Source organism: Colwellia sp. RSH04 (assembly GCF_003545765.1).
In the GTDB taxonomy this organism is placed as follows: Bacteria; Pseudomonadota; Gammaproteobacteria; order Enterobacterales; family Alteromonadaceae; genus Colwellia.
This window is the reverse complement of record NZ_QXIO01000002.1, coordinates 1-57,671: the sequence shown is the minus strand read 5'-3', so window position 1 is coordinate 57,671 and position 57,671 is coordinate 1. Positions and strand designations below refer to the sequence as shown.

At 36.6% G+C, this 57,671-nt stretch carries 49 protein-coding genes, 1 pseudogene and 1 riboswitch (1 of these 51 running past the window's edge); of the genes and pseudogenes, 30 read left to right on the top strand and 20 right to left on the bottom strand.

Going from position 1 to position 57,671, the window contains the following annotated elements; translation table 11 throughout:
- Positions 1 to 182, bottom strand: the 5' portion of a protein-coding gene (locus tag D1094_RS03755) for a DUF2999 family protein (protein ID WP_118958768.1). 73 nt of this gene lie to the left of the window's left edge; the window shows 182 of its 255 coding nt (coding positions 1-182); its start codon is at positions 180 to 182; its stop codon lies beyond the left edge, outside the window.
- 92 nt (positions 183 to 274) lie between these two features.
- On the bottom strand, positions 275 to 1,321 hold the full coding sequence (locus D1094_RS03750) for a CNNM domain-containing protein (protein ID WP_118958767.1): 1,047 nt from the start codon (positions 1,319 to 1,321) through the stop codon (positions 275 to 277).
- A gap of 232 nt (positions 1,322 to 1,553) precedes the next feature.
- Here D1094_RS03750 and sbcB point away from each other — a divergent pair, with 232 nt between their 5' ends.
- Positions 1,554 to 2,996 carry an exodeoxyribonuclease I gene (sbcB, locus tag D1094_RS03745; protein ID WP_118958766.1) on the top strand — a complete coding sequence of 481 codons (1,443 nt, stop codon included), beginning with the start codon at positions 1,554 to 1,556 and terminating at the stop codon, positions 2,994 to 2,996.
- Positions 2,997 to 3,056: 60 nt separating this feature from the next.
- Here the strand turns inward: sbcB and D1094_RS03740 are convergent, their stop codons facing one another.
- Together D1094_RS03740 and D1094_RS03735 are read right to left on the bottom strand one after the other, a co-directional pair.
- Entirely contained in the window at positions 3,057 to 6,743 is a 3,687-nt protein-coding gene (locus tag D1094_RS03740) for a collagenase (RefSeq protein WP_182440092.1), read from the bottom strand.
- 236 nt (positions 6,744 to 6,979) lie between these two features.
- A complete protein-coding gene (locus tag D1094_RS03735; protein WP_259337830.1) occupies positions 6,980 to 7,864 on the bottom strand; it encodes an NAD(P)-dependent oxidoreductase in 885 nt (294 codons plus the stop codon).
- 174 nt (positions 7,865 to 8,038) lie between these two features.
- On the opposite strand from D1094_RS03735, the gene D1094_RS03730 reads away from it, so the two are divergent.
- Positions 8,039 to 8,518, top strand: a complete 480-nt coding sequence (locus tag D1094_RS03730; RefSeq protein ID WP_118958764.1) for a glutathione peroxidase — start codon at positions 8,039 to 8,041, stop codon at positions 8,516 to 8,518.
- A gap of 79 nt (positions 8,519 to 8,597) precedes the next feature.
- Here the strand turns inward: D1094_RS03730 and lysC are convergent, their stop codons facing one another.
- Complete coding sequence (gene lysC, locus D1094_RS03725; protein ID WP_404851440.1) at positions 8,598 to 9,971, bottom strand: lysine-sensitive aspartokinase 3; 1,374 nt, start codon at positions 9,969 to 9,971, stop codon at positions 8,598 to 8,600.
- Positions 9,972 to 10,084: 113 nt separating this feature from the next.
- A riboswitch (Lysine riboswitch) is annotated at positions 10,085 to 10,290 on the bottom strand.
- Between the two features lie 135 nt (positions 10,291 to 10,425).
- Positions 10,426 to 10,881: a DUF4124 domain-containing protein gene (locus tag D1094_RS03720; protein ID WP_118958762.1), complete on the bottom strand. Its 456-nt coding sequence runs from the start codon at positions 10,879 to 10,881 to the stop codon at positions 10,426 to 10,428.
- 243 nt (positions 10,882 to 11,124) lie between these two features.
- Here D1094_RS03720 and D1094_RS03715 point away from each other — a divergent pair, with 243 nt between their 5' ends.
- Positions 11,125 to 11,847 carry an ElyC/SanA/YdcF family protein gene (locus tag D1094_RS03715; RefSeq protein WP_259337810.1) on the top strand — a complete coding sequence of 241 codons (723 nt, stop codon included), beginning with the start codon at positions 11,125 to 11,127 and terminating at the stop codon, positions 11,845 to 11,847.
- Positions 11,848 to 11,875: 28 nt separating this feature from the next.
- Here D1094_RS03715 and D1094_RS03710 read toward each other — a convergent pair whose 3' ends face one another.
- Complete coding sequence (locus tag D1094_RS03710; RefSeq protein ID WP_118958760.1) at positions 11,876 to 12,634, bottom strand: Nif3-like dinuclear metal center hexameric protein; 759 nt, start codon at positions 12,632 to 12,634, stop codon at positions 11,876 to 11,878.
- A 287-nt stretch (positions 12,635 to 12,921) separates the two neighbouring features.
- Here D1094_RS03710 and D1094_RS03705 point away from each other — a divergent pair, with 287 nt between their 5' ends.
- Positions 12,922 to 15,507 carry a TonB-dependent siderophore receptor gene (locus D1094_RS03705; protein WP_259337809.1) on the top strand — a complete coding sequence of 862 codons (2,586 nt, stop codon included), beginning with the start codon at positions 12,922 to 12,924 and terminating at the stop codon, positions 15,505 to 15,507.
- Positions 15,508 to 15,553: 46 nt separating this feature from the next.
- Here the strand turns inward: D1094_RS03705 and D1094_RS03700 are convergent, their stop codons facing one another.
- Positions 15,554 to 16,318: a class I SAM-dependent methyltransferase gene (locus D1094_RS03700; protein ID WP_118958759.1), complete on the bottom strand. Its 765-nt coding sequence runs from the start codon at positions 16,316 to 16,318 to the stop codon at positions 15,554 to 15,556.
- 89 nt (positions 16,319 to 16,407) lie between these two features.
- Between D1094_RS03700 and gloB the strand changes: the two genes are divergently transcribed.
- Together gloB and D1094_RS03690 are read left to right on the top strand one after the other, a co-directional pair.
- Positions 16,408 to 17,205: a hydroxyacylglutathione hydrolase gene (gloB, locus tag D1094_RS03695; protein WP_118958758.1), complete on the top strand. Its 798-nt coding sequence runs from the start codon at positions 16,408 to 16,410 to the stop codon at positions 17,203 to 17,205.
- A 137-nt stretch (positions 17,206 to 17,342) separates the two neighbouring features.
- Positions 17,343 to 18,980, top strand: coding sequence for a LysM peptidoglycan-binding domain-containing protein (locus D1094_RS03690; RefSeq protein ID WP_118958757.1), 1,638 nt, complete (start codon positions 17,343 to 17,345; stop codon positions 18,978 to 18,980).
- A gap of 52 nt (positions 18,981 to 19,032) precedes the next feature.
- On the opposite strand, the gene D1094_RS03685 is transcribed toward D1094_RS03690, so the two are convergent.
- Positions 19,033 to 19,593 (bottom strand): hypothetical protein, encoded by a 561-nt coding sequence (locus tag D1094_RS03685; protein ID WP_118958756.1) that lies wholly within the window; start codon positions 19,591 to 19,593, stop codon positions 19,033 to 19,035.
- A 105-nt stretch (positions 19,594 to 19,698) separates the two neighbouring features.
- Between D1094_RS03685 and D1094_RS03680 the strand changes: the two genes are divergently transcribed.
- The 12 genes from D1094_RS03680 to ttcA all read left to right on the top strand — a co-directional run bounded on the left by D1094_RS03680 (position 19,699) and on the right by ttcA (position 31,517).
- Positions 19,699 to 20,499, top strand: a complete 801-nt coding sequence (locus D1094_RS03680; RefSeq protein ID WP_118958755.1) for a Crp/Fnr family transcriptional regulator — start codon at positions 19,699 to 19,701, stop codon at positions 20,497 to 20,499.
- A gap of 443 nt (positions 20,500 to 20,942) precedes the next feature.
- On the top strand, positions 20,943 to 22,367 hold the full coding sequence (gene ccoN / locus D1094_RS03675; RefSeq protein ID WP_118958754.1) for a cytochrome-c oxidase, cbb3-type subunit I: 1,425 nt from the start codon (positions 20,943 to 20,945) through the stop codon (positions 22,365 to 22,367).
- A gap of 9 nt (positions 22,368 to 22,376) precedes the next feature.
- On the top strand, positions 22,377 to 23,021 hold the full coding sequence (ccoO, locus tag D1094_RS03670; RefSeq protein WP_118958753.1) for a cytochrome-c oxidase, cbb3-type subunit II: 645 nt from the start codon (positions 22,377 to 22,379) through the stop codon (positions 23,019 to 23,021).
- Between the two features lie 6 nt (positions 23,022 to 23,027).
- The gene (locus D1094_RS03665) at positions 23,028 to 23,225 is read left to right on the top strand and encodes a CcoQ/FixQ family Cbb3-type cytochrome c oxidase assembly chaperone (protein WP_118958752.1); all 198 of its coding nucleotides are present in this window, start codon (positions 23,028 to 23,030) and stop codon (positions 23,223 to 23,225) included.
- Complete coding sequence (ccoP, locus tag D1094_RS03660) at positions 23,218 to 24,189, top strand: cytochrome-c oxidase, cbb3-type subunit III (protein ID WP_118958751.1); 972 nt, start codon at positions 23,218 to 23,220, stop codon at positions 24,187 to 24,189. Before D1094_RS03665 ends, ccoP begins: the two co-directional genes overlap by 8 nt.
- A gap of 152 nt (positions 24,190 to 24,341) precedes the next feature.
- Positions 24,342 to 24,836, top strand: a complete 495-nt coding sequence (locus tag D1094_RS03655; protein WP_118958750.1) for a FixH family protein — start codon at positions 24,342 to 24,344, stop codon at positions 24,834 to 24,836.
- 24 nt (positions 24,837 to 24,860) lie between these two features.
- A complete protein-coding gene (locus tag D1094_RS03650; RefSeq protein ID WP_118958749.1) occupies positions 24,861 to 27,293 on the top strand; it encodes a heavy metal translocating P-type ATPase in 2,433 nt (810 codons plus the stop codon).
- A gap of 4 nt (positions 27,294 to 27,297) precedes the next feature.
- On the top strand, positions 27,298 to 27,516 hold the full coding sequence (gene ccoS / locus D1094_RS03645) for a cbb3-type cytochrome oxidase assembly protein CcoS (protein WP_118958748.1): 219 nt from the start codon (positions 27,298 to 27,300) through the stop codon (positions 27,514 to 27,516).
- 34 nt (positions 27,517 to 27,550) lie between these two features.
- Positions 27,551 to 28,294, top strand: a complete 744-nt coding sequence (locus tag D1094_RS03640; RefSeq protein WP_118958747.1) for a sulfite exporter TauE/SafE family protein — start codon at positions 27,551 to 27,553, stop codon at positions 28,292 to 28,294.
- 53 nt (positions 28,295 to 28,347) lie between these two features.
- Positions 28,348 to 29,067, top strand: coding sequence for a fumarate/nitrate reduction transcriptional regulator Fnr (gene fnr / locus D1094_RS03635; RefSeq protein WP_118958746.1), 720 nt, complete (start codon positions 28,348 to 28,350; stop codon positions 29,065 to 29,067).
- Between the two features lie 435 nt (positions 29,068 to 29,502).
- On the top strand, positions 29,503 to 30,447 hold the full coding sequence (gene uspE, locus D1094_RS03630) for a universal stress protein UspE (protein WP_118958745.1): 945 nt from the start codon (positions 29,503 to 29,505) through the stop codon (positions 30,445 to 30,447).
- Positions 30,448 to 30,575: 128 nt separating this feature from the next.
- A complete protein-coding gene (ttcA, locus tag D1094_RS03625) occupies positions 30,576 to 31,517 on the top strand; it encodes a tRNA 2-thiocytidine(32) synthetase TtcA (protein ID WP_118958744.1) in 942 nt (313 codons plus the stop codon).
- Between the two features lie 21 nt (positions 31,518 to 31,538).
- Here ttcA and D1094_RS03620 read toward each other — a convergent pair whose 3' ends face one another.
- The 7 genes and pseudogenes from D1094_RS03620 to D1094_RS03595 form a co-directional block, all read right to left on the bottom strand.
- The gene (locus D1094_RS03620; RefSeq protein WP_118958743.1) at positions 31,539 to 32,420 is read right to left on the bottom strand and encodes a glucosaminidase domain-containing protein; all 882 of its coding nucleotides are present in this window, start codon (positions 32,418 to 32,420) and stop codon (positions 31,539 to 31,541) included.
- Positions 32,421 to 32,447: 27 nt separating this feature from the next.
- Positions 32,448 to 33,299 (bottom strand): hypothetical protein, encoded by an 852-nt coding sequence (locus D1094_RS03615; protein ID WP_118958742.1) that lies wholly within the window; start codon positions 33,297 to 33,299, stop codon positions 32,448 to 32,450.
- Between the two features lie 65 nt (positions 33,300 to 33,364).
- A complete protein-coding gene (locus D1094_RS03610; protein WP_118958741.1) occupies positions 33,365 to 34,012 on the bottom strand; it encodes a LysE family translocator in 648 nt (215 codons plus the stop codon).
- A 60-nt stretch (positions 34,013 to 34,072) separates the two neighbouring features.
- Complete coding sequence (locus tag D1094_RS03605; RefSeq protein WP_220452523.1) at positions 34,073 to 34,291, bottom strand: hypothetical protein; 219 nt, start codon at positions 34,289 to 34,291, stop codon at positions 34,073 to 34,075.
- A gap of 107 nt (positions 34,292 to 34,398) precedes the next feature.
- Positions 34,399 to 34,619: pseudogene (locus D1094_RS18830) on the bottom strand (hypothetical protein).
- 81 nt (positions 34,620 to 34,700) lie between these two features.
- Entirely contained in the window at positions 34,701 to 35,261 is a 561-nt protein-coding gene (locus D1094_RS03600) for a DUF1415 domain-containing protein (RefSeq protein WP_118958740.1), read from the bottom strand.
- Between the two features lie 26 nt (positions 35,262 to 35,287).
- Positions 35,288 to 37,093 (bottom strand): ABC transporter ATP-binding protein/permease, encoded by a 1,806-nt coding sequence (locus D1094_RS03595; RefSeq protein WP_118958739.1) that lies wholly within the window; start codon positions 37,091 to 37,093, stop codon positions 35,288 to 35,290.
- A gap of 105 nt (positions 37,094 to 37,198) precedes the next feature.
- Here D1094_RS03595 and D1094_RS03590 point away from each other — a divergent pair, with 105 nt between their 5' ends.
- Positions 37,199 to 38,404: a sodium:proton antiporter gene (locus D1094_RS03590; RefSeq protein ID WP_118958738.1), complete on the top strand. Its 1,206-nt coding sequence runs from the start codon at positions 37,199 to 37,201 to the stop codon at positions 38,402 to 38,404.
- A 4-nt stretch (positions 38,405 to 38,408) separates the two neighbouring features.
- Here D1094_RS03590 and D1094_RS03585 read toward each other — a convergent pair whose 3' ends face one another.
- Entirely contained in the window at positions 38,409 to 40,127 is a 1,719-nt protein-coding gene (locus D1094_RS03585; RefSeq protein WP_118958737.1) for an alkaline phosphatase family protein, read from the bottom strand.
- Between the two features lie 178 nt (positions 40,128 to 40,305).
- Between D1094_RS03585 and D1094_RS03580 the strand changes: the two genes are divergently transcribed.
- The 11 genes from D1094_RS03580 to D1094_RS03530 all read left to right on the top strand — a co-directional run bounded on the left by D1094_RS03580 (position 40,306) and on the right by D1094_RS03530 (position 53,369).
- Complete coding sequence (locus D1094_RS03580; protein WP_220452522.1) at positions 40,306 to 41,874, top strand: arylsulfatase; 1,569 nt, start codon at positions 40,306 to 40,308, stop codon at positions 41,872 to 41,874.
- 186 nt (positions 41,875 to 42,060) lie between these two features.
- Positions 42,061 to 43,569: an arylsulfatase gene (locus tag D1094_RS03575; protein WP_118958736.1), complete on the top strand. Its 1,509-nt coding sequence runs from the start codon at positions 42,061 to 42,063 to the stop codon at positions 43,567 to 43,569.
- Between the two features lie 126 nt (positions 43,570 to 43,695).
- Positions 43,696 to 44,571: a formylglycine-generating enzyme family protein gene (locus D1094_RS03570; protein ID WP_259337808.1), complete on the top strand. Its 876-nt coding sequence runs from the start codon at positions 43,696 to 43,698 to the stop codon at positions 44,569 to 44,571.
- Positions 44,571 to 46,814, top strand: a complete 2,244-nt coding sequence (locus tag D1094_RS03565; RefSeq protein ID WP_118958734.1) for a tetratricopeptide repeat protein — start codon at positions 44,571 to 44,573, stop codon at positions 46,812 to 46,814. Before D1094_RS03570 ends, D1094_RS03565 begins: the two co-directional genes overlap by 1 nt.
- 71 nt (positions 46,815 to 46,885) lie before the next feature.
- Complete coding sequence (locus D1094_RS03560; protein ID WP_118958733.1) at positions 46,886 to 47,851, top strand: MoxR family ATPase; 966 nt, start codon at positions 46,886 to 46,888, stop codon at positions 47,849 to 47,851.
- A gap of 10 nt (positions 47,852 to 47,861) precedes the next feature.
- Positions 47,862 to 48,830 (top strand): DUF58 domain-containing protein, encoded by a 969-nt coding sequence (locus tag D1094_RS03555; RefSeq protein WP_118958732.1) that lies wholly within the window; start codon positions 47,862 to 47,864, stop codon positions 48,828 to 48,830.
- Positions 48,831 to 49,349 carry a DUF4381 domain-containing protein gene (locus tag D1094_RS03550; protein ID WP_118958731.1) on the top strand — a complete coding sequence of 173 codons (519 nt, stop codon included), beginning with the start codon at positions 48,831 to 48,833 and terminating at the stop codon, positions 49,347 to 49,349.
- Positions 49,342 to 50,358 carry a VWA domain-containing protein gene (locus tag D1094_RS03545; RefSeq protein WP_118958730.1) on the top strand — a complete coding sequence of 339 codons (1,017 nt, stop codon included), beginning with the start codon at positions 49,342 to 49,344 and terminating at the stop codon, positions 50,356 to 50,358. Before D1094_RS03550 ends, D1094_RS03545 begins: the two co-directional genes overlap by 8 nt.
- A gap of 2 nt (positions 50,359 to 50,360) precedes the next feature.
- Positions 50,361 to 51,326 (top strand): VWA domain-containing protein, encoded by a 966-nt coding sequence (locus D1094_RS03540; protein ID WP_118958729.1) that lies wholly within the window; start codon positions 50,361 to 50,363, stop codon positions 51,324 to 51,326.
- Positions 51,320 to 52,063, top strand: a complete 744-nt coding sequence (locus D1094_RS03535; protein WP_118958728.1) for a hypothetical protein — start codon at positions 51,320 to 51,322, stop codon at positions 52,061 to 52,063. The genes D1094_RS03540 and D1094_RS03535 overlap by 7 nt, the downstream gene beginning before the upstream one ends.
- Entirely contained in the window at positions 52,056 to 53,369 is a 1,314-nt protein-coding gene (locus D1094_RS03530; RefSeq protein ID WP_118958727.1) for a BatD family protein, read from the top strand. The genes D1094_RS03535 and D1094_RS03530 overlap by 8 nt, the downstream gene beginning before the upstream one ends.
- 218 nt (positions 53,370 to 53,587) lie before the next feature.
- On the opposite strand, the gene D1094_RS03525 is transcribed toward D1094_RS03530, so the two are convergent.
- The 3 genes from D1094_RS03525 to pheS are packed head-to-tail and all read right to left on the bottom strand — an operon-like array spanning position 53,588 to position 57,312.
- Positions 53,588 to 53,878 (bottom strand): integration host factor subunit alpha, encoded by a 291-nt coding sequence (locus D1094_RS03525; protein WP_118958726.1) that lies wholly within the window; start codon positions 53,876 to 53,878, stop codon positions 53,588 to 53,590.
- A 3-nt stretch (positions 53,879 to 53,881) separates the two neighbouring features.
- Positions 53,882 to 56,305, bottom strand: a complete 2,424-nt coding sequence (gene pheT / locus D1094_RS03520; protein ID WP_118958725.1) for a phenylalanine--tRNA ligase subunit beta — start codon at positions 56,303 to 56,305, stop codon at positions 53,882 to 53,884.
- An 11-nt stretch (positions 56,306 to 56,316) separates the two neighbouring features.
- Positions 56,317 to 57,312 carry a phenylalanine--tRNA ligase subunit alpha gene (gene pheS / locus D1094_RS03515; RefSeq protein ID WP_118958724.1) on the bottom strand — a complete coding sequence of 332 codons (996 nt, stop codon included), beginning with the start codon at positions 57,310 to 57,312 and terminating at the stop codon, positions 56,317 to 56,319.
- Between the last annotated feature and the right edge of the window lie 359 nt (positions 57,313 to 57,671).

Sequence of the window (57,671 nt, the reverse complement as noted above, 5' to 3'; positions counted from 1 at the left end):
TTAATCAACTGAGGCTGTGTCATAACTAACCCCATTAAAGCTTGTAATTTCTCTGCAGGAATGCCAAGTTCACCAATCAACGACATGGCCATCATTGGGTTGTCCGTTAGCGCCTGAAAAAGTTCAGTTACTTTTTCATCTGACACATTTTGCTCTTTTAACACTTGTAAGATAGGGTTCATAATCAATACTCTCTTTAATTTACAAAATACTAAGTTACCTAGGGAACTTACATTATTAAAATGGTTATTCTGACATAGTCAATCTTTTGCTATTAATCAGAACTATTAGATTTTTCTTTTTTTAATTTTTTTCTATATTTAGATTTAGCGAGTTTTTGTAAGTCTGCCACTTCATCCGTTTCGTCAACTATTTCTCGGCCTAAAAATGTTTCAATCGCATCTTCTAATGTAACTACACCAGCAGTTTGACCAAAATGATCTTCTACAACAAAGATATGTTCATGGCGTTTTATAAATAAATCTAATAGAACTAATACAGGAAGGCTTTCAGAAACACGGCCAATTTTAGTTGAAATAGTACAAATGGTATCTTTTCCTTTCCCTTGCCTATCAGCTTCGTATAAATGATTTTTAATAATTACGCCTGTAATGTTATCAATTGAATCTTCATAGATAGGTATACGCGTAAAATTAGCCGTTTTAATATTGGTAATCGCATCATTAATACTAACATTGTGTTCTAAAGCATGAACAACGCTTCTAGGCGTTAAAATCTCTTGTGTTTTTGTATCACGCATTTGAAGAATATTTTCTAACAACAGGCTTTCTTGGTTATCTAAGTTACCTGATTTTTTACTGATTGCTGTTAGTGCTTTTAACTCTTCTCGACTATTTATTGGTTGCCCTTTTTTACTAAATAATTGAGTGAGTAAAGAGGAAAGCCATACTAGCGGATACACTAATTTTATTAATATAGAAATTATGTAAGCCGATGGAATGGCTAATGTTCGCCAAAAAGTAGCGCCTAGTGTTTTCGGAATAATTTCAGAGAAGTACAAAATTGCTAAGGTAAGCAAAAATGCAATAAGTGTTTCTTTTTGCTCTCCAAATAGTTTAATCGCCTGTGCTCCGACACCAGCAGCCCCCATAGTATGAGCGAAAGTATTTAATATAAGGATACTTGAAATTGATTGATCTAAGTTACCTTTGATCTTAGAGAGCATTTGTGAACCTCTCGCTTTAGCCGCGACTTTTTGCGCAACATAGGTAGGCGTTACTGACAGCAACACTGCTTCTAAAATTGAGCAAAGAAATGAAACGCCAATAGCAACGAGAAGATAAATGATAAGCAAAGACATAGTGTTATTTATTAGTAACCTGAAAAGATAATCTCAAAAGATATTAACATGATATCAACTGAAGTTAGCTATTGAATAGTTAATTTTTATTACAAATTCATCATAGTAATAAATAACAAAATTTAAATAGATGGTAATAAATATTGTGATGTCTGATAATTCCTCAGATAATCATTATTAACACAACAATATTTAAAATTATTTCGTAAAGTAGGAAGATAGTTTGAACAAAATGAACAGTACCATCCTCTGGCACGATTATGAAACTTGGGGAGTATCACCTAAGTTTGATAAGCCTTCCCAGTTTGCAGGTATTCGCACCGATCTTGAATTAAATATTATTGGCGAGCCAGAGATGTTCTACTGTCAGCCACCTAAAGATTATCTGCCACATCCTGAGGCTTGTATGGTTACAGGCATAACACCTCAACACGCTCAAATGAACGGTTTAAATGAATCGGATTTTGCAGCAAAAATTCACGAACTTTTTAGTCAGCCTAATACCTGTGTTGCTGGTTACAACAATATCCGTTTTGATGATGAAGTAACAAGGTATTTGTTTTATCGCAATTTTTATGATCCTTACGCCAGAGAGTGGCAAAATGGAAACAGTCGTTGGGATATTATTGATATGGTTCGTGCTTGTTATGCGCTGAGACCCGAAGGCATTAATTGGCCAACGGTAATGAATGAAGAAACAGGTGAAGAGCGTGTTAGCTTTAGGCTTGAATTATTAACTAAAGCCAATGGTATTGCTCATGAAGCAGCACATGATGCTATGAGTGATGTTTACGCTACCATTGCTATGGCTAAGTTGATTAAAGATAAACAACCTAAACTCTATGAATTTATTTTTAATTTGCGAAATAAAAAACAAGTTGCTGATTTATTAAACGTAGCTGAAATGACACCCATTGTTCATACCTCATCTAAAATTTCATCTGAACATGGTTGTACGAGCTGGTTTTCACCAATAAGTTATCATCCCGTTAATAAGAATGCGGTAATTTGTGTCGATTTAGCAAGGGATATTAGCCCTTTATTTGATTTAACAAGCGAAGAACTCAAAGCCAGACTTTATACCCGTTATGATGATTTAGCACCAGATGAACTCCCAATACCTATTAAGCTAATACATATTAATAAATGTCCTATTGTTGCGCCGGCTAAAACATTATTACCAGAGAATGCAGAAAGGCTGACAATACCTCGTGAATACTGTCTTAAAAACTTTGCTTTACTGAAAAAACACTCTGAACTAAGGGAAAAGCTAAGCGATATATTTACAACTAGTGCTTTTGATAATGAAGCAAAGGTTGATGCTGAACAAGCACTTTACGGGGGGAAATTCTTTAGTCATGGAGATAAAGCCCAAATGGATATTTTGCATTCACTACAGCCTGAACAACTGGCTTCACACCCCTTTACTTTTGAAGACGAAAGATTAACTACACTTTTATTCAGGTTCAGGGCACGGAACTACCCACACACACTTTCTGTTGAGGAAGGACAAAAGTGGCAACAATATTGCCAAAATAAAATTATGTATGGTGGAAAAGGAATACTGAGTGCTGATGAGTTTATGATGAAAATTGAAAACCTTGCTCATGAGCATGAAGAAGATAATGAAAAACTATTAATTTTAAAAGCATTATACGAATATATTCAACAGTAAAAAATTTAAAAAGCCAGTATTAATACTGGCTTTCTCTTCATAACAAGTTAACTTTAAGTATTAACCTTTAACCTTCATCTTTGCTTTTCTTCGACAAATACTCAGTATAAGAACTAATAGCATCATTATATTAAAGCTACCAGCTGAACTATTGTTCACACTTGAATCTGTTCTCAATGCATTATATGGATACGCATCAGCGTTATCACCTACACCATCACCGTCTGAGTCTTTAGTCTCAGTAGCATCATTTGGGAAGGCGTCACTATTATCACCGACACCATCTCCATCACTATCCATAGTTTCTGTTGCATCAAGTGGGAAAGCATCTGCGTTATCACCGACGCCATCTCTATCCATGTCACTATGCTCAGATGGGTCCTCGGGAAATACATCTCGGTTGTCACCAACGCCATCTCCATCAGTATCATGAGTTTCTTTAGGATCTAGAGGAAAGGCATCGGCATTATCACCTACACCATCACCGTCTGAATCTTTAGTTTCTGTTGCATCATTTGGAAAAGCATCGGCATTATCACCTACACCATCACCGTCTGAGTCTTTAGTTTCTGTTGGATCATGTGGAAAAACATCAGCATTATCCCCTACGCCATCACCATCTGAATCTTTACTCTCACTGGGGTCATCAGGGAAAACATCATTAATGTCTAAAACACCATCTTCATCCCTATCAAAAGTAGACGCTGTAACAGTGAATTCATTTGATAAAGTAACAGATGATAATAAGCCAACGCCTAAACATTCGTTATTTTCAGTGGTTAATACTAATCGTCTTAAGTTATACCAATAATCAGCTTCAAAACTTTCACCTTGTTTTAATGTCGCATATAAAAAGTCGGTTATAATTTCTCCTGTTAAATTATCGACTCTATATAAGTTCATCGTTGTTTCTGAGTTGTTCACAATTGAAAATTGAGACGATTCATCACTGATAAGGTGTTTCTCTAATAACTCACAACTACCAATGGCATTATCTTCGGGTAACACTTCTGGCTCTGCCGCATCAACAATATGACTCTCTTCAATAACAAAATCTGATTCTGTATAATTGGTAACACCAACGGCAAGGCAATTTAACCTTGCATCAGCTACCATTACACGTCTATTTCCATACCAAAAATCAGCACGGTAACTTTCCCCATAGGCCAACGTAGCATATTTATTACTATAGATAGGCTCCCCGGTCAGATCATTTACTCTAAAAATATGAACAGGATAATTAGTCGTATTGGTGATAGCAAAATCATGAGATGTCGTTTTAGGAATATGTGGCTTCATTAAGTCACAGCTCCCCAGATTATTTTGCTCTGGTAATACTTCTTCAATTACATTTTTTGTTATCTCTTGTGTAATCGTATAATTATTTACCGCATCAGTTAATACCGCAACAGCAAGACAGTTTCTATTACTGTCAACTAGCATCATACGATCATTTTGACTCCAAAATGTTGAGGTAAAACTTTCTCCTTGTAATAACGTTTGATAATTCTTTGAGCTATTAACAACCCCTGTCGTATTGTTTATCCAAAACAGAGAAATCGGTAATTTAGTGGTATTAGTTATGGTAACCAAATCAACCGCTGGTGAATTATACGCACGTACATACTGTTGTTCTAGCGTGCATTGTCCTAGTTGATTACTTTCAGGTATGTTAGCTGCAATGGGCGCTGTCGTATTTGAAACAGATAGAACATAGTCTTCAAAACCAGCTGAGCTTTTATCACTAATCGCTTTTAAAGTTTCAATATATAGTTCTTTATCGCCTGATTGCATTACGCTAATGAGCGTTTGAATATCTTCAGGGTAACTCTCCATCAAATATCTAATGGCAAAATAACTCCATTGATATAAGCTGTCGTAACCATACGACATGAACAATATGTTATATAACGGAGGAATGGTAAGCCCAGCTGAATCTCTTAAAGTTCTTGGGTGATCATCACCAAAGGCTAAGTATTCCGAAAGGCCTTCTGCCCAAGCAACATTATAATTATAGTAATTATAATCACCTGCTTTAATATACCTTCCATCGAGATAATGGGTATATTCATGAATCAAGTTGTAAATATCATTTTCAGCTTCACATGAATTACCAACCCAAGATTCTGGACATTGCATTGCAATAAATCTGGCTTGGTTTCCTTCATTGCTTGACGTACCTTCTAAATAGATTCCGCCATTATTAGTACTAATACCAAAAAAATCACCCGCATATAAATTGTATTCTTCAGGGCTTGCGAACACTACGACTTCAAGGGTGTCATTATTATCATTATCTACGGGAATATTATTCGTTTTCATCAAATTATGAAATTTAATATCATGATCATTTAATTGTTGGCAAGACTTTGTTAACACATCATTGGTTATAGAGTCTTGTGCTCTAATAGTCACTTGACTATTACATGCGAAAGATACAGTTAAAATATCCTCTTCTTTCACTAATTCTTTACAAAAACCAAACAGCGGATCTTCACTGGTACATTCTCTATTTGCACGCGTAATAAAATGATCTGATATCATCTCTTCTAAATATGCTTGAGTAACTTCTAAAGATAATGATTGATGAATTTCTTTAATAATACCGTCAATTCTTTGTTGAGCATCATCATTGGCTATCATGTAAACATTGGCTAAAAGATAATATGAATAATATGTGAACCAAGTTAAATCATAATCACTCGACCAGCGTCTATCTAAAGACGTTTCACCAAGTAAAACAAAAGATCTAATAACAGATAAAGTATCAAGCATATTATCATTAACAGCTAGATTTATTGATGACACTCCATAACCTAAAGTGTTTCTAAAGTCAGACATTAATTTAATCAAGGTATCAGTAGCGCTAGGCAAACCATAAGGATTGCTTTGTAATGAGTAGTATTGAATAAGCGCAAGTATATGAGGAAGGTGTTCTGCATATAAACGACCATGTGTTCTAGATTCAAAGGGGTATAAAGCATCTAAATAAAGTTGGTGTAATGTGGAAGAATCATCACTTGCATTAATAAAGTCTGACATTTTAGCGACAGCAACTAGTGCAGTGCTGATGATTTCAGCCTCTTCATCTGGCATATAATAATATTTATAACTATATGGGTACACATAAGGGAGTAATGCTAATAAGTCACTGTCATTAATATCATCAAGCGAAGCCATATAATGAATAGCATGGGCAACATCAATTATTGATCCAGGATTGGCTTCTGCAATAGCGCTATAATCACTTTCCTGTGCGGCTATAATTTCATTCACAATCGCTGAAAATTCGGTTTTAGACGACAAACTTGCTGGAGGAATATCTACAATGACATTGGTATCATATACAATAAAATCGCCCAGAGGTTCAGGGATATCACCACCAGTCACTGAAACATATAAGGTCATTTCACTGACATTTCCTCCTAATGAGAAGTAACGAATCCCTGCTGGAGAAATAAACGAAAGTGTTTCGTCATTACTATTAGGGTTATCAACACTGGCTTCAAGTTTATCGTTATCCCATGATTCATTAGAATACAACTTTATTGTTGCATCTAGCGTACCTTCAAAAGTTCCGCCAGAAGTTGTAATAGTGACATTACTATTATGATAAGGAATATTTACTTTTAAATAATGACCATAATCAGTGAGACAGAAATTCTGATTTGCAATGACAGTGGTTTGCCTTTCAAGTGTTTTTTCACCGCATAACTCTGCGCTAAATCCTTTAGTAGGATAAAGCATGAAAAACAAAAAAAGATATATATAGGTAGGTTTAAACAACATAACGGACCTCACAATTGAAATCCGTCTCAATACAATAAAAAAATTTACAAACAGCTATATTGTACAACAAATATACAATATATCAAGATTGCAATTTAATACAAAATATAACTGAAAAACATGCAGTACTAAAAAAAAGTATAGACACACGTCTTAGTTTTGCAAAAAAAGTATCATATTATTTTATATATCAACTATTTGTAACGAGAAATCAAACTTGAGGTATCCCACCTATTACCGCCATTTTCTTGTATTTCTTGGTAAAAACTATCTACCATTTTTGTCATCGGTAATTCAACATTGTTTTTTTCAGCTTCATCAAAAGCTATGGATAAATCCTTTCTCATCCAATCAACAGCAAAGCCAAAGTCAAATTCATTCGCAAACATAGTCTTATATCTATTTTCCATTTGCCAAGAGCCCGCAGCTCCTTTTGATATAGTTTCAACTAAAGCGTCAGGATCCAAACCTACCTTTTTAGCAAAACTAAATCCTTCAGCTAGCCCCTGAACAACTCCAGCTATACAAATTTGGTTTACCATTTTAGCAAGTTGCCCAGCCCCAATACCTCCCATCAATTGACTAAATTTGGCATATGAGGCCATGATAGGTTTTACTTTTTCAAATACCGCTTTATCGCCACCAACCATAACAGTTAAAACGCCATTTTCTGCTCCTGCTTGTCCACCAGAAACGGGAGCATCTAAAAAGAATTTACCTTGCGCTTCTGCCAGTGCGCCTAATTCTTCAGCCAAGTGTGCTGACGCTGTTGTGTGATCGACTAAAATACACCCCTCTGATAGCCCTGCTAAAATTCCTTGAGAGCCCAATGTTACTTCTCTTACATCATCGTCATTACCTACGCAGCAAAAAACAATATCACAGCCCAAAGCCGCCTCTGCTGGCGTATTCGCTTTTCGACCATCAAATTCTTGTTGCCAAGCGCGTGCTTTTTCAGAATTTCGATTAAATACGCACACATCAAAACCAGACTTGGCAAGATGTCCTGCCATTGGGTAACCCATAACACCTAAACCAACAAATGCAACTTTCATTTGATCAACCTTTTTAAGACAAATAAATTTGTTTAAGTGTACTGAAGTTTTAGTATATGCTCTAGAGTTAACGACACTTTTGCGCAAAGCGGTGTTTAACTTTTTTAATATTTCAACAAAGATAAACAATTCCTAGGTTTCGCCCTGTGCTTTTTTTTTGGAAATTGAATATATGTAAAGAACATATAAGGATAAAACGTGAATAATATTTATCAATTTAAGGCAAATAATTATCGAAATGAAGAAGTAAACTTTAACCAATATAAAGGGCACGTTTTATTGATTGTTAATACCGCAAGTGAATGTGGTTTCACCCCACAATATAAAGGATTACAAAATCTATATGATCAATATAAAGCCAAAGGCTTCGAAGTGTTAGCTTTCCCTTGTAATCAATTTAAACAGCAGGAAAAAGGTGATAATCAAGAAATAAAGCAATTTTGCGATTTGCATTTTAATATCTCGTTTCCTTTATTTGCGAAAATAGAGGTTAACGGAGTTAATACGCACCCGCTTTATAACTTTTTGAAAGAAGAAGCTCCTGGTATTCTTGGCTCTAAAAGTATCAAATGGAATTTCACAAAATTTTTGGTCAATAAAGAAGGAAAAGTCGTCAAAAGGTTTGCTCCAACAACAAAGCCCGAGAACATAGCAAGCTCTATTGAAGCGATATTATAATAATCATTAAACCGAGCTCAAAGTAAAAAGCCAATAAAAAATTTATTGGCTTTTTACTGTTATAAGTAGCAAAATTTATTTAAGCAAATAACGTATCATGAAGCTTTTCTACCACATCGCTTGCATCATGTTCATTCACTAAGAAACATAAGTTATTACTACTAGCACCATGACAAATTAATCGAATATTTGTGTCATTAATCGTTTCAAAAATGGTTTGACCAATACCTTTAGCACTGTTTAATCCATTGCCAATAACGGCAACTAATGATAAACCGTGCTCAACAGTGACTTCACAAAGTTGTTCCAACTCTTCCACGACACTAGTCGTAATTAACGCCTGTGTACTACCACTTGGGTTATCAAAAGTTAACGCGACACTAATTTCACTGGTCGTAACTAAATCAACACTCAACTCATATTTAGCCAGAATAGAAAAAACCTGAGCTAAGAAACCGCTAGCATGAAGCATCGCTGGACTTTTAACTGTCACTAGCGTTTGCTCTCTTCGTAGCGCTATTGAACGATAAGTCGGTGTAGATTCGACTTTTTTCTTTATTTGTGTGCCCCCTTTTTCAGGCTCCTTACTTGAGCCAACAAAAACAGGGATATTACAACGCATTGCGGGTATAAGTGTTGCAGGATGTAATATTTTTGCACCAAAAGTTGCCATTTCCGCAGCTTCACCAAAACTAATCTCTTTAATGGCTTTAGCTTGATTGGTAATTCGTGGGTCGGTAGTAAAAATTCCCACTACGTCAGTCCAAATAGCAAGACGATGACTACCTAAAGCTTCGGCTAATAATGCCGCGCTATAATCAGAGCCACCACGCCCTAAAGTGGTTGTATTTCCTAAACCATCTTGACCAATAAACCCTTGGGTGACTATCACGTTTTCACGCAACTTAGGTAATAACAATGCTTCACAAGATTGCTTCAATTGTTGCTCATCTACAACCGCTTTGCCGTATAAACTGTTAGTTTTCATCACTTGCTGAACATTAAAGTATTCACCTGCAACATCGATGGTTCTTAAAACTTGAGCAAAAATACGAGAGCTAAGCTGTTCGCCATATGACAGAATGGCATCTGCGTTTTTAGCGCTATATTGCGTTGACTGAGACAAGGCAACTTGTGCTAATTCATCTAACAATGTATTTATTGCCTGATTTAAGGTTTGCTCAATATTTTCATTAAAGTTTTGCGTGATATTAAACTGAATTGCGGCAATACTTTGAATAATACTCTGCTGCTCTTCTAACGAGACATTTTCTTGCCCTAAACGCACAAGATGGTTAGTTACACCAGCACTCGCAGAAACAACAACAACACGCGTATTTGGATCATTCTTAATGATATTGGCACAACGTAACATAGCAGCATAATCGGCAACACTGGTTCCGCCAAATTTCGCGACAGTTAACGATGATAAAGATAGGTTATTCGAATTCAAAAATTTTCTCCCAATTAACATATACTTTGCTTTGATATAATTAGCGAAAGTATTGGAAGAGCATGACTGAGCAGTTTGGTAAGCTAGCCTGAAAAACAGACTTTAAAACTTTTTCAGCCAGAAGCTCTCCACCTTTTGTTATATAAACAATTACGTTAGGTGACAGCCCTAAGGATTCAACCTTAGTGACCGAACACGATATGCCACACATATCAATGCCCTCGGCGATAGTCTCCCTCAATAACGCTTATTAGAATGTGGTTCCAAATACCCTAAGGTATAACGTTATTTACCTAGCTACCGCACCTCTTCTGGTGCAGATTAAACTTGAGTAATTACTTAAATTTAATCGCGGCGGTATTAAACCTTATATTTTCGATAAAAGCAACAGCCTTTTAGACGTCTATTAAATATAAAAACAATAAAGGTAACTTTCAAGCTATCGATAAGGTGCCTACTTACACATTTTTTTGATATTTTTTTCTAAGGCTTGTATTTTCTCTGTACGGTCTTCTTCAGAAATATAGGTTTGCTTTCCGTCAGCATCTACATTGACAATGCGCCCTATATTTTTCAGTGTATTTAAATCGCTCTTAAATCCATTACACAACTCTTTCTTCTTCGCATTTTGTACTGCAAGTTTATCTTGTGCTTCTTTATTCACTTCTTTATTTTTATTGTAATCTTCCTGCCACTTTTCAGCGCCCGTAGAGTCGAAGTTATTGCTATTGGCTTGTACTTTTATTTCGCTACTTTCAATTTGAGGGTTAGGCTTATCGCTATAGTGGACTACACCATCTTTATCGACCCATTTATAAACTCGAGCGTCTTTATATTCTTTCGCCGATAGTGGGGATATTAATAAAGAAACTGTGAAAATTGCGGTAAAAGAAATCAAAGATAATTTCATAATAATTCCATTTTTTTAAAATTACGTTCAGAATAGGTAAAGTAAACTAGTTAAGTTTACAACCTAAATTCTCCGTAAGAGTATAGTGTCGCTCATATTTACTTATTTCGTATACAATTTCAAGTAAAAAACCACTGCTAGATTAGGTATTTATTGATATAGTAAATTATACATTTTTTCACGAAACTTTAATTATTTATGCTAGATGTATTTCTTATAAAGAAAGTGTTAACAGTATTATTGATGCCAATTAACATTGTGATTATTTTATTAATTACCGGGTTGATTTTTAAGCGAAGAAAAGCAAGGTTCAGCTCATTTAACATCAAGTCAGCAGCAATTATACTATTCGTCTGTGCATTTGCCCCAATATCAGATAGATTAATGTATTCGTTAGAGTCATCATACCCTGTTTATATTCAATCAACTAAGCAGGTAGACTATATTGTTGTATTAGGTTGTAATCATACATCCACAACGTTATTACCCGCTACAAGCGAGTTAGCAACGTGTTCATTGCAAAGAACTGTTGAAGCTTTTCGGTTATACAAGTTACACCCCGAAGCAAGAGTGATAACTTCAGGCTATGCATTTAGCGACGAAGTCAGTAATGCCAGTAAAGTTAAAGAAGCATTAGTTTTAATGGGTATACCTGAACAAAAAATAATACAAGAAAACTTCGCTAAAGATACTGAAGAAGAGGCGCAACTGATATCACCTAGAATACAAGGGACTACATCAATACTAGTAACCAACGCTAACCATATGCCGCGTGCTATAAGTTACTTTTTAAGCCAACATGTTCAGCCCATTGCAGCGCCAACTGGGTATTGGGTGAAAGATATCAACAGCAGTAAACATTGGGGATATTATGTACCCAGTAGTAAGAAGCTAGAACAAACATCAATAGCTTGGTATGAATACTTAGGTTTAACGGTGCAATGGATAAAAGCACTCATTGTTTAAGTGCTTTAAATTAATACATCAAACAGATTTAAACAGGGTTATCTATATCTATAAATTTAACTTCAATATTAAATTTCTCATGCAGTAATTCACCTAGAGCTTTCACCCCATAACGTTCTGTCGCATGATGCCCTGCTGCAAAAAAATGAATATCCATCTCGTGGGCAATATGCGTTGTCTGTTCAGATACTTCCCCCGTAATAAAAGCATCTATACCCTGCTCTGCTGCGAGTTCTATATACCCTTGTCCGCCTCCAGTACACCATGCAACTGTTTTAATGTCTTTGTCACTTGCTGGTGAAATATGTAAACATTCTCGGTCGAGCTTTGTAGTTAATAAACTTTTTAAGAATTGTCCTGTTAAACTCTCATCGAAATGTCCTTGCATGGCCACACTTACAGGGTTACCAACCTCTAAAGGAGCGACCTTTGTTATACCTAATAATTTAGCTAATTGAGCATTATTTCCGACTTCCGGGTGTATATCTAAAGGGAGGTGATAAGCAAATAAATTAATATCATTTAACAGCAATGATTTAATTCGATCGTGTTTCATTCCACGGATAACGTACGATTCATTTTTCCAAAAATAACCATGGTGCACTAAAATCGCATCAGCTTTTTCTTTAATCGCTTTATCAATTAATGCTTTTGAGGCAGTAACTCCCGTTACAATTTTATGAATGTCTGACTTGCCCTCTATTTGCAATCCATTAGGGGTAAAGTCTTTTATTAACTCAGGCTTTAAGTACTCTGATAAAAACTGTTCAAGGGCTAATGATTTCATATCTGTTCTGTTATTTTATAAAAGCTTAATAATACGACAACCTTTATAACTTTTATAGAAAAATACTTATCTAAATATCCGTTTTGAACAAATGCAATATTTAATACATTATACAACGCACATTTCGTTACCTTTTGCAAATATTTATTTGTTTCATGTTATGGAAGTTTTTGCTATAACTTTTACGCTTTTAATTTATATCGCAGCATCAAGTAGTTATAACAATAACTATTGGTTGAATAAATTAGGAATAAAAAACAAAAACATAATAATATAGGAAATATTCAATGATGAATGTTAGAAGGAATAAATCTCTACTCGCACTAAGTATAACAACCGCTATTTTCGCATCTAATAGCTTTGTTGCTTACGCCGCTGAAGACGTAGAGAGAATCGAAATCACGGGTTCTCACATTAAACGCACTAATATGGAAGGTCCCTCACCTGTTACGAGTCTGTCGCAGGAAGATATTCAAAAAACAGGGGTAACTGATTTAATCAGTTTATTCACCAAATTACCTATTTCTGGTCAAGGCACTTTTTCTACTCAGGCAAACAGTAGTGATGATACAGCGAACGGTGGTTCATCTGTTTCATTACGTGGACTTGGCGCAGATTCAACATTAATCTTAATAAATGGTCGTAGAGTCTCTGTATCTCCTTTCGCTAAAGGCATAGATACCGCATTTGTTGATATTAATAACATTCCCTTATCGGCGATTAAACGGGTTGATATTTTAAAAGATGGTGCATCAGCAACCTATGGTTCTGACGCGGTCGCCGGTGTTATTAACGTTGTACTAAGAGACGACGTTGATGGTGCAGAGATTTCTGCAAAGATAGGCGATACTGCTGATGGTGGTGGTGAAGAACAAAGTATAAACCTTGTATTTGGTAATAGTACCGATAACACCAACCATACCTTTGTATTAGAGTATTTTAACAGAGAAGAAGTAATGTATTCCGATAGAAGCTTCTCTGCTACAGCAAACCAAGCTGCAAGAACGGGTGATCCAGATGCCACCGACTTTAGAAGTTCTGCCGGTATTCCTGGTACAATTGCTTTAGCCTCAGACCCTTCTAACAGACGTATCGATCTATACGGTAACGATATATGTGCACCAGAAGATCAAGATTTGGCCAACAATTTATGTCGTTATGATTATGCTCCTTATATGACAATGATTCCTGCAGCTGAACGCTTCAGTTGGAATTACATGGGTAAATATGAAATTAATGACACCATCAGAGCTTTTGCTGAGTTAAATGGTCAAAACTCTAAATCTACGGTTAGAGGTGCTGGTAGCCCAAGCTTTAATGAATTGTTTATGAGTGGTGATAATGTAAATCATCCTTTTGCTAACATGCCTGACGATGAGTTTTACATGCAAGATTTAACCATGCGTCGTAGAACCGTTGATATAGGTAATCGTGAGAAGCGCGTTGATTCTGATTATTATCGTGCAATATTAGGTTTACAAGGTGAATTTAAAGAGTGGAGCTGGGAAGCAGCATATAGCTATATTAAGAGCTCTTCTGTTGAGCGTGGTGTTAATGGTTTTCCAAATTCTCGTCGTACTCAAGAAGCAATTGATAGTGGCTTATGGGACCCATTTGAACCTTCAAGCAACTCTCAAGAAGCGTTAGATTATATTGAAACAACAACCACCCGTGTTGGTAAATCAACCATGAAATCTTTCGATTTTAAAGTATCGGGTGCGTTAATGGACATGACACATGGTGAACTGATGTTAGCCCTTGGTACAGAGTATCGTGAAGAATCAATTAGCGACAACCCTGATGATCAATTCCTTCGTGGTGAAGTTTTTGGTACTGAAGCAACACAAGCCAATGGTTCACGTGAAAACCTTGCTATCTTTGGTGAGTTAGCGATTCCTGTTATCGAGAATTTAGAAGTACAAATTGCAGTTCGACATGAAGAATATAGTGACTTTGGTACAACAACCGATCCTAAAATATCCTTCTTATGGGCTCCAACTGAAGACTTAAGTTTACGTGGTTCTTATGGTACTGCATTTAGAGCGCCCTCTTTACATCAATTAGGTTTAGGTCGTACAGATGAATCACCTAACCTAGTAGATACAATGCGATGTGCTGCCATTGGAAACCAAGATAGAGCGTGTGAACCTCAAGAGTACACCGCGGTATTTGAGGGTAACCCAAACTTAGGCCCTGAAGAGTCAGAAAGTTATAATTTAGGTGTTATTTATAATATTACTGAAGATTTAAACTTCTCTGTTGATTATTACAACTACGACATTACTGACATTATTGACTCAGATACCCAATTTGTTATGGATAACTTTGGTCTTGATCAAAGTATTGTTCAACGTCGCCCTACTTCAATTGCAGGCGATCCGGGTGAAGTCATCCAAGTAAATGATAGTTTCCAAAATATAGGTGACTTGCAGACTTCTGGTATTGATTTAGACATTCGCTATGCTTTAGATACCGAATCTGGCATGTTTAAATTTGGCTATGTCATGAACTATGTACTGAGTTTTGAAGACTACAAAGGCACAGAAGAAGGTGGATTTGAACAACCTCAAATGCGCTGGACAACTTCGGTAGATTGGACTTTAAATGACTTTAGTGCAACTGCGGCATTAAACTATGTTGATTCATTTGAACAAGAAGCATCATTAAAACTTAATAAAAAAGTTGATTCTATGATGACTCTTGATGCGTCTATTAATTATTTTGGTATTGAAAATACGGTATTAACGATTGGTGCAACTAATTTAACCAATGAAAAACCGCCGTTTGCTTATCATGACTTTATGGGCTTTGCGGTAAATGTTCATAGTGGTCAAGGTCGTTTCGCTTACTTACAAGCAAAATATAAATTCTAAAATGAATTCATATTAATAAAATAATAAAAGCCGTTAACAACGGCTTTTATTTTATTTGCCTTTTCATTACCTTCCGCTCTGGAACTCGCATACTAGGTGCCTTTACTGGGTTGAATTCAGTTCGAATGTTCCATTTAGGTTTAATAGGCGTTAAAGGTAACACCCTTTTTTTAGCCACTATCACGTAAACCGAACCAAGAGAGGTTAAAAACCTTTGGGCGAAACTTTGCCAAGACTTAGCCACAACATTCTCGTTTAACTGTCCAACTAACACGCTATGAATACAACGCTGATCTGCCAATATTTCAAACCCCATTAAATGTAACCAATCTTTTACCCGCATAGGATGAAAGAAATGTTCATTCCAAGGTATCGATTTTCTTCGATAAGGAACAAGTTTATTTAAACCCGCCAAACTCAAAGGATTAAAGCCAGTAATAACAAGGTAACCATTAGGAATTAATACTCGATTTGCTTCTCGAATAACATGATGGGGATCTAAAGAGAACTCTAACGCATGACTTAACAAGCATACATCGACACTGTGTTCTTGCAGGGGTAAATCGTCTATGTCGGCAACAATATTTCCCCCTCCTGTTTTCGTTGTACAACTAAAGTGATTACTAATTTTACATTCATCAGTATTAACTTGTTTACTTAATGCGCCAATTTTTGCCAGATGATAACCAAAAAACTTTTGCCACCAAGGCTGCAATTGCTCTTCAATTGCCGCTAAGATAATATCTCCATTAGGTAATTCTTCCCAAGCGTTTGGATAATGGGGCTGACGAAAAGCTAAGGCTGGTTTCATTTAATGAAATTCCGTAAAAAGGTAAGAAAAGATATATACTTAATCACTATAGTACTTAAGTATATATCTAGAAGAGAATAATTTTCCATATGAAAAGTTTGCAATATGACATTCTGCCTATCAGGGCATTCAATGATAACTATATTTGGCTTATCAAACCTAGTGCAAGTCAATATATCACTCTAGTAGATCCAGGCGACGCTAATGTTTGTCTACAATACATTGAAGAAAACAAGTTAATTCTTCATACCATATTAATTACCCATCATCATAATGATCATATTGGTGGTGTGGATAAATTAAAAGATTACTGCAAAAGCAAAAACTGGCCTTTAACAGTATATGGGCCGCTATCAGACAACATCCATTGCGTCACCGTCGATGCGATAGCGGGTGGTATAATTAACATAAAAGATACTTCACTTAGTTTTAACGTATTGGCATTACCAGGCCATACTCATGGTCATATCGCTTATGTTTCTGACAATGAAGTGTTTTGTGGTGACACCTTGTTTTCTGGGGGGTGTGGTCGTATTTTTGAAGGTACACCTACTCAAATGTTTAACTCTTTAAGTAAACTTGCGAGTTTACCCACCTCAACTAAAGTCTATTGCGCTCATGAATATACTATAGCTAATTTAGCTTTTGCCAAAGAGGTAAACAACTCAAATAGGCACTTAATTAATTACATAGATGAAGTAAAATCATTACGTGAGCAAGGTAAACCAACAATACCAACATCTATTGAAAAAGAGTTGCTCATTAATCCATTTTTACGATGTAATGATGAAGAAATTATTCAATCGACACAAAGGTATTCAAATCAGAAATTATCGTCTGATGAAGCGGTATTTACTCAGTTGCGCGTATGGAAAGACAAGTTTTAACCCTAGTACATTTATGCTATGGTGCGTTATTAATTTTCAAATTGTTAAGTTTTGTTAGGTAATTTTTCTTAAAAGTACATTAAAAGTAAACTTCCCTTATTTTAGGTAACAAAACACCCACGAATTATTGGTTTTTCATGAAACATTATTTATTACCTGCATTATTTTTGATTGGCGGTTGTCAAAGTACATTACAACCAGAAGACGTAAATCAAGCAAACAACCAAAACACTGAAGCTGCCAGTGTAGAAGAAATTAATCACGCATTACTCGCAGATGAAAGTATTGATGTCTATCACCCTGTGGCAGATGTTGACTTTTCACTTAATAAAGAAGCGATAACCCGCCACGATGATCTATGGAAAAGGATTAGGGATCAACTTCAATTTGATATACCTGAAAATAAGCGTTTAAAAGCTCAAAGAGACTGGTATGTAAAACACCCTAATTATTTAAAAAGAGTCGCCAAAAGAGCTGAGCCATTTCTTTTTTATATTGTTGAAGAGTTAGAAAAAAATAATATGCCCATTGAGTTGGCCTTATTACCTGTTGTTGAAAGTGCTTTTGATCCCTTTGCTTACTCTCATGGCCGCGCCTCTGGTATGTGGCAGTTTGTGCCTGGTACAGGTAAACGCTTTGGTATGAAACAAAATTGGTGGTACGACGGTAGAAGAGATGTCGTTGCATCAACTCAAGGCGCTATCGCTTATTTAAAGTATTTACATAAGTATTTTAAAGGTGATTGGCTATTGGCTTTAGCTGCCTATAATTCAGGTGAAGGTAGAGTAAGTCGTGCAGTAAAGAAAAACCGTAAAAATAACAAACCAACTGATTTTTGGTCATTAAAGCTACCAAAAGAAACGAAAGCTTATGTTCCTAAGCTACTCGCGTTAGCTGATATCATAAAGCGTCCACAAGATTTTCAATTAGCCTTGTATCAAATAGATAATAAGCCAGTAATTAGCCAAGTAGATATAAAATCTCAGTTGGATTTAGCCAAAGCAGCTCAATTGGCAGAGTTATCATTAACAGAATTACAGCGATTAAACCCAGGCTTTAACCGTTGGGCAACTGATCCTGACGGCCCTCATCACTTATTATTACCAAACCAAAAAGTTGATAAATTTGAACAAGAACTTGCCAAATTAAGTCAATCAGATCGTCTTGCTTGGCAACGTTATAAAATTAAAAGTGGTGATAACTTAGGTGCTATTGCTAATAAATTCCACACCAGTATTGCGCTTATTAAAGAAGTTAATAAGGTTCAAGGGACACAAATTAGAGCAGGAAAGTATTTATTAATACCTGTGGCAGCAAAATCTCTTGATAATTACATCTTATCTTATGATCAACGTATTGCTAAAAAACAAAGCAGACCGCAAAAAGGTAATAAGGTTATCCATACTGTCGTATCTGGCGATAACCTATGGGATATAGGCCGTAAATACAAAGTAAACAGTAAAAGCATTGCAAAATGGAATGGTTTTGCGCCAAGAGACACCTTGAAACTAGGTCAAAAGTTAGTCATTTGGCAGAAGCCTAAAACAACATTAAGCAATGTAAAATATAATAAAGCCAGTAATGTGGAAACTGAGCAAGCCATCATGAGGAACATCACTTATAGAGTGAGACGTGGTGATTCATTTGCCAGAATAGCAGACAAATTTAATGTTAAAATTGCAGATATTGAACGCTGGAATAATTTAAACCGTAAAAAATACCTACAACCTGGCCAACGGTTAAAACTTTCTGTAGACGTAACTAATAATATTTAAGCTTTAACTGACGTTATTATGTAACAAATTATAGTCCCCTGAACTCACTTAGTTACAATCTTTCGCCAGTAAAATCAATGAACAGTTTTTGATTTTGCTGGCTATTTTTTTCATCGGTATACTCTAGCGTTACCCATAAACGCCAAACCATGGTTTCTTCTGTACAGTTTGCCAATAAACTTTCCGCTTGATAACGAGCCTTTTCATGCTCCGTTGAGTTATTTATGTGACTTTTTTCTGATTTTTCGGTGATTAGATCAATTTGATTAAAGAATAAAGGGACTTGTCCCATAAACATATCTCGTCCTTCAAGATAAGCATTTACCTTAATTGCTTTACTTTCAAGCTTACTAGAAAGTGTTAATAATATACTAAATGGTATTTCTGCTTTAATGTTATTAATTACCTCCCCTGCTTTATTCGTCTTGTGAACAGGTTGTTGCTGTTGAGAAAATTCAATAGTTACATTGACTATTTCACCTTCAACTACACAATCTGATTGACTGGTTATACAGTCAAAATTATAAGGAGGTATAATCTTTTTAGACTCAATAGTTGGCTTACAGCTACATAGTACAAACAAGGACAGTGTGACAAAAATACGTTTTAACATAAAAATCCACAATTTAATTAAGATAACTTTGATCTGATTAAAATAACGCCTGTTATTATCGCTTTAAACTAGCATGTGTTCATTCGACAAATAAGAATAAGTGATATGACAACAGGAAAAAAATTAGCCAATAATGTAGTTTATCAGCAAGCACTGGGTCAACACCATACTATTGCCTGTGAAAATTGCTCAATGAATGCGATTTGCCAACCTGTAGAAGCAGATGGCCAAACGTTAGATTTATCAAAAAACTATTTAAATAAAAAAATTCCTGTTAATGCTCAAGCACCCGACACCTCTCAACGTCATACTCAAGTAAAAAACAGAATTCTATTTGAAGAAAACACCCCACTGACATCTATATACGCAGTATGTTCTGGCGTATTTAAATTATGCGTTACCAGTAAAGATGGCTACGAGAAAGTTGTCGGCCTTAGATACCCAGGTGAACTTATCGGAGAAGATGCTTTATTTCTAGAAAATTATAATTATAGTGCTATTGCAATAGGTCAAAGCTCTGTATGTGAAGTATCAATAGAGCAATTTTCTTCATGCGGAAAACTCGTACCAGAATTACAACAAAATTTAATAGCATTATTAAGCAAGCAGAGCTATGTAAGGCAAAGTAACTTTCAATCATTTATTGGTAAAAAATCGGCTGATAGCCTGCTTGCAGCTTTTTTAATTAATATAACAAAACGTAATGAAGCTTATACCGGTAGTAGCAGTAAGCTTAACCTGTTAGTCAGCAGAAATGATGTCGCCAATTTCTTGGGTTTAAGAAGAGAAACACTCAGTCGAGTTTTTGCAAAGTTTCAAAAAGAAGGCTTAATAAAAATCGAAGGGAAAATCATTCATTTACTACAAAAAGAGCTTTTGTGTGATTTAGCTAACTTTCATAGTTAATTGTCATAATAAACATTCATAACCAAAGCAAATACCTAAGCGCTATTTTTATCAGGTTAAAACTTTTCTAATATCGATGATACTGTTACTCGCTTGCTGATATTGAGTTATTAGTCTAATCTTTGTAAAAATTATCTGTTTTATTTCAATAATTTTTACGTCAACTTTGCTGAATGCATTAACCACATTAGCTTTAGGGCGATTATACTAAGATTGATCTATATCAAGTTTAAACAGAATCAGCTATTGATTTAGATCATGCTCAAGAGGTAAAATTGCTTTGAAATGACACATTTAGCAACATTTATGTGACATAAATCACCGCCTTTTGGCGGCATCAATAGAAATAGCTTAAATTTTGTCCTGATGTAGATTAGTTTTTACTGTTTACAGCGCTAAAATTTATTATTTCAAACTAATAATAACACTGCGGAATCCATAACATGACTCAAAGTAATACGTCAGCAGTAGACTACAACTTCGATGTTGTACGTCAATTTACTGTGATGACTGTAATCTGGGGGATCGTTGGTACATTTGTAGGTGTACTTATCGCGGCTCAATTAATTTGGCCTGCGCTTAACTTTGATACACCTTGGTTAACCTACTCCCGTCTTCGTCCACTTCATACAAATGCTGTAATTTTTGCTTTTGGTACAAGTGCTTTATTTGCCACATCTTACTATGTTGTACAACGCACCTGTCAAACAGTTTTGTTTGGCGGTAAGTTAGCAGCCTTCACCTTTTGGGGTTGGCAAGCAATTATAGTGGCTGCTGCTATTTCATTACCTTTAGGTTATACCTCGTCAAAAGAGTATGCTGAGCTAGAGTGGCCTATCGATATTGCTATTGCTGTGGTATGGGTTTCGTATGCTATCGTTTTCTTTGGTACGCTAATTAAACGTAAAACCTCACATATTTATGTAGCTAACTGGTTCTTTGGTGGTTTTATTATCACCGTAGCTGTATTACACATTGGTAACTCAATGGTAATCCCAGTATCAGCCATGAAATCATACTCACTTTACCCGGGTGCAATTGATGCAATGATGCAATGGTGGTATGGTCATAATGCCGTTGGATTCTTATTAACAGCTGGTTTCTTAGGTATGATGTACTACTTTGTACCAAAACAAGCAGAGCGCCCTGTTTATTCATACCGTTTATCTATTGTTCACTTCTGGGCACTTGTTTCATTATACATTTGGGCTGGCCCTCACCATTTACACTACACTGCACTCCCTGATTGGGCTCAGTCTGTAGGCATGGTAATGTCCGTTGTATTATTCTTACCATCTTGGGGTGGTATGATTAATGGTATTATGACACTTTCTGGCGCATGGCATAAATTACGTCATGATCCAATTCTTCGTTTCCTAATTGTTTCATTATCTTTCTATGGTATGTCTACTTTTGAAGGTCCAATGATGGCAATTAAGTCAGTTAATGCATTATCTCATTACACTGACTGGACAGTTGGTCATGTTCATTCTGGTGCGTTAGGTTGGGTTGCTATGGTCTCAATTGGTGCAATGTACCATTTAATTCCAGTGCTATTTAACCAAGGTCGCATGTACAGTATTCGCCTTATCAACATTCATTTCTGGATGCACACTGCTGGTATCGTTCTTTATATTGTAGCTATGTGGATTTCAGGTGTAATGCAAGGTTTAATGTGGCGTGCTGTAAACAGCGACGGTACATTAACGTATAGTTTTGTTGAAAGTTTAACGGCATCTTACCCGTTCTACTTTATCCGTTTCTTAGGTGGTGTTCTTGTTGTAGCTGGCTTTATATTAATGGCTTACAACATGTTTAAAACAATTGGTGCAAAAGACGGTAGTCTTAAGCCAGTAGAAGTAGCTTAAGGAGACAGCATGAAAAATTCACATGAAAAAGTTGAAAAACACGTTGGTTGGTTCTTCTTAGCAACAGTATTTGCTATCAGTATTGGTGGTTTAGTAGAGATTACTCCGCTTTTCTTCCAAAAAGAAACCACCGTACCCGTAGATAACTTAAAGCCTTACACTGCTTTACAAATGGAAGGTCGTGACATATATATCCGTGAAGGTTGTAGCAACTGTCATAGCCAAATGATTCGTCCATTTAGAGCTGAGACTGAGCGTTATGGTCACTATAGTGTTGCTGGTGAGCATGTATGGGAGCATCCATTTTTATGGGGTTCAAAACGTACAGGTCCTGATCTTGCTCGTGTAGGTGGTCGTTACAGTGATGATTGGCATATTGCCCATTTAACTGATCCGCGTTCAGTAGTGCCTGAGTCGAACATGCCTGCGTATAATTGGTTAAATACCAATACGCTTGATGGTGAGTTAACTAAGTCGAAATTAGAAGCTTTTAATTGGTTAACACGCAATCGTTCTCATAAAGATGAACAAGGCAACGCGATTCCGCTTTATACACAAGCAGAAATCGATGGTGCTAAAGATGCAGTTAAAGGCAAGACTGAAATGGAAGCTCTGGTTGCTTACCTTCAGTCACTTGGCCACGCGTTGAAGTAGCTCCTGATGGATTACGGAACACTCAGAGGGCTTTTTGCCCTACTAATATTGGCGTTATTTATCATTATTGTAATATGGTCATATTCAAAGAAACGTAAATCTTCATTTGATGAAGTAGCAAATTCAATCTTTGAAGAAGATCAACAAGATAAAGAACGCCATCTTGATAAAGATAGCAAACAGGAGACTAATAATAATGTCTAGCTTCTGGAATATTTGGGTTTGGGTTCTTACACTAGGAACGTTAGTAGGTTGTTATATTCTACTTCGCTGGTGTTTAAAGAACTTTGCAGGGGTCAAAGAAGGTGAGTCTATGGGACACACTTTCGATGGCATCGAAGAATTGAATAATCCTCTACCTAAATGGTGGAGTACTTTCTTCTTATTAACTATCGTTTGGGCTTTTGTTTATATCGCTATGTATGGTTTAGGAAACTGGACTGGTCTTCTAGGCTGGAAGAGTTCTAACCAAGGCATTATGAACATTGCAGAATCTAAAGCTAAAACAGCTGAGTATTTAGCTAAAGATTCAGGCGTTTTAGTTCAATATGACCGTGAAGTAGCCGCAGCAAATGCTAAATTTGGACCTATCTTTGAAGCTTACGCAGCGCGTAGCATTGAAGACTTAGCGACAGATAGCGAAGCATTAAAAGTAGGCCAACGTTTGTTTATTCAAAACTGTGCACAATGTCACGGTAGTGATGCTCATGGTACAACAGGCTTCCCTAACCTTGCTGATAAAGATTGGTTATATGGTGGTACACCTGAAGCTATTAAAGAAAGTATCATGAACGGTCGTAAAGCATCAGGCATGATGGCTTGGGAAGGTGCTTTAGGCGGAGAGCAAGGCGTCAAAGAAGTTGCAGCCTATGTAATAAGCTTAAGTGGACGTTCGGTTGACCCTGAACTAGCGAAAGCTGGTCAAGCTAAATTCGCTATGTGTGCTGCTTGTCATGGTCCAGATGGTCAAGGTAGTTTAGCTTTAGGCTTACCGTTAGGTGCACCTAACCTAACTGATAACATTTGGTTATACGGTGGTTCTAAACGTGCAATTGAAGAATCAATTCGTAACGGACGCGCTGGTGTAATGCCTCCTTGGAGTGACATCCTAGGTGAAGAAAAAGTACATGTTATTTCAGCTTATGTATATAGCCTTTCTCAAGACTAATATATAAAATACAAAAGCATTTCAAAAAGCCCTTGTTACACTTTGTAACCAAGGGCTTTTTTAATACTTAATTACAAGCCTGCCACTAGCTCAAAGGATAGAAAAACCGTATAATAACGTCACTTTAATCTAGCAAAATTATTACTTCATACATGAAATCATCTTGGTATAAAGAGCCTTGGGCTTGGTTAGTTTTTATTCTTCCATTTACTGCTGTTGTCGCAGGTATTGCAACTTATATCATTGCTAACCATGAGCCAGACGCTTTAGTGGTAGGTGATTACTATAAAAAAGGTAAGTCTATTAATTTAGAAGTATCTAAAGTTAAACAAGCACAGAAATTAGGAATGCGTTTTGCGTTGCAATTAAAAGATAATGAGTTAATTATAAAACCAACGGGAATTGAGAAAACCTTCCCACTTATCAATGTATACTTTTACCACCCAACCCAAGAAGCAAAAGATTTTTATTTAGCATTAACGCCTGATGGCAATGGTTATTTTAGACATTATTTTGACCAAAGCGTCACGGGAAAATGGAAAATAACCCTGACTCCTTTTGAAAATCACTGGAAAATTCATAATACAATCAGTTTACCTCAACATGATTTTATTGATTTAATTCCTGATCCAACTAAAGCACAATAATCACTTACGAAGTAAACAATAAAGATGAATACACGTTGTTTTCACTGTGCAGAGTTTATTCCTAAAGGAATATCACTATTTGTATCTATCAATAACATTGAACAACCCATGTGTTGCCTTGGCTGCCAAGCCGTTGCACAAACTATTGTTGATAACAATCTCACGCAGTATTACCAAGTTAGAACTGAACCTGCCCACAAAGGGCAAGCTTTAATTCCAGAGCAACTTGAAAAAAACAAGTTGCTTGATGAAGAAGTGCTTCAAAATGAATTCATATATCACGCACAAGACTATAAAGAAGCAATACTAACCATTGATGGTATCAGTTGTGCTGCCTGTGCTTGGTTAATCGAAATGCAAATAGCAAAAGTTTCTGGTGTCGTTAGTATTAATGTCAATGCTACGACGCAAAGAGCCACAGTTCAATGGCAAGATGACACCGTTAATCTCAGTGATATTTTAACGGCTATTGAACATATTGGATATCAAGCCCTCCCCTTTAAAGCCAATGAAGCAGAAGTCAGAAATAAAAAGCACAGCAAAACGTTTATAAAGCGACTAGGCATAAGTGGCATCTTAATGATGCAAGTAATGATGATCGCCGTTGGGCTTTACTTTGGTGCTTTTGCCGATATGGCAGAACACAATAAGGTGTACTTACGCTGGATAAGCTTTATTCTAACTATTCCAATCATTACTTACGGTGCTTTCCCTTTTTATATTGGGGCAATTAATGCGTTAAAAGTAAAACGATTATCTATGGATGTTCCTGTATCAATTGCTATTATATTGGCTTTTTCGGCAAGTGCATGGGCGACAGTTTCACAGCAAGGAGAAGTCTACTTTGAATCGGTTTCAATGTTCACTTTCTTGTTACTTATTGGTAAATTTTTAGAATTCAGAGCTCGCTCTCGAGCAGCGCAAGTCTCGGCAAACTTACTGAAACTAATGCCAATGACTGCATTAAAAATAATTATTGATAATGAAGAAGAAGTCACTTCTAGCCAAAACCAAGAAAAACTGATTGCAGCAAAACAGTTAATAAAAGATGACTTTGTGCTAATTAAACCAGGTGAAGTTATACCTGCAGATGGCATAATTATTAAAGGTAAAAGTCAATTAAATGAAGCGATGCTTTCTGGTGAACAATTACCAGTGAATAAAAGTGTTGATGATAAAGTCTTTGCAGGCACAATCAATGGTGATAGCAACCTAATCGTTAAAGTTAGCCAAGCCAGTAACCAATCGTTTCTATCACAACTAATACGTTTAAGTGAACATTCTCAAGCACACAAGCCCAAACTTGCCAAATTTTCAGATAAAGTTGCTCAATACTTTGTTGCCATCATATTATGTACTGCCATAGGCACCGCTATTTATTGGCAACAACACCTACCTGAAGAAGCTTTTTGGATCACACTTTCAGTGTTAGTTGCAACCTGCCCTTGCGCTCTTTCTCTAGCGACCCCCACAGCATTAACGTGTGCTACGACAAGGTTAAACAAAAATGGCATAATGATTAAGTCTGCTCATGTAATGGAAACAATGCCACAAGTAGACAGTTTTGCTTTTGATAAAACAGGTACTATTACTGATGGCGAGTTTTCTATTGCAGATGTTCAACATGAAAATAACATAAAAAAAGATGATGTACTCGCCATTGCAGCAGCGCTTGAAGCGCAATCAGAACACCCTCTTGCTAAGCCATTTCATCAGTATCGCAACTATCAATTACAAGTAAGTAATATTGAGGTTCATTCAGGTCAAGGCGTAAGTGGCACAGTAAATAATGTACACTATAAAATTGGTAAACCTAACTGGTTGTTATCAGATACAGCGTTACTTAACTATCAAGACCGTACTTGTGTCCTAGTCAAAAATAATAGCTTAACGAATGAAACTGAAGTACTCGCTAGTTTTTCTCTTATCGATAAAATAAGAGATGAGGCAGTAGCATTAATTAATACTCTCAATACTCATGCTAATACCTTATTGCTTTCAGGAGATAGTCAATTAGCGTGCGATAAATTAATGCAAAACGTGCCAATTAAAATGGCGCGTGGTGGGTTAACTGCAGAACATAAAATGCAAATAATTAAAACAGAACAAGCGTCTAAACATCGTGTAGCAATGACTGGTGACGGAGTAAATGACTCACCTGTTTTTGGTGCAGCCCATGTGTCGATTGCCATGGGGTGTGGCGCAGACATTGCCAAAAGTGGCGCCGACGTCATATTATTAAATAATCGATTATCTAGTATCTCAACCTTAATTAACGTTGCTAAAAAAACAAAAAAGATAATTTTTCAAAACTATTTATGGGCTTTTGGTTACAATGCCATTGTTTTACCTTTAGCAGTAGCTGGTTTTATTACCCCGTATATGGCGGTAATAGGTATGTCTGCTAGCTCAATTTTGGTGATCACTAATTCACTGCGCTTATTAAAGAACAATTAACTATATGAGTATTATTTATCTATTAATTCCTATTGCTATATTGCTTACCGCTTTAGGTATTTATTTGTTTTTTTGGGCAGTAAAATCAGAGCAGTTTGATGATTTGGAAAAGCAAGGTATGAGTATTTTGTTTGATGATGATAAACCATCGCCAGAAGAGGCACTTAAAATAGATGAAAAAGTAGAAAGTGTCTCCAGTAAAACAAATCAAAAAGATCAGTAACAATTAAAAAATTAATGCTAGGAACAATAACCTTATGACAATGGATTTATTTTCCGCATTTTTAGTTGGCCTTCTTGGCTCGGGTCATTGTTTAAGTATGTGTGGTGGCATTACCACCATGCTGACATCAGCCACTGAAACAAAATCTAATGAAAGTGCGTTAGGCGATATTCCAATTGCACAATCTCCAACACATTCACCCAAACAACCGTCATGCCATCGTTTTTCTTCTACTCGGTTAATACTACTGTATAACTTAGGGCGTATTATGTCCTACTCTATTATCGGTGCCATTGTAGGCTTTACTGGCTCAGTCGCAGCTAAAAACATCGGTCTTCCTATTGCAGGTTTAAGAATAGTTGCGGCCTGTTTTATGATTTTACTGGGTTTATATATTGGTCAATGGTTAATGTGGTTAACTCACGTTGAAAAGCTTGGTACTATTATTTGGAAACGGCTTTCACCATTAAGTAAAAAAGTACTTCCAGTTAACTCACCTTTAAAAGCATTTAGTTTAGGCTCATTATGGGGTTGGCTACCTTGCGGATTAGTGTATTCATGTTTAACGTGGTCTATGGCCAGTGGAAGTCTTACGCACGGTGCAAGTATTATGTTTTTCTTTGGCTTAGGTACCCTGCCTGCTTTGTTAACTTTATCGTTAAGCTTAGAAAAAGTTAAGTTGTTACTTTCCATGCCAACTTTTAGACAAACTTCTTCAATATTACTTATAACCTATGGGATATATAGTTTTTTTGTTGCATATCAAGTTATGTTCTAATAACATTAACCCATTAAAGATTTTTAATAAACAAATGTGAGTAAATAGTAGTCATGCCTAATAAAAGTTGTGCAACCCAGCAACATATCAAATGTCAAAATTGTAGTATTAGTGAGCTATGTTTACCTTTTTCGCTGAATGAGCAAGAACTTCATAGCTTAGATGAAATCATCGATAGAAAGCGACCTATTCACAAGGGCGATAAGATTTTTCATGACGGTCAAGAATTAAACGCTTTGTTTGCAATACGTTCTGGTACATTTAAAACATTTACTGTTAATGAGCAAGGTGAAGAACAAATCACTGGCTTTCATTTAGCAGGTGATTTATTAGGCTTTGATGCTATCGCTGAAAGTGCACACCCAAGTTTTGCTCAAGCTCTAGAAACATCTATGGTATGCGAAATCCCATATAATAACTTAGATACGCTTTCAAACAGTATGCCAAAGCTAAAAAAACAAGTTTTGCGTCTAATGAGTAATGAAATTAAAACAGACCAAGAAATGCTTACTCTGCTTAATAGAAAAAATGCTGAGCAGCGCGTTGCAACCTTCTTAGTGAGCTTGAGTGATCGCTATCACTCGCGTGGTTTATCAGCGACTGAATACCGTTTAACCATGACTCGTAGCGATATTGGTAACTATATTGGCTTAACTGTTGAAACAATTAGTCGTCTTTTAAACAGATTCCATAAAAACGGATTAATAAAAGTAGATGGAAAATTAATCACTATTCTAGACTTAGATGATTTGATTGATGTAGCTGCGCTATAAGCTTTACTTTTCGAATACATAAAGCCCGGTAGAAACTCAGTTTTTACCGGGCTTTTTCTTTGAGTAAAGTCTAGGGCGTATTGACCTTTGTTGATATTTCATTAATGCGCTTTTTTATCATTAGCAAAGCAGTATCACCCCCGCTTGGTTATTCCAAACAAGTTAACACTAATGCCGTTAGTGTTTAAAATAGCCATCCCCCGAAGGGCTGAGATTCCCTCCTCCCTTTACGTTTATTCAAAAGCTACTGATTTAGCGAGTAAAGTACGCAAGTTTTGCCTTAATTAAGGTGTTTTGTTTCTCAGCAAAATTATTAAAAAAAAGTCAACACGCCTTAAAGTTAGTTGATACAAAACAAGCATTTATTCTAGTAATTTGTTATAAAGTATCTATAGTAGAAATATACTATAGATACTTACTAATAAGAGGTTTGTCATGGACATGTATAAAAAAATACTGGTTGTTGTAGATCCAACGTGCAATGAACAAAAGGCACTAAAACGCGCAATTGAACTCGCAACTAGACTGACAGAATCTAGCAGTGAAACGGTCAGTATCACGGCCTTTTTTAGTATCTTTGATTTTTCTTATGAAATGACGACCATACTCTCAAGCAATGAACGTGATGCAATGCGTCAGATGGTGATTAAAGATAAACAACAGTGGCTTGATGACAAAGTAAAAGAACTCGACTCTTCACTGAATATAACAAGTGAAGTTGTTTGGCATAATCGTCCTTTTGAAGCCATCATAAATCAAGTGATTGAACATAAATTCGATATCGTAATCAAAGGTACTCACCAGCACGACAAGTTAAAGTCCGTTGTGTTTACACCAACTGATTGGCACTTATTAAGAAAATGCCCTAGCCCTGTATTACTTGTTAAAGAGCATGAGTGGCCTAAAGATGGTAATATTCTTGCTGCTATTAATGTCGGCAGTGACGAAGAAGAGCATTTATCGCTGAATAATAAAATTACAGAGCAAGCGAGTAAATTAGCAGGTTTAATTGATGCTAATGTACATTTGGTTAATTCATATCCTGGTACGCCAGTGAATATTTCTATAGAAATACCTGAATTTGATTCAACTGAATATAATAATGCTATGTTAAAGCATCACCAAGATTCAATGACACAGCACGCAAACAAATATAATGTTAATCCAAATAATACTTATGTTGAAGAAGGGTTACCTGAAACTGTTATTGAACAAGTGGCAAAAAAAATAGATGCTGAGTTATTAATTTTAGGTACTATTGGCAGAACAGGTATTTCTGCCGCTTTAATAGGTAATACAGCAGAGCATGTAATTGACCATCTAAATTGCGATGTTCTTGCTTTAAAACCAGACGGTTATGTCTCACCACTTGCAGAGTAAATATCGTTAGAGCGTTTACGGTAAAGCCAAGCATTTAGTGCTTGGCTTTTCTTTATAATCAACTTCTTTTAACTTCCTTTAAATAATGAGTATAATGCGCGCATTAATACTTAAGTGCACTTAATTCTATGAACAACTCTTCATTAACCGATACACAAAAAACGCAATTAACTAAGCTTGAAAAGCGCCTTCGACGTAATGTGGGACAAGCTATTGCTGAATACAATATGATTGAAGATGGCGATAAAATTATGGTGTGTTTATCAGGCGGTAAAGACAGTTATGCCTTACTCAGTATTTTAATGTTACTTAAAGAATCGGCTCCGATTAATTTCGAGCTGGTTGCGGTTAATTTAGATCAAAAGCAACCAGGCTTTCCAGAGCATATTTTGCCTAATTACCTAAAAGAACTGGGAATTGAGTACCAGATAATCGAAGAAGATACTTATGCAATCGTAAAAGATAAAATACCTGAAGGTAAAACAACCTGTAGTTTATGTTCAAGACTTCGTCGTGCCGTGTTATATAAAGCGGCTAAAGCATTAGGTGCAACTAAGATAGCCTTAGGACACCACAGAGATGATATGATTGAAACTCTGATGTTAAATATGTTTTATGGCGGTAAAATGAAATCAATGCCGGCAAAGCTTGTTTCAGATAATGGCGAGCATGTTGTTATAAGGCCATTAGCATTTTGTAAAGAAAGTGAACTTATTCAGTACGGTGAATTAAAAAAATTCCCTATTATTCCTTGTAATTTATGTGGCTCTCAACCTAATTTACAACGTCAAAATATTAAACGCATGTTAAATGAGTGGAATGAGCAATCGCCAGGTAGGATTGAATCGATGTTCACAGCAATGAAAAATATCGTTCCATCACACTTATGTGATAGCCAGTTATTTAACTTTAAAGAGATAAATAGTGATTCTGGCATCGTTAATGGCGGAGACACAGCATTTGATCAAGAAAGCTTTAGCGCTGATAATGAGTTTACTCAGAAAAGCAAACAACAAGCTTCTAGCGTAAGAATCTCAGCAGATTTAGTCGATATTATTGAAGTAAAATAAATTTCGAAATAAAATAACGAACTAATCTGCCGCATTAAACGAGGTATCTTCAGCGCTAAAATAGCGCTGATTATGTCTTAACATATCAGTTATATCTAACACGTAATGTGCGCCACGCTCTGAATAAGGTAGTAACCCGGTCGCTAATATTTCAGCATCAAGTGGTTGGTTATGTTCACGTAATTGAGAGCGTATACTTCTAAATACTCTATACGCATTATGAGTATTTATATTCTTAAAATACCCCTTCACAGCCGCATCAACGCTCTTAAAAGCAGCAACTTCGTGTTTTGCGCCAGCATTTCTTCCGCTTGGCACCATGCCACATTTAGGTTTATAACACCAAATGCCAAAGAAGTTTAAGCCTATACGAGCAAACCTAGAAGTGCCCCAAGCAGACTCATTGGCTGCTTGTACTAGTACCAATGACTCGGGGATCATATCGACTTTAACTAACAGCTCATCTAGCTGTTGTAGCGTAGAGTTATGCTTACTTACGCGATATTTTTTAGCTAAATTAGCTAGCTCTTCTTGCTCTTCATTGGTTAATCCAAGTTCTAATGATGTTTGTTCTAACCAGTACTCTAATTTTGCTCTAGTTTTCAATAATTGATTATTGTGCTCTCTTATAGCTGGACGCATAAAATCAAAAAAGCGTTTCTTTTTGGTGGGTATATCATAAATAGCCGAAAAGTTTGGTAGCGTCACAGAGTGCAGCGGTTTTTCTACTTTTTTTATTACCTTCAATGGTGTGTGAGTTTTTTTAGGTTGCTGTTCCGCTCTTGATTCAGTTTCATCAAGAGTAGCCAAAGGTTTAGGCTTTAAAAAAGTAAAAGGCGCTACAATAGATACAACAAGACCTATCAACAATACTGCCGATGTAATGCGGTTAACTATACTCATAAAATTTCCTTGTAAACAAAAAATACATTACGCTGAGAATGTATCGTCTGGTCCATTTTTGTTTATTACAGTGCGTTCATTATCATTCTCGTCACTATCACCTTGATTACTTTCATTATCGTTGGGGTTATTCGTTGCTATTTTAACACCGAATATTTCACGGTATAAAATACCTTTCACGTTATAGTAAAGTGGTGCTAAATAGGTCATACCAAAAATAAATAAAATGATAGATAGAGGAGCTATAGCGCTATCAGCCAATAAAACAACTGGAAATAATAACGCTAACAAACAGATTATTAACAACATGTAAATTGACGTTAGTTGCCACCATTTAAATCGTAATGCTTTTACAGAAAGAACTATAGCTTTCATGGGAGTCATTTGTTTCTCTACCACTAAAGGTATGGTCAACGACAAAACAACAGCAAGGAAAACACCTGGAAAAATTAATAACTGAAAACCAATGCTAATCAATGAAGAAGTTAGTAACGCGCATACAGCGACCCAACTACCACGTTTTAAGAAAGAAAAAACTAATCCCACATGCGTTTTCATTCCAACAGCATGAAAGACCCCCATCATTTCAACGCCAGCTAAAAAAGGCCATATAACAACCGTCACCAATATGTTTAATATCATTCCTGCTTGCGGATCTTCAAAAATAACTTCCATACCACCTAGGTAATTACTAGCGATATAAGAGACAATCATGCCTAAGAAAAGAGCAAACCCAAGACCTAACATAATTGATACTCTAGCTTTTAGCGTGTATTGCCACGCTTCGCTAAAAATTGCTTTGGTATCTAATTGATAATTACCCTGCTCGGCTTGCTCAACACTACCGCCAACTTGAATTACTGAAATTTTTTCTGACAAACTCTTACCTATTATTTAGCTAACTACATTGCTTGGCGATATTATACCGTAAATAAAAAGAAAACCTAGGCGCTCAAGTTATTCCATACAAGTTGTATTGCAATAATTAGCAAAACAACCCCCATAATACGGTCTACCCAATAACCTTTTACAAAGAGTAAATTTCTTACTTTTGGTAACGTAAGTAAATAAGACAAACTGATAAACCATAGCCCTGTTGCTATGACTAAATAAAAACCGTATATAAGTTTAATATTCATATCAGTACTCGGAGAGATAACAACAGAAAATAAACTAACAAAAAATAATGTTGCTTTTACATTAAGACCATTAATTAAAAAGCCAGTGATAAATGCTTTTTTATTAGACGGGAAATTTTCATTATACGTGGCTGAATTTGGAGAATTAATATCGCTATCTTCTGGTGGTTTAGCGTTAAGGCCATGCCATGCGATATAGCAAAAATAGCCTGCTGCTAAGTATGTGAGTACCGTAAGTAACCGTTGATCACTAGCAATTAATAACCCAATACCAACTAATGAATAGGTAACATGTAAAATAATCCCTGCTGCAATGCCTAAACTACTATAAATAGCAACAGTGCGATTGTAGCGTATACTTTGTTTGAAAATTAGCGCGAAGTCAGGTCCAGGGCTAGCAACAGCAAGAAAGTGTACAACAGCTATCATGGTAAACTGCTCTATAAAACTCATAAATTGAATGTTCCGCCTAAAGTTAAGGAAAAACATTCTACCTTAGATGATTTTGTGCAATCAAACCTTAATGTAACTTTGTTTTTGTTCACGTAACGATAAAGTACGTCCGCTTGATAAAATAATACGATAAAACTGCCACAATTCATCAAAGCATGAAAAATAGTATTTTTTACCTTGATAATAAGTCGTTAAGACTGACGCAGTCGCTGTTAACTTACTAGCGTTACTTGAAGCATTACTTGAAGTATTAATATGATCTAAAGTGATTGAATTCATACTTATGTCACCTTACCTGAATTTTATTGTTCAAGTGTACAAAAATATGTAAGGTTTAGGTGTAATCAAGCTGTAATCTTGAGTATGAATTTGTTTAGCGAGGTTTTTTAGATAACGCTATTGTACTTAGGGGCTGTTGAGCTTTCGGGGTTGTTTTTGCAGCTTTTTGTTGGACATTTCTACAAGGCAGAGCCTTTGTCATGGGGTATTCCACATAAAAAGGCGATAACGCCGTAAAAATGACCAACAAACGCTGTCCGAAGGATTCGGCTAAAAGCATTTTATGCTTTGTTGAGTAGTATTTGCTTAGAATGACTAAGCTACACACTACTCGCCGCGAATAAAACGCTTTTAGCTCTAACAAAACTTAATCGCGAAAGATCAACAGACCCTAAATCTAGTATTCTACCTACTTTACGTGCTTCGCATGTATATTGTCTAATAATTGTTTAAAGTATTCGCTGCCTTTTGCTTGAGCTACACCAATATTATTATCAGGTATTTTCTCAGGCTCTTTATAAATTGAAAGCACTTTCGCCATACTTTCCTCTCTAATGATATGAATCATAGGAAATGGTGATCGGTTAGTAAAATTACTCGCATCGTCATAATCTTCATCGGCGAAACAATATTCCGGATGCATAGTCGCAAGTTGAAAGACCCCCTCAAAACCTTCATCGATAAGAAGTTCGTTGGCTTGATCGACTAAATCTAAAAATCGATCAAACGAGCGAAACGTTTGTGGATATATCACTAAAGTTGTTTCAAGCTCATTATGCGCTTGTAGGTATTGAAACTGATTTAACATCTCAACCAAAGCCATTTTACTTTTCGTTTTATCTGAGACGTAATAGTAAATCGTTTGTTGCACAAATTCTTTTTTGGCAAAAGGACAAAAGTTCAGCCCAATAATCACTTGCTCTAACCAATCTTTTGTTGCGCTAATAACGGATTGTTCTACTGTAGGCATTTTTCTTCACTAATAAATAAGACTAGTTAAATTTCATCATTCGATGATTGTTGTAATTGCCACATATTAGCATAACTACCTTGTTGCGCTAATAGCTCTTGGTGTGAACCTTGCTCTATTATTTCACCGTGCTTCATCACGAGAATATTATCCGCATCAACAACCGTTGATAACCTATGGGCAATCACAATACTGGTTCTATTTTCTGCCACTTCATTAATTGCCTTTAAAATGGCTTGTTCAGATTCACTATCTAATGAAGAGGTTGCTTCATCAAAGATTAGAATAGCGGGATCTTTTAAAATAGTTCTCGCAATGGCAACGCGTTGTTTTTCACCACCAGATAATTTTAAACCTCGTTCACCTACAACGGTGTTAACACCATCAGGTAAGCTTTCAATAAACTCTGAAAGATGAGCCATTTTAATGGCTTTTTGAATGTCTTGTTGACTAGCCTCAGGTCTACCATACTGAATATTTGCATAAAGCGTATCATTAAAAAGTACGGTATCTTGTGGCACTATCCCAATATGCTTTCTTAAAGAATGCTGACTTACCTCAGTAATGTTTTGACCATTTATAGTGATTTCACCAGATTTCACGTCATAGAACCTAAACAGTAATTTAACTAGAGTTGATTTACCTGAGCCACTTTGACCGACAATGGCAACTTTATCACCTGCCTTAACTTCAAAGGAAATACCCTTAATAATTGCCCGCTTTTCTTGATAGTTGAAAGTGATATTACTCACGCTAATAGCAGCACGTTTAACTGCTAACGTTTTAGCATTTTCAATGTCTTCTATTTTTGCTTTACGCCCAAGTAAAGAAAACATATTTTCAATATTGGCTAAAGATCCCTTAATTTCACGATAGACAAAACCCAAAAAGTTTAATGGCATAAACAGTTGCATCATAAACGCGTTAATTAGCACAAAATCGCCCAATGTCATCACACCATGACTCACTTCATAAGCAGCTAAAGCCAGCATTGAAGTCATAGCGATTGCTATGATAAACGCCTGTCCACCGTTTAAGGCAAATAAAGATAACCTGTTTTTAATTTTTGCATGTTCCCAAGATTCAAGCTGCTTGTCATAAGCCTTAGCTTCATATTCTTCATTAGTAAAATACTTAACCGTTTCATAATTTAATAAGCTATCAATCGCCCTAGTATTACTTGAAGAGTCTGCTTGATTAGCCGCACGTACATAACGAGTACGGCGCTCTGTAGCAAAGATTGAATAAGCAATATATGCGGCAATGGAGCTGAGTGTAATAACAGCAAATTTAATACCGTAGTTTATAAACAAAATACTCACTACCATTATTATTTCTAATAAGGTGGGAATAATATTAAAAACCATAAAACGCATTAAGAAGCTAATACCTGAAGTGCCTCTATCTATATCTCTCGATAACCCGCCTGTTTGTCGATTTAGATGAAAATCTAAATCTAATTGGTGTAAGTGTCGAAAAACATTAAGACTAATTCTTCGAATGGCTCTTTCGGTTACTCGACCGAATAAGGTATCTCTAATTTCAGCAAAAATAACAATAGACAGCCTAACTAAGCCATAAGCAGCCACTAAACCAAAGGGTACTATAATTAAGCGGTTTAATTGCTCGCCAGTTGAGTTTTGTGCATCTAAAGTGTCTACTATGTCCTTTAGAATAAACGGTAAATAAACACTGGCAATTTTAGTCAGTACTAAACAAAACATTGCAAAGAATATTCGTTGTTTAAATTCGAACAAATAAGGAAGAATTAACTTAAAAGCTTTCCAGTTTATCGTGGTTACTTCATGATCAGGGTAACTAGAACGTCGCATAAATAATTAATGTTAATCATATGAATACGTGTAATATTACCTTACTATCGAAAATAATAATCCTAATTAATTAAAATAAATTTAGTTTTCCAACGGAATGTAACCATGCATGACCATCAAGCGATTCTTTTAACCGCATTACTTATTTTAATCTTTGGCTTATTTTCTAAAGTTGCTGAGAATTCCCCTATTTCTGGCCCAATGTTTTTTGCAACAATTGGTTTGATTTGTAGCCCGTTGGGTTTTGATATCATTTCAATTGAAATAGATTCAAAAGCGATTAAGCTCATAGCTGAAATCACGCTAATTATTATTCTTTTTGTTGATGCATCTTTTATTCAGCTAAAGCATCTTAAAAGTCGCTTACAAGGATTACCTGCTAGATTACTTTTAATAGGCTTACCCATCACAATGGTTTTTGGCTCATTTATAGCCATTTACACTTTTCCACAATACAGTATATGGTTATTAGTATTACTAGCACTAATTTTATCTCCTACCGATGCAGCGTTAGGACAAGCCGTAGTAAATAGCAAAGCAGTACCACTAAAAATACGTGAATCTATTAGTACTGAAAGTGGATTAAATGATGGGATTTCTCTACCTCCTATTTTCGTTTGCTTAGCGGTTATCGCAAGTGGTACAGGTCAGATATCTTCTGAAGATCACTGGTTAAACTTCATTGCATTACAGCTTATTTTAGGACCAATTATTGGGATTTTGGTGGGTAATGTTGGTGGAAAATTAATTGATTATGCAAATAAAAAGCAATGGATGAATGAGGTTTTCCAACGATTAACCTGTTTATCTATTGCTATCTTGGCCTATTCTTTTGCTGAATCATTACACGGCAATGGCTTCATAGCGGCTTTTTGTTCAGGCTTATTCTTAAGTATTAAAAATACTGATGTTAGAGAGAGGATACAAGAGTTTGGTGAGACTGAAGGTCAATTATTAACTTTATTTGTCTTTTTAATATTTGGGTTGATTTTTGTGCCAACATTCTCTCCTTATTGGGATCTTTCTGTATGCATTTACGCTTTTTTAAGCCTAACGATTATACGTGTTCTGCCCGCTTTTATTTGCCTTTCGGGATCCGGTTTAGATAATTACAGTAAATTTTTTATTTCATGGTTTGGGCCAAGAGGAATTGCATCAATACTTTATTTACTCATTGCTGTTGATCAAATAGGTGTTGAAGGCAATGAAAAGATTTTCTCTGTTATTGTGTTAACTGTTTTAATGAGTGTATTTGCTCACGGTGTCAGTGCCGTGAGCATGAGTAATCAATTTGTTAAGCCACGTAAATAACGCCTTAATCTTCTAGAATTTCAGGAAGTACATTGCCATGAGCGCCAGATGGAGGCTTAATTTTCAAAAACGCTGAAAGAGTTGTCGCAACATCTAATGCACTAACTCTTTTATGAATAACTTCATGTTCAATGCCGTTTCCTGCAAAAATAATTGGCACAAAGGTGTCATAACTCCAAGGTGAACCATGTGTTGCTGCTACCGTTAATCCTTCCATGTCAGCAATAAAGCGATGAGGCTCAAAAACAACATAAACATCACCTGAACGGCGTTGATTATGATTATTAATAACCAATGAATGAACATAATCATTAGGTACAGCATTTGCTTCAATATCAGTACTACTAATAGCTAATGAAACACCATCAAGTTTTTCAACTTCTTGCGCAACCGCTTTTTGTACTTGCGCTAAAGATAATTTTTTTTGCGCGATGAGTTCTCGATCTAAGTAAATATAAGGATGGAAATACGTTTTAATTAACTTTTGATCTAAACCAAATCGCTTTTTCAATGTTTTCAAACCCGGCGAAACATCCCAACCATCAGGTGAGACAGCCTTAGATTCCATACCCAAATGAGCCAAATATTGTGGTACTTCAGCAGCCCCATGATCAGCAGACAAAACAATTAACGTGTTGTTTAACCCTACTTTTTCATCAACAAACTTCAATAATCGGGCTAAGGTTCTATCTAATCTCAATAGATTATCTTCAGCTTCTAAACTTGATGGACCAAAAATATGCCCTACATAGTCAGTTGATGAAAAGCTCACCGATAAATAATCAGTAACAGCATCTTGACCTAATTTTTCATTAACTAAAATCGCTTTGGCAAAATCAGCAGTGAGTTCATCACCTGCGGGGCTTAAGGTTAAAAACGTATTGAAGTAACCATTATTCATATCGCCATATTGATGGGGAAAGGTACGACCAAAACCCGGAAATTTTGTTTCCCAAGGTTGATCGTCATTTTTAGCAAACTGATAGCTGTTTTGTGGTTTAAGTAGCTGCCAACTTTTTTGATGATAGGCCTTGGTTGGTTGAGTGTTATTAAAATCAATCACCCATTTAGGATATTGGTCATAATAATACTGACTAGTAACAAACTCCCCTGATTTTTTTGAAAACCAAAACGCTTTCCCCGTATGACCTGCCATTGCCACAGCACCTCTGTCTTTAACAGAAACACCAAACACCTTAGCTTTACCGTTTGTTGCAATCGACAACTCATCACTAAACGTAGACACCATAATATTTCGAGGAGAACGGCCTGAAACTTTGGCTGCTTTTTGAGTAGGATCAATTTCTGTCTCTTTATTTACATCAGCATCGGCTGATAATAAAGGGTATTGCTCATCTTCAATATTATAGACTAACCTGCCCTGCTTGTTATCAAACCAAACATTACCAATCATGCCATGCACTGAGGGTAAAGCACCTGTAGCTAAAGATGTGTGCCCTACAATTGTTTCAGTATTGGCATGTACATGATGGGCATTCTTAAAGACCACACCTTTGTTATATAAATATTTAAAACCGCCTTTACTCATTTTATCGATAAAACGTTCTGGCATATCACTGCGCAATTGATCAACCGTAATTTGCAATACTAATTTAGGCGGCTTTGTATCAGCCATAACTGATAATGGCATAACACTGATTAACAAAGAAAAACTGAGTCGAAGTAGATTAGTGTTTTTATATAAATGAAATATAAATTTCATACAATTTCCTTATTTTAAAAAAAAGTAAACTATTTAAGTGCTATATTCGTAATGGTTAGGTAAATAAGCAATTTATAATACTCATTTATTACTAATTTGTTAATGAGCCTAGCATTTAGTTAGGGTTTTAGGCATATTATTTATGAACTTTATGAACTTTATGAACAAAGGAAGCTCAATGAAAATAAATACACTCGTCAAAAAAATAGCCTTGGGGGTTAGCTTAGCGGCCTTGACTACCAGTGCTTTTGCCACAACCGATAAATCTAAGCCAAATGTTCTCGCCATTTGGGGTGATGATATAGGTTATTATAATATCAGCGCATATAACCAAGGTATGATGGGGTATGAAACCCCTAATATTGATCGAATTGCTAACGAAGGTGCGTTATTTACCCACCATTACGCACAGCAAAGTTGTACCGCTGGCCGAGCTTCCTTTATTCTTGGTCAAGAACCTTTTCGAACAGGGTTGTTAACTATAGGCATGCCTGGTTCAGATCATGGTATTCCTGATTGGACACCTACCATTGCTGATTTACTGAAAAACAAAGGCTATATGACGGCACAATTTGGTAAAAATCACCTAGGCGATCAAGATAAACATTTACCCACTAATCATGGTTTTGATGAGTTTTTTGGTAATTTATATCATTTAAATGCCGAAGAAGAACCTGAAACATATTACTACCCTAAAGATAAAGATTTCCACAAAAAGTATGGGCCTCGAGGTGTTATTCACTCTTTTGCAGATGGAAAAATTGAAAATACTGGCCCTATGACACGTAAACGTATGGAAACTGCGGATGAAGAATTTCTTGCTTCTACTTTAAAGTTTATTGATAAAGCACATAAAGCAAAAAAACCTTTCTTTATTTGGCACAGTTCTACACGTATGCACGTTTGGACGCGTTTACAAGAGAAGTATTTAGGTAAGTCTGGTGTTGGTATATATGCTGATGGCATGTTAGAACATGACGATCATGTAGGTATATTGCTTGATAAATTAGATGACTTAAAAATTGCTGATAACACCATTGTTATTTATTCAACCGATAACGGTGCAGAAAAATTCACTTGGCCTGATGGCGGCACTTCACCATTTGCTGGTGAGAAAGGCACAACAAATGAAGGTGGTATGCGTGTACCACAACTTGTGCGCTGGCCTGGAACCATTAAACCCGGCTCAAGGTATAATGCGATGATGTCACATGAAGATTGGATGCCAACGCTACTTGCTGCTGCAGGTGAACCTAACCTTGTGAGTAAATTGAAAAAAGGTTACAGCGCTAACGGTAAGAAATGGAAAATACATGCCGACGGTCATAACTTCATGCCTTTCTTTGAAGGAAAAGAAGATAAATCACCACGTGTCAGTAAACTATACTTTAGCGCTGAAGGGGATTTAAACGCAGTACGTTGGAACGAATGGAAAATAACCTTCGCTGAACAAGAAGGTGCAATTAATACCGCCTATCGTAAAACCCCTGCTTGGCCTGTAATCACTAACTTGCATGCAGATCCATTCGAAACAGCCAATAAAGAATCTGGAATGTATACTCGCTGGTATGGTGACAACATGTGGCTATTTGTACCTATTCAACAACAAGTTGCCGAATTCATGAGCACTATTGACGGATACCCTTTCCAAGCGGGTAGTAGCTTAAGTGCTAGTGACATTGGTTATAAAAGTATCAGAACACAAAAAGCATTAAAACAATTACAACAATTAAGTCCAAATCGATAATAACTTATATCTAAGACGTTAATTTTGTCAATGTTGATTTAAAAGGCTCTAGTATTTCTAGAGCCTTTTTTTCAAAAAAATAATTTACGTTTATAGTAGATAAATCAGGTATTTGATGTAACATCATAACAGATAGAACTTAAATACCCTTTAGAACTCACTTTATCGATTTAATAAGGAACAATCATGGTCATCAAAAGTAAGTTAAAAAAACTCTTTTTAGGGGTAAGTTTACTTGCCGCCTCTAGTGCTGCATTTGCAACAACAGATACCTCAAAACCCAATATACTTGCAATATGGGGCGATGATATCGGTCCTTTTAATATCAGCGCCTATAACCGTGGCATTATGGGCTATAAAACGCCAAATATTGACAGTATTGCCAACGACGGTATCTTATTTACCGACTCTTATGGCGATCAAAGTTGTACGGCAGGACGAGCAGGTTTTATCACCGGACAACACCCAATGCGCACAGGTATGACGAAAGTTGGCTTGCCCGGTGCAGATGAGGGCATAAACGTTAAAGACCCAACCATTGCTAAGCTGCTAAAAGCACGTGGCTATGTAACGGGTCAATTTGGTAAAAATCATTTAGGTGATAAAGATGAACACTTACCAACTAATCATGGTTTTGATGAGTTTTTTGGTAATTTATATCACTTAAATGCTGAAGATGAACCTGAACACCCTAATTACCCTAAAAGCCCTGAATTTAAAAAACGTTTTGGTCCTCGTGGTGCAATCCATTCATTTGCTGACGGTAAAATTACCGATACAGGCCCTGTTACCAAAAAGCGTATGGAAACTATCGATGAAGAATTTTTAGGTGCTGCATTAAAATTCATAGATAAAGCCCATAGCAACAAAAAGCCCTTTTTTGTCTGGTTTAACTCCACCCGTATGCACGTTTGGACTCGTTTAAAGCCTGAATCTGAAGGCGTTACTGGTCAAGGTTTATATGCAGACGGTATGGCTGAGCATGATGGTCACGTAGGTCAATTACTTGATAAATTAGATCAGTTAAAAATTGCAGGTAATACTATTGTAATGTACACCACTGACAATGGCGCTGAATTAGCCTTATGGCCTGATGGTGGTTATACGCCATTTAGAGGTGAAAAAAATACTAACTGGGAAGGCGGCTACCGTGTGCCTATGATGGTAAAATGGCCAGGTAAAATTAAACCTAACCAAGTATCTAATGAAATGATTGCCATGATGGATTGGATGCCGACTATCCTTGCCGCAGCTGGTGACACCAACGTAAAAGCGAAATTAAAAAAAGGCATGAGTGCTGACGGCACAAAATATAAAGTGCATTTAGATGGGTATAACTTCTTGCCTCACTTTTTAGATACGTCAAAGAAAGGGCCACGTAAAGAGTTTATTTATTCTTCAGATACTGGTGATATCGTTGGCTTACGATATGAACAATATAAGTTTGTGTTTAAAGAGCAACGAGCACATGGTTTAGAAGTTTGGCAAAACCCATGGACTACCCTTCGCGCACCTAAGATATTTAACTTAAGAATGGATCCTTATGAACGTATGGATCATGAATCAGAAGGTTATGGACAATGGTGGGCCGAGCATATGTTCTTAATGGCACCAGCAATGACAAAAGTAGCAGAGTTTAAAGCGACGTTTAAAGAGTTTCCACAAAGACAAAAGCCTGGTAGTTTTGTACCTTAAGCTTTTAAAATATAAATATTAACGCTACGAACAAAACCATCAAGATAAATACTTGATGGTTTTTTTAAAAGCATTCTTTTTAACCAACTCAAATAAGAATTTAAAATCATCACACTTATGACATTTTTGAAAAAACGTAATCTCTCCTTATCGCATAAAGTTATCTGCTTAACTTCTTTTACCTTCATGAGCTTATTCGGCTGTAGTTCATCCAGTAATTCAGCGAAAAATAAACCACTAGAAATGTCTGTGCAGACGACTGAAATAAACGCAAAACAACAATTTCAATTATCTGAAAACTTACATCAAAAGCTATTAGCTAATATGGTTTGGATAGAGGGTGGAAGCTTCGAAATGGGGTCAAATACGCCAGAGGCAAGAAATCGTGAACGCCCTGCTCATCAAGTCACACTCGATGGTTTCTATTTAAGTAAGTTTGAAGTCACCCAAGATATTTTTCAACAACTGATGGGTTGGAACAACAGTTATTTTCAATGTGAAGATTGTCCTATGAATAATGTCAGTTACTTTAACATGTTGTTATTTATTGAACGGTTGAACAAAGTCACGGGAAAAACGTTTCGATTACCAACAGAAGCAGAATGGGAATATGCCGCAAAAGGCGGAGCACAATCTCAACATTTTTTATACAGTGGCTCTAATAATATAGACGATATTGCATGGTTTAGTGACAATGCTAACAAACAAAGCCACCCTGTTGGATTAAAGCAGCCTAATGAATTGGGCCTTTACGATATGACAGGAAATGTTTGGGAATTTTGCCAAGATGATATGTACCGAAATGCCTACAAACGAGGTGATAGAACTAACCCATTAGTGCTAGATACAAATCGTCATGTTAAAACAAAAGCAATGAAAGTATTGCGCGGCGGTGGATACGAGTTTTCAGCAAAAGAGTCTCTGGTATTTATCAGAGATGGTGCAACTAATAATGTGCGCATGGCTGATATAGGTTTTAGACTAGCTATGAGTAAATCATAATGTATATAAGTAGATCTATTTTATTAGTCTTTTGCTTATTTTTTTTAGTTAACCCAATTCAAGCAACAGAATATGTGGGGGTTAATCAATGTAAAGATTGTCATCAAAAAGAGTATTCCGCATGGCAAGGCTCCCATCATGATATGTCAATGAAGCATGTAAGTAGTGATTCCGTGCTTGGTAACTTTACAGATTTCAAATTAATGGAAAATAATCAAGTAAATCGTTTTTATCGTAAAGACAACCAATATTGGGTCAATATAAAAGGGCCTGACGGTAAGTTTCATGATTATCAAATTAAATACACCTTTGGCTATGAACCACTACAACAATACATGGTCGAATTTGAAGATGGACGAGTACAATTAATTCCTTTTGCCTGGGATTCAAGGCCTAAGCAACAAGGCGGTCAACGATGGTTTAATCTTTACCCGCAGTTTACCGACAAACATCAAGAGTTCTTTTGGACCAATACTGGTCAAAATTGGAATTATATGTGCGCTGATTGTCACTCAACCAATGTCAGCAAAAACTTTGATGAAAACACTAATAGCTATAACACCACGTTTAGTGAAATTAATGTTGCCTGTGAAGCATGTCATGGGCCAGCAAGTGAACACATAAATTGGACAAAACAAAAAAGCACTCAAGATATTGTTGATAAAGGCTTTTCACGGGATTTATCAAAATCGGTTAAAGCGTGGGCATTAAAAGACAACGCAACAACGATGTCACCTACTTCAATAAAGCATAGCCAACAAAATTTTGTTTGCGCGCAATGTCATAGTCGTCATGTTCAAATTAGCGATGAAAACCATGTAGATAAAAATGAGTTTGGTGAACGTTACCTATTGAGTTTAATCAACTCTTCTTTGTATTACCCCGATGGTCAGGTCTATGATGAGAACTTTGTTTACGGCTCTTTTTTACAAAGTAAAATGAATGCTAATGGTGTGGTATGTAGCAATTGTCATGATCCTCACTCTGCCAAACTCACCTTACCTAAAGAAACGGTCTGTTTACAATGTCACCAAGCAAATAACTACGCCAATAAAAAACACCATAACCACCCAGAAACCTCTGCTGGTGCGCAATGTGTTAATTGCCATATGCCTGAAACGACCTACATGCAGGTTGATAATCGACGCGATCATGGCTGGCATATTCCAAGACCTGATTTTGCGAAACAATTTAATTCACCTGATACCTGTTTATCCTGCCATCAAGATAAAAATAGCGAGTGGAGTGATAAGCATGTTTTATCTTGGTTCCCTAATTCATCAATAAGACAAGATGAACATTTTGCTCCTGTGTTTGCTGCTGCTGATCTAAATTATCCGGGAATATCTAAAGAGCTTTCTAAAATTGCGCAAACTAAGTCATACCCTGATATCATTCGTGCATCGGCCCTAGATAGAATGAGCAATAAAGTTGATACCAATAGTTTAATCGCCATTGCTCGTGCAGTTAAAAGTGAAAAAAGTATCATACGTTTAGGTGCAATAAACGGTGCAATACAATTACCTACAGTTGAAAGGTGGCGAGTGCTCTCCCCTTTATTAACTGATGAAGTTCTTGCTGTACGCGCTGAAGCAGCTTCTGTTCTTGCACCGTTGTGGCAAGAATTAAATAGTGAGCAGAAATCAAAACTTCAAATAGCATTAAAAGATTACTTTTCCGTACAAGAATTCAATAAAGACCGTGGATTCTCCCATACTAATGTAGGTAATATATATACCCATCAAGGTAATTATCAAAACGCTGAAAAAGCATACCGACAAAGCATTAAAATTGACCCTTATTTTGCACAAGCCTATATAAATTTAGCTGAGCTTTTCCGTTTACAACAAAAGAATCAACTATCGATAACGACTTTAGAAACTGGCTTCCAGAAAATACCTGATAATAGTGAGTTAGCCTACGCTTTAGGGTTAGCAAATATTCGAGCTAAGCAGTCGAGCAAGGCTAATACTTACTTTGCTAAAGCAACAGACTTAGCACCTGAAAACAGTCATTACTTTTATGTTTATGGCATAAGCTTAGAAGCCTCCAAACCCGCCAGTGCATACAAAGCACTGTTGCAAGCATATCGATTAAGTAACAATCCTCAGCATCTTTATGCGTTATGCGATATGCAATTAAGAAATAAATCATCACAAGCAAGGCAGTGTTTAATTAAATTAGCTGACGTTGCACCAGCTGCAGCCATAGAGCAGCTGAAAAAACAGTACAAAATAAAGTAAACTTTTAGTTAACATAATGCGTATTATTGAGTAGATTGAACCAGTAAACAAAACATATTAAAGGATGAATAATGAGTCAAAGCTTAGAAGCCTTGCAACAATTAAAAAATCAAATTCAGCAATCAGTTATAGGTCAAGAACATGTTGTTGATTGTTTGTTATTAGCACTATTGACTAATGGTAATGTTCTCCTTGAAGGTTTGCCAGGCACGGCTAAAACGCGTTCTGTAAAAAGTTTGGCTAAATCACTCATGGTTGATTTGGGGCGTGTTCAGTTTACGCCTGATTTATTGCCTTCTGATGTTACAGGTACTGAGGTTTATCAAGATATAGACGGTAAGCCAACATTAACCTTTCAGCCGGGCCCAGTATTTAATAACATTTTACTCGCTGATGAAATAAACCGCTCGCCTGCAAAAGTACAAGCGGCACTTCTAGAAGCTATGGAAGAGAGGCAAATAACGGTTGCAGGTAAAACCTATTCTTTACCAAAACTTTTTATGGTCTTAGCAACACAAAACCCTATTGAACAAGAAGGAACGTATCCTTTACCTGAAGCGCAAATGGATCGTTTCATCATGAAAGTTACCGTAGATTACCCTGATGACGAAGCTGAAGAACAAATAATTAATTTAGTGCGAAGTGAAGAAAAAGCCCCTATTGATTTTCCAGCAATAGATGCTGAGCATATTTTTACAGCAAGAGAAGAAATCCATCAAATTCACATGAGTGATGCCATGGTTAAATACATTGTTGGTATTGTTATGGCGACAAGAAAACCTGAGCGTTTTGAAGAATCACCTTTGCAACAATGGATTAGTGTCGGTTCAAGCCCAAGAGCGAGTATCTCTATAGATAAATGTGCACGGGCTGCTGCGTGGTTAAAAGGCAAAAGCTTTGTCGACCCTGATGATGTTCGAGGTATAGTCCATAATGTATTACGCCACCGTATAGTGCTTAGCTATGACGCGATGGCTGATGGTATTACAGCAGACAAGGTAATCGATGAAATTTTAATTCAGGTAGCTGTAGCTTAGAGGGCAAAACATGTCTAAGCAATCCTTCTCTGATGAAGCGAACAAGCATGCTGATAATCAAGTTTATGCTAATTTGAACGAATTACGACGTTTACAATATAAAACTCAAGGCTTTAATTTTTTACCTAACCAGCCAGTTAATAGCTTACTTTCAGGTAAACATGTTTCGCGTTTACGTGGTCGAGGGCTTAACTTTGAAGAACTAAGACATTACCGCCCTGGTGATGATATTAGAGCCATGGACTGGAAAGTTACTCAAAGAACAGGTAAGCCTCATATAAAAGTTTACACTGAAGAAAAAGAACGTAACGTGTATTTAGCCATAGATCAAAGAATGACTATGTTTTTTGGTAGCCAAGCAAAAATGAAATCTGTCATCGCTGCAGAACTAGCAGCCTTAATGGCATGGCGCATTATAGAAACTGGCGACCGTATTGGTGCTGTTATTTATAATGACAAAGACATCAAAGTGATACCAGCTAAACGAGGTCACCAACATGTTATTAGTATTTTGTCAGAAGTTATCAAAAAAAATCATCAACTTTGTGTGGTAAATAACCAAGCAGCAACAGATCATAAATCACTTTCTCTCGCTTATAATAAAATGTTGATGAAGCTACGTAATGTGTGTGGCCATAATGCTTTAGTCTTTCTTATCGGAGACGGACATGGCTGGGATAAACAAAGTAGCGATCATATTAAGCAGTTACGTCAACATAATGAAGTTATCGCTTGTCATGTATTTGATCCCTTAGAGATGCAACTGCCTAAAATGCAGCAAATGGTGGTCAGCGATGGCAATTGGCAAATACAATTTTCTTCTCAAGATGCAAAAACACAACAAAAATACCAAGCAGAAATAGCACAGCAACTTAAAACCTATACAGATACTGCTAAAAAATACCGTATTCCGCTATTGTCTATCGATACTTTAACACCTGTTGATAAGCAAGTACGTAAAGCGTTTGGGGGCGGTTAAATGTCAGTAGATAACACTCAACAAACAATAGCGTTTGATAAACCTTGGGGAAACTATTTATTAGAAAAAATAGTAGAACCCCCCCCCCCTGAGGCAATCAGTTGGTTGCCCCAAACCATCGGCTGGAAAATTACCTTTGTCATACTCTTTTTCTATTTATGTTTCAAAGTGATTGCTGAATACAAAAAATACAAACGTAATGCCTATCGTCGTAACGCACTCGCATGGCTAAAGCAATATCAGTCAGATGAAGAGTGGTATTATCGACAACTACCCGTATTACTGCGCAAAACAGCAATCACCGCCTATGATCGTACAAAAATCACTTCTCTTACTGGAAGTGATTGGGATTCTTGGTTAGATAGCCAGTGCAAAGAAACAGACTTCACTGCGAGTTGTTCAATGGTATTGCATCAGCTCGCATTTGCGCCAGAGTTCAACTTATCATCACAAGAAAAGCAAATACTACTTCAACACGTTTCAACCTGGATAAAACACCACAGGGGGCAAAATGATTGAATTCTCCTCACCTGTATTTTTTATTCTGTTGCCATTACCTTTACTCATTGTGTGGCTTGCACCCGCTTACAAAGAACGAAAGCCATCAGTTAAAGTCCCCTACTTCGCTCGGTTAGTCGATGTTACTGGCGAAAAACCACAAAGTGGTGCCGTCTTATTAAATAGAAATAATATACAGCGGTTATTTATTGTGTTCGCTTGGGTATGTCTAGTGACTGCTATGGCAAAACCAGAAATTATTGGACCCGCGATTGAACAGCAAAAATCAGCTCGAGATCTGATGGTCGCTGTTGATTTATCTGGTTCGATGTCTGTTGAAGATTTTACCTTAATAAACAAACAAACCGTTGATAGGTTAACTGCTGTAAAACAAGTTTTAGCGAACTTTGCTAAACACCGAGAACATGATCGACTTGGCTTAATTTTATTTGGTGATGCCCCTTATTTACAAGCACCTTTCACTGCCGACATAGACACTTGGTTAACTTTGCTTAATGAAAGTGAAATTGGCATGGCTGGTCAAAGTACTGCCTTTGGCGATGCAATTGGTTTAGCAATTAGTGTCTTTGAAAGTTCTGAGACTGAAAATCGCGTACTGATTGCGCTTACTGATGGCAATGATACAGGCTCAAAGGTTCCTCCTGTTGAAGCGGCTAAAGTGGCAGCTCGTTACAATATTAAAATTTACACTATCGCTATTGGTGACCCATCAGCAGTGGGTGAAGAAAAAGTTGATCTACAAGTATTACAAAGAATGAGTGATATAACTGGTGGAAAAAGCTTTCAAGCCCTTAACCGAGAAGAGCTAAATAAAGTCTATGAAGAAATAAATGAAATGGAGCCTCAACTCTTTGATTCATTATCGTTTAGACCCCGCACTAGCATTCATCATTATCCGATAATTATCTTTGCCTCAATTTATTTAATTTCGCTGTCTCTCGTCAGTATACGTTATTACTTTACAAACAAAAAAGTAAACAGTGCACCACCCAAAAGTAAGGCGAAATAGCGATGGACTTAACTAGCTTACAACACTTTCACTTTCTCAGGCCTTATTGGTTTTTAGCATTCATCGCTTTTATTGTGATCTTAAAGTTATTTGCTCAACGTGATGATACGTTAGCGGTTTGGCGAAAAGTCATGTCTGCTAATATTTTGAAAAAACTAACTGTTGAAGGAAACAACACTCATTGGTTATCACCACAAAAGCTCTCTTTGGCGATATCAGTTCCTTTATGTTTAGTTTTAATGGGACCTACTTGGCAACAGCAGCCATCGCCTTTTAGTGAGAACAATGCACCATTGATCATTGCATTAGATGTCTCTGAAACGATGGAACAAAATGATATCCAACCTAGTCGGCTGCTTAGAGCTAAACAAAAAATATTGCAATTACTGGAACTGAGAGGCGACACAAAAACAGCGCTCATTGCCTATGCTGGTAGTGCTCATACGGTTATGCCGATCACTAACGACAGAGAAATGATTAGACATTTCCTTGATGTTCTCACACCCAACTTAATGCCAATTAAAGGTAAAATACCACAAACAGTACTGCCCCTCGCAGACAGCCTACTTGCGTCAAGCCAAGTCCCCGGCACACTACTTATGATTGGTGACGGTGCAACTCAAGAAACTAATCAACAGTTTACAAAGTTTTTCAACAAACAGCAGCATCAATTAATTGTATGGGCTATAGGTCAAACTGAAGAGCGTTTAACTACAGAGCCTGATAACACCCTAATTGCAATGCAGTTACCACAACTTCAAGCCTTAGCTCGTGCAGGAGACGGCAGACTAGTAACAATGACTCACGACCAACAGGATGTAAAACAAGTTAACCGTTATATAGAAAATAACCTTGTTATCGTTGATGACAAAAGTCGGCCTTGGCATGATGCAGGTTACCCCCTAGTCTTTTTAATAAGTTTCATCTTTCTTTTTTGGTTTAGAAAGGGGTGGACTTTACAATGGTAAGCAACTTATCTTTAGCAAATACCGCTAAACTCATCACATATGTCACTCGTTTGACAAGCAAACATAAAATATTATTGCTCAGTATTGTAAGTGCCTGTTTGCTCTGTTTCGCTCTGCTAAAACCACAAGTATTTATTAACCTATGGCTGACTAAAGATCAACTAGGGCAATGGCTTTTTTATCAAGGCAAATACAGTGAGGCAAGTAAAACCTTCATCGATGCTCGTTGGCAGGCGTTTAGTGCTTATGGTGCGCAAGAGTTTAAAACGTCTGCAACATTATATAGTCAGTTTAGCCATAAAGAGGATTTGCTTGCTCAAGCTAACGCATTAGCTCACGGACGAGAATATATTAAAGCGCGTAATTTGTACCAATATACTGTGCAAAAGTTTCCTAATTACCTTGCTGCTCAAACCAACTTAGTTAGAGTCCAAGCGATTATTGATGAAATTAACCTCTTATCGGCTAGCCAAAAAGCTGAACAAGGTGAATCTTCAAAAGAGCTTGGTGATGAACCTCAAACTGCCGATGGCGCAGAGCGAAAAGATGGTCCACAACAAGAACTTGAACAACTCACCTCAGAGCAGTTACTCCTTGATGATAATTTAAATGATATGTGGTTAAGGCAAGTACAGAAAAACCCTGAGCGTTTTCTCTCTCATAAATTTTACTTACAACTGACATCAAGCAAGCAAAAGGAAACGATTAACACTAATAAGGACGACACTGATGAGTAACGTTAATATTTTGCCCTTATCGTTCTTATACGTTATGAAAGTTATTTTTTTAGCTTTACTTCTGAACATTAAGTTGAGTTATGCCAGCCCTTTAGAGACTTTAATCCAAGATAAACAACTAACTATCACGACAACAATGAAATCAGCAAATAATCCTATTGTTGGCCAACCTGTTACTTTGTCTATTGAGATTGCAACAAATCGTTGGTTTTCTGCGGGCACACGATTAAAGCCGTTCAAAATTGCTAATGCCGTGACTTTATCTAGTAGCGAATTAGCAATCAATGGCAGTAAACGTATAGATGGAGAGACGTGGAGTACTCAAACTCGCGAAATTACTTTCTATCCAACACAACAAGGTGAATATCAGATTCCACCTATTGAAGTATTCGTTTCAGTAAATTCTGAGCACAATGGTATTATTGAAGGTACAGGTTATACAAAACCGCAACGATTGACTGTCGCATTACCACAAGTGTTAAAAAGTATTGAACATTTTATTGTTTCTCCTGATGTAAAAGTCACTATAGAAGGCAGTTTTGACAATGATACCAATTACTCTTTAGGAGACGCGGTTAATCAAATTATTACGATAACCGCTAAAGATACTCCTGCGATGATGATTCCACCTTTCATTATCCCCTCAATTGAAGGCGTCAGTATTTATCAAAAACCACCACAAGTTTTTGATAAAAGTAATCGAGGTACTTTATTAGGTACGCGCATTGAATCTAACACCTATATTTTCGAATCATCAGGTACTTATCAAATACCAGAACAATACTTGTATTGGTGGAATACGCAAACACAGCAACTTGAGAAAATATCAATACCAGCGCAACAATGGCAAGTTTCAGGAAAACGAATACAGAACAGTACAGACAAGGCATGGTTTTACTTAATAAACGTAAAAATTATAATACTTATAGTCCTATCAATAACCATATTATTCTTTGGCTATTCACTGTTAATGCGACACCGCATTTGGTTATTGGATTTTTATAAAGACTTCACTAAACAAGAGCAACGTCAACTTGCGTCAGCATTTTTAAATGCAATAAAGCATAAGGAATACCCTACTGCATGTCAGTTATTGTATCGTTATCATTGGATTATAAACAATCAAACGGTAATACCCGATAATGAATTATTATTACAGCTTAATCAGAGCGGTTTCGATAACGTCTTAAGAAGTCGGGTTCATTTTTCACAAACTCAAGCTAAGGAGCTATTGAGGTATATAAAATCACTTTCGAACAGTAACCCTAGTGATCTAGTTAATAAGAACATATCTTTGAATGAGTAAATCGCGAATGCGAGTTTTGCGGCACAGTGCTGAGTACAAATAATGCAAATTTGGCAACACTAAAGCAAAAAAGCTGCAACAATGTCGCAGTTTTTTTAAAATTTAATCAAGCAAAATAAATGTAATAACACAATGAAGGGTGTTTTACTTTTTTTGAACATTGGCTATAGATAAGTATTTAATAAGGAGAACACAGAGAAAGTGCTCCTTATTAATATTTAGCTATTTCCGTCTTCAACTCGGCTTTTCAACTTCTGGCCTGGTCTAAAGGTAACGACCTTACGTGCAGAAATTGGAATATCTTCACCTGTTTTAGGGTTACGACCTGGACGTTCGCTTTTTTGACGCAGGTCGAAATTACCAAAACCAGAAAGCTTTACTTGTTCGCCACTTTCTAAAGTTTCACGGATTTCTTCAAAAAATATTTCGACCATTTCTTTTGCGTCGCGCTTGCTCAGCCCAACTTTTTCAAATAAATGTTCTGCTACTTCTGCTTTGGTAAGCGCCATTGCTTAATCCCTCAGTGATGCATTTAACTCTAATTTCAATGTATCAACAACTCGATCAATAACATCTGAGATGTCTTTTTCTTCAAGTGTTTTACTTGTATCTTGCAGTATCAGTGCAATAGCAAGGCTCTTATAACCTTCTTCAACGCCATTACCTTGGTACACATCAAACAAGTTTAGATCAATTAAATAATTTCCGCCAACCTTTTCAATAAGTTGTAACACCTTTTTTGCAGCAACTTCTTCTTTAACCACTACAGCTAAGTCACGTCTATTTGCTGGGAAGCGAGAAATTTCGCGCGCTTCAGGTATATTTTGAGTTAATACTTCAGAGAGTAATAATTCAAAAACTAATGTGCGTCCATTAAGGCCTAATTTCCTTTCTAATTCAGGATGTAAGCTTCCTACATATCCTACAACATTACCTGCACGAGTTATTTTTGCTGTTTGCCCAGGGTGTAAAGCATCGATTTCAGCTTTAGAAAACTCATAAGCATCGGCATTAGCCGTTAATGAAAGTAAGGCTTCAACATCACCCTTCATATCATAAAAATCAGTCGCCGCTTTTTCCATGCTCCAGTGTTCATCAACACGTTGACCACTGATAACACCAGCAATCATGTTTTCTTGACGAACACCGTTTTCAGCCGATTCATCAGGAACAAATCTCAATCCTGTTTCAAAAAGACGTACCCTGCCTTGTTGACGGTTTTGGTTGTAAGCGACAGACTGTAATAATCCTGTCCATAAACTCAATCTCATCACTGACATTTCCGATGAAATAGGATGCGGTAACGTCATCACCTCTTGTTCAGGGTGCAATAACGATTGAGTTTTAGGGTCAACAAAACTGTAGGTAATCGCTTCTTGATAATCGCGATTCACCAACACTTGCTTTAACTTACTAACTGAAAGTATCGCTTCTTTTTGCTCTCGCATTTTAAGCGCAGCTGAAGGTGAAATATTTGGAATGTTGTTATAGCCAAAAATACGTGCAACTTCTTCGATTAAATCAACTTCAATACTAATGTCAAATCGATAAGCAGGAACAATTACGCTCCATACTTTGTCATTGTCAGCGCCACTAGCCGTCACTTCAAAACCTAATCGTGTCAGAATATCATCAACTTTATCATCTTCAATATGATGACCTATACGACCGTCTAATTTTATGCGACGAAGTTCAACTGATTTTGATTGAGGTAAATCTTGCTCGGAGTTTGTTTCAACTATTGGACCAGCAGAACCACCAACGATATCAAGTAATAATTCGGTAGCACGCTCCATTGCTTCTCGTTGAAGCTCTGGATCAATACCTCGTTCATAACGGTGAGATGCATCTGTGTGCAAACCATATTGACGTGCTTTACCTAAAATAGCTAACGGTGCGAAAAATGCACTCTCTAAAAAGATATCTGTAGATTGTGTAGTAACACCTGAATGTAAACCGCCAAAAATACCCGCAATAGCCAGTGCTTTGTTATCATCCGCAATGACTAATGTTTCTTCATTAAGGGTTACTTCATTCTCGTCAAGTAAGACTAACTTCTCATCTTTTTGAGCAAAACGTACATTCACATTACCTTCAATTTTAGCTAAATCAAAAGCATGCATAGGGTGGCCTAGTTCGAGTAACACATAATTGGTTACATCAACAACAGGGTCTATTGAACGGGTACCACAACGACGTAGCTTTTCAACCATCCATAATGGTGTTTGAGCATTTGCATTGATGCCTTTGATTACTCGACCTAAATAACGAGGGCAAGCTTCAGTGGCTGCAATATTAATATCACGAGTATCATCAATACTTGGTGTGATTGTATTGATAGCTGGATGATTAAAAGACATTGAGTTAAGTACACCAACTTCTCTTGCTAAGCCTTTAATACCTAAACAATCACCGCGGTTTGCCGTTAAATCAACATCAATAGTAACATCGTTTAAATCTAAATATTCTCTAACACAAGTACCAATAGGTGCATCTTGTGGTAGTTCTAAAATACCATCACTGCTTTCTGCAAGCCCTAATTCAGACTCACTGCACAGCATACCATGAGAAGGAACGCCTCTTAGCTTAGCTTTTTTAATTTTAAAATCGCCAGGTAAAACAGCACCTACGGTTGCAACAGCCACTTTTAAACCCAAACGACAATTCTTAGCACCACAAACGATATCAACTAATTCACCTTGAGCAACAGTATCTGAACTATAATCACCAAGGCTTATTTTGGTAACTTGTAACTTATCGGCATCAGGATGTTGGCCGCACTCAACGACTTCACCAACAATAACATTGTTAAACTGGCCAGCAACAGGGTCAACACCGTCGACCTCAAGTCCTGCCATAGTAATTTGATGAGCTAAGTCATCTGAAGAAATTGCAGGGTTTACCCACTCACGTAACCAAGATTCACTAAATTTCATTATTGGCTTTCCTACTTGAACTGTTTTAAGAAGCGAAGATCGTTTTCAAAGAATGCACGTAAATCATTTACGCCATATCGCAGCATTGTTAGACGCTCTACGCCCATACCAAAAGCAAAACCTGTGTACACTTCTGGATCAATACCTACGCTTCGTAATACATTAGGATGTACCATGCCACAACCGAGTACTTCTAACCATTTACCATTTTTACCCATAATATCTACTTCAGCTGACGGTTCAGTGAATGGGAAATATGAAGGCCTAAAACGAATTTCAACTTCTTCTTCAAAAAAGTGATGTAAGAAATCATGCAACACACCTTTTAAATGTGTAAAACTTACATCTTTATCAACCATTAACCCTTCAACCTGATGGAACATTGGGGTATGTGTTTGATCATAATCATTACGATACACTTTACCTGGCGAGATAATTCTAAGTGGTGGCTTTTCAACTTCCATAGTACGAATTTGAACACCTGACGTTTGTGTACGTAGCACAAGCTTAGGGTTGAAATAAAACGTATCATGATCCTGTCTTGCCGGGTGATGTTCAGGAATATTTAGCGCATCAAAGTTATGATAATCATCTTCAACTTCAGGTCCCGCTTTAACCGAAAAGCCTAAATCGCCAAAAAAACTTTCAATTCTTTCAATCGTGCGACTAACTGGATGTAACCCACCTATTTGGGTACCGCGGCCAGGTAAGGTAACGTCAATAGACTCAGCTGCTAACTTTTGCTTTATCTCTTCGTTTCTTAACAACTCACCACGTTCATTCAGTAATTTTTGTACTTTTTGTTTGGCAATGTTGATTACTTGACCCATTTTAGGCTTTTCTTCTTTAGGTAGTTTGCCCAAGCCTTTCATTTGCTCGGTAAACAAACCTTTTTTACCTAAAAAGTTAACGCGAACCTGATCAAGGGCTGCGGGATCTGATGCTTCACTTATCGCTAATTCAGCTTGTGAGACAATCTCATCTAAAGTTGTGGTGTCTAAATTCATGGTTTCCTCTAAAACAGGGCTAAGCGTCTTAAATGCCAGACACTTTAAATAGACTAATTTTAATAATAAAAAATGAGCTTGATTTTACACGAAAATAGGCTTTTAGGTAGGGGTAATCATGCCTATTGAGGCATTTTTTAGCTTGAATGGTAAATAAAGTTATAAAAAACAAATATTATTATTAAATATCGCCTAATCGGAATCTTTTTTGGGGTTTTCAGATTCTCGTTTTACCAATAAAAACGTTAAGTACATTTTTGTTGGTAAGGAAAATACCAAACCATGGACTTCCCAGATTTCACTAGACAGTTTCTAACTCAGAAAAATACGCTTCCTCAAATTTAGCAGGTGAAACACCG

Coding starts and splice junctions, on each gene's coding strand:
- D1094_RS03750 (WP_118958767.1), bottom strand. CDS start 1,321: ATGTCTTTGCTTATCATTTATCTTCTCGTTGCTATTGGCGTTTCATTT.
- sbcB (WP_118958766.1), top strand. CDS start 1,554: ATGAACAGTACCATCCTCTGGCACGATTATGAAACTTGGGGAGTATCA.
- D1094_RS03740 (WP_182440092.1), bottom strand. CDS start 6,743: ATGCTTTATCCTACTAAAGGATTTAGCGCAGAGTTATGCGGTGAAAAA.
- D1094_RS03720 (WP_118958762.1), bottom strand. CDS start 10,881: ATGAAATTATCTTTGATTTCTTTTACCGCAATTTTCACAGTTTCTTTA.
- D1094_RS03715 (WP_259337810.1), top strand. CDS start 11,125: ATGCCAATTAACATTGTGATTATTTTATTAATTACCGGGTTGATTTTT.
- D1094_RS03710 (WP_118958760.1), bottom strand. CDS start 12,634: ATGAAATCATTAGCCCTTGAACAGTTTTTATCAGAGTACTTAAAGCCT.
- D1094_RS03705 (WP_259337809.1), top strand. CDS start 12,922: ATGATGAATGTTAGAAGGAATAAATCTCTACTCGCACTAAGTATAACA.
- D1094_RS03700 (WP_118958759.1), bottom strand. CDS start 16,318: ATGAAACCAGCCTTAGCTTTTCGTCAGCCCCATTATCCAAACGCTTGG.
- gloB (WP_118958758.1), top strand. CDS start 16,408: ATGAAAAGTTTGCAATATGACATTCTGCCTATCAGGGCATTCAATGAT.
- D1094_RS03690 (WP_118958757.1), top strand. CDS start 17,343: ATGAAACATTATTTATTACCTGCATTATTTTTGATTGGCGGTTGTCAA.
- D1094_RS03685 (WP_118958756.1), bottom strand. CDS start 19,593: ATGTTAAAACGTATTTTTGTCACACTGTCCTTGTTTGTACTATGTAGC.
- D1094_RS03680 (WP_118958755.1), top strand. CDS start 19,699: ATGACAACAGGAAAAAAATTAGCCAATAATGTAGTTTATCAGCAAGCA.
- ccoN (WP_118958754.1), top strand. CDS start 20,943: ATGACTCAAAGTAATACGTCAGCAGTAGACTACAACTTCGATGTTGTA.
- ccoO (WP_118958753.1), top strand. CDS start 22,377: ATGAAAAATTCACATGAAAAAGTTGAAAAACACGTTGGTTGGTTCTTC.
- D1094_RS03665 (WP_118958752.1), top strand. CDS start 23,028: ATGGATTACGGAACACTCAGAGGGCTTTTTGCCCTACTAATATTGGCG.
- ccoP (WP_118958751.1), top strand. CDS start 23,218: ATGTCTAGCTTCTGGAATATTTGGGTTTGGGTTCTTACACTAGGAACG.
- D1094_RS03655 (WP_118958750.1), top strand. CDS start 24,342: ATGAAATCATCTTGGTATAAAGAGCCTTGGGCTTGGTTAGTTTTTATT.
- D1094_RS03650 (WP_118958749.1), top strand. CDS start 24,861: ATGAATACACGTTGTTTTCACTGTGCAGAGTTTATTCCTAAAGGAATA.
- ccoS (WP_118958748.1), top strand. CDS start 27,298: ATGAGTATTATTTATCTATTAATTCCTATTGCTATATTGCTTACCGCT.
- D1094_RS03640 (WP_118958747.1), top strand. CDS start 27,551: ATGACAATGGATTTATTTTCCGCATTTTTAGTTGGCCTTCTTGGCTCG.
- fnr (WP_118958746.1), top strand. CDS start 28,348: ATGCCTAATAAAAGTTGTGCAACCCAGCAACATATCAAATGTCAAAAT.
- uspE (WP_118958745.1), top strand. CDS start 29,503: ATGGACATGTATAAAAAAATACTGGTTGTTGTAGATCCAACGTGCAAT.
- ttcA (WP_118958744.1), top strand. CDS start 30,576: ATGAACAACTCTTCATTAACCGATACACAAAAAACGCAATTAACTAAG.
- D1094_RS03620 (WP_118958743.1), bottom strand. CDS start 32,420: ATGAGTATAGTTAACCGCATTACATCGGCAGTATTGTTGATAGGTCTT.
- D1094_RS03610 (WP_118958741.1), bottom strand. CDS start 34,012: ATGAGTTTTATAGAGCAGTTTACCATGATAGCTGTTGTACACTTTCTT.
- D1094_RS03605 (WP_220452523.1), bottom strand. CDS start 34,291: ATGAATTCAATCACTTTAGATCATATTAATACTTCAAGTAATGCTTCA.
- D1094_RS03600 (WP_118958740.1), bottom strand. CDS start 35,261: ATGCCTACAGTAGAACAATCCGTTATTAGCGCAACAAAAGATTGGTTA.
- D1094_RS03595 (WP_118958739.1), bottom strand. CDS start 37,093: ATGCGACGTTCTAGTTACCCTGATCATGAAGTAACCACGATAAACTGG.
- D1094_RS03590 (WP_118958738.1), top strand. CDS start 37,199: ATGCATGACCATCAAGCGATTCTTTTAACCGCATTACTTATTTTAATC.
- D1094_RS03585 (WP_118958737.1), bottom strand. CDS start 40,127: ATGAAATTTATATTTCATTTATATAAAAACACTAATCTACTTCGACTC.
- D1094_RS03580 (WP_220452522.1), top strand. CDS start 40,306: ATGAAAATAAATACACTCGTCAAAAAAATAGCCTTGGGGGTTAGCTTA.
- D1094_RS03575 (WP_118958736.1), top strand. CDS start 42,061: ATGGTCATCAAAAGTAAGTTAAAAAAACTCTTTTTAGGGGTAAGTTTA.
- D1094_RS03565 (WP_118958734.1), top strand. CDS start 44,571: ATGTATATAAGTAGATCTATTTTATTAGTCTTTTGCTTATTTTTTTTA.
- D1094_RS03560 (WP_118958733.1), top strand. CDS start 46,886: ATGAGTCAAAGCTTAGAAGCCTTGCAACAATTAAAAAATCAAATTCAG.
- D1094_RS03555 (WP_118958732.1), top strand. CDS start 47,862: ATGTCTAAGCAATCCTTCTCTGATGAAGCGAACAAGCATGCTGATAAT.
- D1094_RS03550 (WP_118958731.1), top strand. CDS start 48,831: ATGTCAGTAGATAACACTCAACAAACAATAGCGTTTGATAAACCTTGG.
- D1094_RS03545 (WP_118958730.1), top strand. CDS start 49,342: ATGATTGAATTCTCCTCACCTGTATTTTTTATTCTGTTGCCATTACCT.
- D1094_RS03540 (WP_118958729.1), top strand. CDS start 50,361: ATGGACTTAACTAGCTTACAACACTTTCACTTTCTCAGGCCTTATTGG.
- D1094_RS03535 (WP_118958728.1), top strand. CDS start 51,320: ATGGTAAGCAACTTATCTTTAGCAAATACCGCTAAACTCATCACATAT.
- D1094_RS03530 (WP_118958727.1), top strand. CDS start 52,056: ATGAGTAACGTTAATATTTTGCCCTTATCGTTCTTATACGTTATGAAA.
- D1094_RS03525 (WP_118958726.1), bottom strand. CDS start 53,878: ATGGCGCTTACCAAAGCAGAAGTAGCAGAACATTTATTTGAAAAAGTT.
- pheT (WP_118958725.1), bottom strand. CDS start 56,305: ATGAAATTTAGTGAATCTTGGTTACGTGAGTGGGTAAACCCTGCAATT.
- pheS (WP_118958724.1), bottom strand. CDS start 57,312: ATGAATTTAGACACCACAACTTTAGATGAGATTGTCTCACAAGCTGAA.